The organism is Alcanivorax sp. DP30, from assembly GCF_009882945.1.
Taxonomy (GTDB): Bacteria; Pseudomonadota; Gammaproteobacteria; order Pseudomonadales; family Alcanivoracaceae; genus Alcanivorax.
Window position 1 is genome coordinate 114,753 of the sequence record NZ_WTUY01000005.1, and the last position, 56,789, is coordinate 171,541.

General features: G+C 56.9%; 53 protein-coding genes (1 of these 53 only partly in view). 30 read left to right on the forward strand and 23 right to left on the reverse strand.

The features are described 5' to 3' along the window. Window positions 1–21: 21 nt before the first annotated feature. A complete protein-coding gene (locus GQF00_RS11425; RefSeq protein ID WP_161319872.1) occupies window positions 22–540 on the reverse strand; it encodes a MarR family winged helix-turn-helix transcriptional regulator in 519 nt (172 codons plus the stop codon). A 370-nt stretch (window positions 541–910) separates the two neighbouring features. Here GQF00_RS11425 and GQF00_RS11430 point away from each other — a divergent pair, with 370 nt between their 5' ends. The 15 genes from GQF00_RS11430 to GQF00_RS11500 all read left to right on the forward strand — a co-directional run bounded on the left by GQF00_RS11430 (window position 911) and on the right by GQF00_RS11500 (window position 17,694). Beyond that, entirely contained in the window at window positions 911–1,813 is a 903-nt protein-coding gene (locus GQF00_RS11430; RefSeq protein WP_202560485.1) for a hypothetical protein, read from the forward strand. 181 nt (window positions 1,814–1,994) lie between these two features. Next, entirely contained in the window at window positions 1,995–2,954 is a 960-nt protein-coding gene (folE2, locus tag GQF00_RS11435; protein WP_202560486.1) for a GTP cyclohydrolase FolE2, read from the forward strand. Between the two features lie 249 nt (window positions 2,955–3,203). Continuing rightward, window positions 3,204–5,834 (forward strand): LuxR C-terminal-related transcriptional regulator, encoded by a 2,631-nt coding sequence (locus GQF00_RS11440; protein WP_161319304.1) that lies wholly within the window; start codon window positions 3,204–3,206, stop codon window positions 5,832–5,834. 289 nt (window positions 5,835–6,123) lie between these two features. Then, entirely contained in the window at window positions 6,124–8,871 is a 2,748-nt protein-coding gene (locus GQF00_RS11445; RefSeq protein ID WP_202560487.1) for a peroxidase family protein, read from the forward strand. 396 nt (window positions 8,872–9,267) lie between these two features. Beyond that, window positions 9,268–9,585, forward strand: coding sequence for an antibiotic biosynthesis monooxygenase (locus GQF00_RS11450; RefSeq protein ID WP_161319305.1), 318 nt, complete (start codon window positions 9,268–9,270; stop codon window positions 9,583–9,585). A 74-nt stretch (window positions 9,586–9,659) separates the two neighbouring features. After that, window positions 9,660–9,977: a hypothetical protein gene (locus GQF00_RS11455; RefSeq protein ID WP_161319306.1), complete on the forward strand. Its 318-nt coding sequence runs from the start codon at window positions 9,660–9,662 to the stop codon at window positions 9,975–9,977. Window positions 9,978–10,055: 78 nt separating this feature from the next. After that, window positions 10,056–10,430: a hypothetical protein gene (locus GQF00_RS11460; protein WP_161319307.1), complete on the forward strand. Its 375-nt coding sequence runs from the start codon at window positions 10,056–10,058 to the stop codon at window positions 10,428–10,430. A gap of 79 nt (window positions 10,431–10,509) precedes the next feature. Beyond that, the gene (locus GQF00_RS11465) at window positions 10,510–10,992 is read left to right on the forward strand and encodes a hypothetical protein (RefSeq protein ID WP_161319308.1); all 483 of its coding nucleotides are present in this window, start codon (window positions 10,510–10,512) and stop codon (window positions 10,990–10,992) included. Between the two features lie 454 nt (window positions 10,993–11,446). Further along, window positions 11,447–11,746: a hypothetical protein gene (locus GQF00_RS11470; protein ID WP_161319309.1), complete on the forward strand. Its 300-nt coding sequence runs from the start codon at window positions 11,447–11,449 to the stop codon at window positions 11,744–11,746. A gap of 425 nt (window positions 11,747–12,171) precedes the next feature. Beyond that, on the forward strand, window positions 12,172–12,501 hold the full coding sequence (locus GQF00_RS11475; RefSeq protein WP_161319310.1) for a hypothetical protein: 330 nt from the start codon (window positions 12,172–12,174) through the stop codon (window positions 12,499–12,501). A gap of 126 nt (window positions 12,502–12,627) precedes the next feature. Continuing rightward, window positions 12,628–14,412 carry an ATP-dependent endonuclease gene (locus tag GQF00_RS11480; protein WP_161319311.1) on the forward strand — a complete coding sequence of 595 codons (1,785 nt, stop codon included), beginning with the start codon at window positions 12,628–12,630 and terminating at the stop codon, window positions 14,410–14,412. Further along, the gene (locus GQF00_RS11485) at window positions 14,413–15,840 is read left to right on the forward strand and encodes a UvrD-helicase domain-containing protein (RefSeq protein ID WP_161319312.1); all 1,428 of its coding nucleotides are present in this window, start codon (window positions 14,413–14,415) and stop codon (window positions 15,838–15,840) included. A gap of 163 nt (window positions 15,841–16,003) precedes the next feature. Beyond that, window positions 16,004–16,369, forward strand: a complete 366-nt coding sequence (locus tag GQF00_RS11490; RefSeq protein WP_161319313.1) for a hypothetical protein — start codon at window positions 16,004–16,006, stop codon at window positions 16,367–16,369. Between the two features lie 88 nt (window positions 16,370–16,457). Beyond that, window positions 16,458–16,829 (forward strand): hypothetical protein, encoded by a 372-nt coding sequence (locus GQF00_RS11495; protein ID WP_161319314.1) that lies wholly within the window; start codon window positions 16,458–16,460, stop codon window positions 16,827–16,829. A gap of 286 nt (window positions 16,830–17,115) precedes the next feature. Then, complete coding sequence (locus tag GQF00_RS11500) at window positions 17,116–17,694, forward strand: NAD(P)H-dependent oxidoreductase (RefSeq protein WP_161319315.1); 579 nt, start codon at window positions 17,116–17,118, stop codon at window positions 17,692–17,694. 61 nt (window positions 17,695–17,755) lie between these two features. Here the strand turns inward: GQF00_RS11500 and GQF00_RS11505 are convergent, their stop codons facing one another. The 6 genes from GQF00_RS11505 to yidD all read right to left on the reverse strand — a co-directional run bounded on the left by GQF00_RS11505 (window position 17,756) and on the right by yidD (window position 21,964). After that, complete coding sequence (locus tag GQF00_RS11505) at window positions 17,756–18,277, reverse strand: outer membrane beta-barrel protein (protein WP_237440497.1); 522 nt, start codon at window positions 18,275–18,277, stop codon at window positions 17,756–17,758. Window positions 18,278–18,327: 50 nt separating this feature from the next. Further along, window positions 18,328–19,062, reverse strand: a complete 735-nt coding sequence (locus tag GQF00_RS11510; RefSeq protein WP_161319316.1) for a metal ABC transporter permease — start codon at window positions 19,060–19,062, stop codon at window positions 18,328–18,330. Next, window positions 19,059–19,994, reverse strand: coding sequence for a metal ABC transporter solute-binding protein, Zn/Mn family (locus GQF00_RS11515; RefSeq protein WP_161319317.1), 936 nt, complete (start codon window positions 19,992–19,994; stop codon window positions 19,059–19,061). The genes GQF00_RS11510 and GQF00_RS11515 overlap by 4 nt, the downstream gene beginning before the upstream one ends. Before the next feature lie 10 nt (window positions 19,995–20,004). Then, entirely contained in the window at window positions 20,005–21,321 is a 1,317-nt protein-coding gene (locus GQF00_RS11520) for a porin (protein WP_161319318.1), read from the reverse strand. 107 nt (window positions 21,322–21,428) lie between these two features. Next, on the reverse strand, window positions 21,429–21,722 hold the full coding sequence (locus tag GQF00_RS11525; RefSeq protein WP_161319319.1) for a hypothetical protein: 294 nt from the start codon (window positions 21,720–21,722) through the stop codon (window positions 21,429–21,431). Then, window positions 21,719–21,964: a membrane protein insertion efficiency factor YidD gene (gene yidD / locus GQF00_RS16705; RefSeq protein WP_161319320.1), complete on the reverse strand. Its 246-nt coding sequence runs from the start codon at window positions 21,962–21,964 to the stop codon at window positions 21,719–21,721. Before yidD ends, GQF00_RS11525 begins: the two co-directional genes overlap by 4 nt. Window positions 21,965–22,265: 301 nt before the next feature. Between yidD and GQF00_RS11535 the strand changes: the two genes are divergently transcribed. After that, window positions 22,266–22,940 carry an START domain-containing protein gene (locus GQF00_RS11535; RefSeq protein ID WP_237440498.1) on the forward strand — a complete coding sequence of 225 codons (675 nt, stop codon included), beginning with the start codon at window positions 22,266–22,268 and terminating at the stop codon, window positions 22,938–22,940. 329 nt (window positions 22,941–23,269) lie between these two features. On the opposite strand, the gene cysS is transcribed toward GQF00_RS11535, so the two are convergent. The 3 genes from cysS to thrS all read right to left on the reverse strand — a co-directional run bounded on the left by cysS (window position 23,270) and on the right by thrS (window position 27,100). Continuing rightward, window positions 23,270–24,652, reverse strand: coding sequence for a cysteine--tRNA ligase (cysS, locus tag GQF00_RS11540; RefSeq protein WP_161319321.1), 1,383 nt, complete (start codon window positions 24,650–24,652; stop codon window positions 23,270–23,272). Then, window positions 24,649–25,077, reverse strand: a complete 429-nt coding sequence (gene hisI / locus GQF00_RS11545) for a phosphoribosyl-AMP cyclohydrolase (protein WP_161319322.1) — start codon at window positions 25,075–25,077, stop codon at window positions 24,649–24,651. Before hisI ends, cysS begins: the two co-directional genes overlap by 4 nt. A 106-nt stretch (window positions 25,078–25,183) precedes the next feature. Further along, the gene (gene thrS, locus GQF00_RS11550) at window positions 25,184–27,100 is read right to left on the reverse strand and encodes a threonine--tRNA ligase (protein ID WP_161319323.1); all 1,917 of its coding nucleotides are present in this window, start codon (window positions 27,098–27,100) and stop codon (window positions 25,184–25,186) included. A gap of 204 nt (window positions 27,101–27,304) precedes the next feature. Here thrS and GQF00_RS11555 point away from each other — a divergent pair, with 204 nt between their 5' ends. Then, window positions 27,305–28,873: an HD domain-containing phosphohydrolase gene (locus GQF00_RS11555; RefSeq protein ID WP_161319324.1), complete on the forward strand. Its 1,569-nt coding sequence runs from the start codon at window positions 27,305–27,307 to the stop codon at window positions 28,871–28,873. Between the two features lie 295 nt (window positions 28,874–29,168). Next, window positions 29,169–30,023, forward strand: coding sequence for a M23 family metallopeptidase (locus tag GQF00_RS11560; protein WP_370519490.1), 855 nt, complete (start codon window positions 29,169–29,171; stop codon window positions 30,021–30,023). A gap of 112 nt (window positions 30,024–30,135) precedes the next feature. Here the strand turns inward: GQF00_RS11560 and GQF00_RS11565 are convergent, their stop codons facing one another. Further along, window positions 30,136–31,365 carry a diguanylate cyclase gene (locus GQF00_RS11565; protein WP_161319325.1) on the reverse strand — a complete coding sequence of 410 codons (1,230 nt, stop codon included), beginning with the start codon at window positions 31,363–31,365 and terminating at the stop codon, window positions 30,136–30,138. 83 nt (window positions 31,366–31,448) lie between these two features. Continuing rightward, window positions 31,449–31,721 (reverse strand): Arc family DNA-binding protein, encoded by a 273-nt coding sequence (locus GQF00_RS11570; RefSeq protein ID WP_161319326.1) that lies wholly within the window; start codon window positions 31,719–31,721, stop codon window positions 31,449–31,451. Window positions 31,722–32,022: 301 nt separating this feature from the next. Between GQF00_RS11570 and GQF00_RS11575 the strand changes: the two genes are divergently transcribed. Then, on the forward strand, window positions 32,023–32,970 hold the full coding sequence (locus GQF00_RS11575; RefSeq protein WP_161319327.1) for a LysR family transcriptional regulator: 948 nt from the start codon (window positions 32,023–32,025) through the stop codon (window positions 32,968–32,970). Window positions 32,971–33,275: 305 nt separating this feature from the next. On the opposite strand, the gene GQF00_RS11580 is transcribed toward GQF00_RS11575, so the two are convergent. Further along, window positions 33,276–34,184, reverse strand: a complete 909-nt coding sequence (locus GQF00_RS11580) for a 6-carboxytetrahydropterin synthase (RefSeq protein ID WP_161319328.1) — start codon at window positions 34,182–34,184, stop codon at window positions 33,276–33,278. A gap of 208 nt (window positions 34,185–34,392) precedes the next feature. Here GQF00_RS11580 and GQF00_RS11585 point away from each other — a divergent pair, with 208 nt between their 5' ends. Then, on the forward strand, window positions 34,393–34,731 hold the full coding sequence (locus GQF00_RS11585) for a histidine triad nucleotide-binding protein (RefSeq protein ID WP_161319329.1): 339 nt from the start codon (window positions 34,393–34,395) through the stop codon (window positions 34,729–34,731). Between the two features lie 34 nt (window positions 34,732–34,765). Then, window positions 34,766–35,347: an ACP phosphodiesterase gene (locus GQF00_RS11590; RefSeq protein WP_161319330.1), complete on the forward strand. Its 582-nt coding sequence runs from the start codon at window positions 34,766–34,768 to the stop codon at window positions 35,345–35,347. A gap of 118 nt (window positions 35,348–35,465) precedes the next feature. Here the strand turns inward: GQF00_RS11590 and GQF00_RS11595 are convergent, their stop codons facing one another. Both GQF00_RS11595 and GQF00_RS11600 read right to left on the reverse strand, forming a co-directional pair. Next, window positions 35,466–36,299, reverse strand: a complete 834-nt coding sequence (locus GQF00_RS11595; protein ID WP_161319331.1) for an SDR family oxidoreductase — start codon at window positions 36,297–36,299, stop codon at window positions 35,466–35,468. 64 nt (window positions 36,300–36,363) lie between these two features. Beyond that, window positions 36,364–37,311 (reverse strand): alpha/beta fold hydrolase, encoded by a 948-nt coding sequence (locus GQF00_RS11600; RefSeq protein ID WP_237440499.1) that lies wholly within the window; start codon window positions 37,309–37,311, stop codon window positions 36,364–36,366. Between the two features lie 27 nt (window positions 37,312–37,338). Here GQF00_RS11600 and GQF00_RS11605 point away from each other — a divergent pair, with 27 nt between their 5' ends. After that, window positions 37,339–37,776, forward strand: a complete 438-nt coding sequence (locus tag GQF00_RS11605; protein WP_161319333.1) for a 3D domain-containing protein — start codon at window positions 37,339–37,341, stop codon at window positions 37,774–37,776. 147 nt (window positions 37,777–37,923) lie between these two features. Here the strand turns inward: GQF00_RS11605 and GQF00_RS11610 are convergent, their stop codons facing one another. The 3 genes from GQF00_RS11610 to GQF00_RS11620 are packed head-to-tail and all read right to left on the reverse strand — an operon-like array spanning window position 37,924 to window position 41,055. Then, window positions 37,924–38,682, reverse strand: coding sequence for an SDR family oxidoreductase (locus GQF00_RS11610; protein WP_161319334.1), 759 nt, complete (start codon window positions 38,680–38,682; stop codon window positions 37,924–37,926). Beyond that, window positions 38,679–39,614 (reverse strand): alpha/beta hydrolase, encoded by a 936-nt coding sequence (locus GQF00_RS11615; protein ID WP_161319335.1) that lies wholly within the window; start codon window positions 39,612–39,614, stop codon window positions 38,679–38,681. Before GQF00_RS11615 ends, GQF00_RS11610 begins: the two co-directional genes overlap by 4 nt. After that, window positions 39,598–41,055, reverse strand: a complete 1,458-nt coding sequence (locus GQF00_RS11620) for an NAD(P)/FAD-dependent oxidoreductase (protein WP_161319336.1) — start codon at window positions 41,053–41,055, stop codon at window positions 39,598–39,600. The genes GQF00_RS11615 and GQF00_RS11620 overlap by 17 nt, the downstream gene beginning before the upstream one ends. A gap of 101 nt (window positions 41,056–41,156) precedes the next feature. Between GQF00_RS11620 and GQF00_RS11625 the strand changes: the two genes are divergently transcribed. After that, window positions 41,157–42,158 carry an AraC family transcriptional regulator gene (locus tag GQF00_RS11625; protein WP_161319337.1) on the forward strand — a complete coding sequence of 334 codons (1,002 nt, stop codon included), beginning with the start codon at window positions 41,157–41,159 and terminating at the stop codon, window positions 42,156–42,158. 116 nt (window positions 42,159–42,274) lie between these two features. Here the strand turns inward: GQF00_RS11625 and GQF00_RS11630 are convergent, their stop codons facing one another. Continuing rightward, window positions 42,275–42,736: an LEA type 2 family protein gene (locus GQF00_RS11630; RefSeq protein ID WP_161319338.1), complete on the reverse strand. Its 462-nt coding sequence runs from the start codon at window positions 42,734–42,736 to the stop codon at window positions 42,275–42,277. 385 nt (window positions 42,737–43,121) lie between these two features. On the opposite strand from GQF00_RS11630, the gene GQF00_RS11635 reads away from it, so the two are divergent. From GQF00_RS11635 to GQF00_RS11645, 3 genes are read left to right on the forward strand one after another with little or no spacing between them, the layout of a single operon-like run. Then, complete coding sequence (locus GQF00_RS11635) at window positions 43,122–43,619, forward strand: hypothetical protein (RefSeq protein ID WP_161319339.1); 498 nt, start codon at window positions 43,122–43,124, stop codon at window positions 43,617–43,619. Between the two features lie 3 nt (window positions 43,620–43,622). Next, window positions 43,623–45,494, forward strand: coding sequence for a lipopolysaccharide assembly protein LapB (locus tag GQF00_RS11640; RefSeq protein ID WP_161319340.1), 1,872 nt, complete (start codon window positions 43,623–43,625; stop codon window positions 45,492–45,494). Further along, the gene (locus tag GQF00_RS11645; RefSeq protein WP_161319341.1) at window positions 45,491–46,147 is read left to right on the forward strand and encodes a hypothetical protein; all 657 of its coding nucleotides are present in this window, start codon (window positions 45,491–45,493) and stop codon (window positions 46,145–46,147) included. Before GQF00_RS11640 ends, GQF00_RS11645 begins: the two co-directional genes overlap by 4 nt. Window positions 46,148–46,194: 47 nt before the next feature. On the opposite strand, the gene GQF00_RS11650 is transcribed toward GQF00_RS11645, so the two are convergent. Continuing rightward, window positions 46,195–47,163, reverse strand: a complete 969-nt coding sequence (locus GQF00_RS11650; RefSeq protein WP_161319342.1) for an FAD:protein FMN transferase — start codon at window positions 47,161–47,163, stop codon at window positions 46,195–46,197. A gap of 134 nt (window positions 47,164–47,297) precedes the next feature. Between GQF00_RS11650 and GQF00_RS11655 the strand changes: the two genes are divergently transcribed. The 3 genes from GQF00_RS11655 to GQF00_RS11665 all read left to right on the forward strand — a co-directional run bounded on the left by GQF00_RS11655 (window position 47,298) and on the right by GQF00_RS11665 (window position 50,965). Further along, a complete protein-coding gene (locus GQF00_RS11655; RefSeq protein WP_161319343.1) occupies window positions 47,298–48,161 on the forward strand; it encodes a sigma-70 family RNA polymerase sigma factor in 864 nt (287 codons plus the stop codon). Beyond that, window positions 48,145–49,071 carry a hypothetical protein gene (locus GQF00_RS11660; protein WP_161319344.1) on the forward strand — a complete coding sequence of 309 codons (927 nt, stop codon included), beginning with the start codon at window positions 48,145–48,147 and terminating at the stop codon, window positions 49,069–49,071. The genes GQF00_RS11655 and GQF00_RS11660 overlap by 17 nt, the downstream gene beginning before the upstream one ends. A 253-nt stretch (window positions 49,072–49,324) precedes the next feature. After that, window positions 49,325–50,965: a VWA domain-containing protein gene (locus GQF00_RS11665; RefSeq protein ID WP_202560489.1), complete on the forward strand. Its 1,641-nt coding sequence runs from the start codon at window positions 49,325–49,327 to the stop codon at window positions 50,963–50,965. 228 nt (window positions 50,966–51,193) lie between these two features. Here GQF00_RS11665 and GQF00_RS11670 read toward each other — a convergent pair whose 3' ends face one another. The 3 genes from GQF00_RS11670 to GQF00_RS11680 are packed head-to-tail and all read right to left on the reverse strand — an operon-like array spanning window position 51,194 to window position 56,406. Beyond that, on the reverse strand, window positions 51,194–52,759 hold the full coding sequence (locus tag GQF00_RS11670) for a general secretion pathway protein GspF (protein ID WP_237440500.1): 1,566 nt from the start codon (window positions 52,757–52,759) through the stop codon (window positions 51,194–51,196). Between the two features lie 7 nt (window positions 52,760–52,766). Then, window positions 52,767–55,214 carry a LamG domain-containing protein gene (locus GQF00_RS11675; RefSeq protein WP_161319346.1) on the reverse strand — a complete coding sequence of 816 codons (2,448 nt, stop codon included), beginning with the start codon at window positions 55,212–55,214 and terminating at the stop codon, window positions 52,767–52,769. Window positions 55,215–55,218: 4 nt separating this feature from the next. Further along, window positions 55,219–56,406: a hypothetical protein gene (locus GQF00_RS11680; RefSeq protein ID WP_237440501.1), complete on the reverse strand. Its 1,188-nt coding sequence runs from the start codon at window positions 56,404–56,406 to the stop codon at window positions 55,219–55,221. Between the two features lie 184 nt (window positions 56,407–56,590). Between GQF00_RS11680 and GQF00_RS11685 the strand changes: the two genes are divergently transcribed. Next, window positions 56,591–56,789, forward strand: partial view of a PD40 domain-containing protein gene (locus GQF00_RS11685; protein WP_161319348.1) — the 5' end (the start) only. It continues 2,420 nt past the right edge of the window; 199 of the gene's 2,619 nt are visible here — the first part of the coding sequence; the start codon lies at window positions 56,591–56,593; the stop codon falls past the right edge of the window.

A 56,789-nucleotide genomic window follows, 5' to 3' on the forward strand; every position in this document is an offset into this window, starting at 1 on the left:
GTAATGGTCCGCTTCGAAAGGTTATTGGTTGCTGCCGTTGGCTCGCTGGGTGATTTCCACTGCCGGTTGTGCCCGGTCAATGGCGCCCAGGTCCAGCATCGGCGAGGCGTCAATTTCTTCGGCATTCATCATGGCTGCCACCCGTTGCAGGGAGCTGAGTATCAGCGACTGCTCCCAGTCTTCCAGCCGGTCAAATCGGGAAATGAACTCTTCCTGGAGAGGGGTAGGGGCCTGATCAATGATCTCTTCGCCGGAGGGGGTCAGGTGGGCATAAACCCGCCGCTTGTCGCTTTCGCCCCGCTTGCGCTCAATCAGTTCGCGCTTTTCCAGACGATCAAGAATAGTGGTGACAGTGGCCTGACTCAGGGACACCTCGTTGGCCAGATCGCCCATGGTGATCTCGCCCTTGGCTCCCACCGCCTGCATGATCAGCAGTTGCGGGGAAGTGAGCCCTGACACCTTGCTCAGCTTCCGTGAGTAAAGGTCGGTAGCGCGAATAATCTGTCGTAATGAAATCAGCACGTCTTCGTGTCTGGCCATTGCCGCTAATTCTCTTGATAACAAAGTAATGTGACGAAAAATGGTCATGCTGCCTCCTCAAACAGTTTTGAGGTGTAAATGGCCTTTTTCGGTTCAACTTCCGGCTCAGCTAAGGCAAGGCCTTCAAATTCCTTGCTAGAATGGGAGGCGTATTTTAGGGGTAAAACATTTAGATGTCAAAGTAATAGCCGGGTCAAACCTGGCTGTTCGGGCGCCAGGGCGCGTCCCGCAAGCCTTTCAGCGGTGTGATGGCCATCATGGTTGTGGTGAATTTTTGATCAGCGACATGGCCTTCACTCTGTTAGTGTTCCCATCGTCGGCGAGGATTTTTATCCACGCCGATTCATTCGCATCAGGTGGAGGAAGAATCTTGCGGCAACTGGGTAAGCGAATTCTGGTAATTGCGGCACTGCTGGTAATGGCGGCGTCTGTCCATGGTGCCTCTGAGGGGCAGCCTGAAGTGCGGGAAGAGGCGCAAAGCGAGATCGAGAAGGGACCGGTGATCTCCCAATTTCGGGAGAACTGGATTCTCGGGGAGCTGCGCAACCTGCGTCAGGACATGATGGAGTATCGCAACCAGATGAATCTGCTGGTTACGGACCGGGAGCTGGAGGTGGCCGACAAGGCCATGGGTTATGCCACCAACACGGTGACCTACTTCTTCTATTTGATTGCGGGTGCCGCCTCGATCCTGGCACTGGTGGGTTGGTCCACCATTCGCGACCTGAAGGATAACGTACGGGTGTATGCGGAAAAGGAAATGGCCCGCCTCACCAGTGAATACGAATCCCGCCTGGCGGATCTTGAGCGCGAGCTTCGCAAGAAGTCGCGCTACATCGCCGAGAACCAGGAAGAGATTGAGCGTACCAACGAGATCCACAGCCTGTGGCTCAAGAGCACCAAAGAGCCCAGCGCACAGGCCAAGATAGAGATGTATGACCGTATCCTGGAGTTGCGCCCGGACGATGCTGAGGCGCTGGCCTGGAAGGCCGACGCGGCACTGGAGCTGGGTGAGCAGCGCTGGGCGCTGAGCCTGTGTGACCGGGTGCTGGAAGTGGATGAAGAGAATGCCCATGCCCTTTACCAGCGGGCTTGTGCCTGGTCCGGGCTGGGTGAAATCGATAATGCCCTCAATGATCTGGCGGCAGCCATCGAATTCTCGGAAACCCTGGTACGCCATGCCCGGGTGGAAGAAATGTTTCGGCCGCTAAGGGATCTGGAGCGCTTCCAGGCCCTGGTGGGAAACGACAATGACCCGGCGGTTTCGGACTGATAGTCGCTTACTGTCAATGCGATAGGTGCGCAAGCGCCCGTAAGTGGTCATTTTGCGGGTGAGTTTCTGCTAGACTTGCGCCCCCTTGAAGGAAAGGGTGATGAGCCCCACATGAAGTCGCTGTGGTAGCAGGTCCAATGCATGATCGGCTGTCAGCTCATTACCCCCTGTGGAGAAACCCATGACACGTGAAAACGGTGCTGGCGGCACCAAGCAGATGCCCGACGTGGCCTCCAACTCCATGGTGGATCACATCCATAGCACCCTGGACTGGGTGGGCATGAGCGAAATCCATCTGCCTGCCCGGGTGAGCGATACCCTGGCCGGTGAGCGCCCGGTGAGCACCTCTATCCAGGCTTATGTGAACCTGGCGAACCCGGATGCCAAGGGCATCCATATGTCGCGCCTGTTCCTGATGCTGGAAGAAACCTTTGGGGATCACTCGGTGAGCGCTGGCTCCATCGAGCAGCTGCTGCGTAACTTCCTGGAAACCCATCAGGGGCTCAGTACCCGTGGTTTCGTCCAGCTGGATTTCGAATACTCCATGCGTCGCCCGGCGCTGAAGAGCAGCTATTCCGGCTGGAAAAGCTACCCGGTCAGCATCAAGGGTACCCTTTGCGAAGAAGGCATGCGCATAGAGATGTATGTGGAAGTGCCGTATTCCTCTACCTGTCCGTGTTCTGCGGCCCTGTCTCGTCAGTTGATCCAGGAACAGTTCCGCAAGGACTTTGCCGACGGCAAGATTGATGCGGATGCCGTGCATGAATGGCTGGGCACCGAAGAAGGCATTGTGGCAACCCCGCATAGCCAGCGTTCTGTGGCCCAGGTGCGTGTGTTGCTGGACCACACCGAAGGTGATGCCTTCCCCATTACTGCCCTGATCGATTCCATCGAAGGCGCCCTGAAGACGCCGGTTCAGACCGCAGTGAAGCGGGTAGATGAGCAGGAATTTGCGCTGCTGAACGGCCAGAACCTGATGTTCTGTGAAGATGCGGCTCGCCGCCTCAAGCAGGCCATTAACCCACAATCCTGCTACAAGGATTTCTGGCTGCGAGTGAACCATCTGGAAAGTCTCCACGCCCACAACGCGGTGGCTATTGTCACCAAGGAAGTGGATGGCGGTTACCTGCCGATTCCGTAAAGTGCAGGTGGATGCGAAAAAGGCGGCCAATGGCCGCCTTTTTTGTGTCCGCTGCAGTGCTGGGTGATGTGCTGCGGTTGGCGAATCCATGTCGCGGCAGGGGATATTGTGACCCTGTGCAACGATTAGCACTATGGTCTCGACTACATTCCCTTTGCTGGTTACTGCACACGCAATGGTAGTTCGATGGACCACTGACACCACAAACACAGCATAAAAATAACAATGTAATCCCAGGCAGGGGAGACTATGAGTTCGGGAAGAACGGAGCGCCCGTTATCGGGGCAATTTTACCGGCGTGATCTGGTGGTGCGTCTTGATGACTGCGGCCAGTTTCCGCTGACGCTGCTGCTGGCGCCGGCGGGCTCCGGCAAGTCCACCCTGTTGAGTCAGTGGCAGCAGCAAGTGGGTGATCGGCGAGTTGTGTTCATGGCTATCCAGCCCTCCGATGATGACCCGGTGCGTTTTCTGCGTCGCTTTGCCGAGCAGACCCGGGCCGTGGTGCCTGCCTTTGATACCTCCTGGTTCATGCCGTTCGATGTGGCCGAGTTGCCTCCTTCTTCCATTGCCGAAGCCCTTCAGGAGGCACTTGAGCAGGTGTCAGACCCGCTCTATATCGTGTTCGATGATTTTCAGCACATTCACAACAGTGAAACCCTGAAGGTGCTGGATGCCATGTGCGCGCACCCGCCGGGGGACGTGCATCTGATTATTGCCAGCCGCACTCGGCCATCCCTGAATCTTGCCTCGCTGCGACTGGCGGATGCGCTGCTGGAGCTGGATGCCGGTGCCTTGCGGGTGAAACGCGAGGAAGTGATCGAGCTGAACCAGCGGCTTGGTGGTGAGCCGCTGGAAGATAGCGCGCTAGATCACCTGATGAGCATCACCGAAGGCTGGGTGGCCGGCGTCAAGATTGCGCTGATGGGGGCCATCGGTTCCGGTGTGAATACCCTGCATGATTTTCATGCCAGCCAGCCCGAGATCATGGATTACTTTGGTCATGCAGTGCTCAAGGGGTTGCCGGACTTTGCCCGCAAGCTGTTTCTGGAAAGCAGCCTGTTGCACCACTTCAATGCCGAAATGTGCGATGCGGTGCTGGAGACCACCCACTCGGCCCAGCTGATGGAAGAACTGGCCCGGCGGGAGTTATTCATTATTCCGGTCCCCGGCCGGCCTGGCTGGTACCGCTACCATGCGCTGTTGCGGGAGTGTCTGCAGGCACGAGTGGCCATCGATATGCCCGAGTGTGTAGCGCCATTGCACTGCCGGGCCACCCAATATTTCTTGCGCCAGGGCGATTTCGAACAGGCCATGTGGCATGCATTGCGTGCCGATGATGTGGACCTGTTACTGGATGCCCTGGCCCGTGCCTTCGATTTCTGGCTGCGCGAAGGCTATGGCAGCCAGATTCTGGAATGGGCGGAACAGATACCGGATGAAGAGCTGCTGGCGCGGCTGGATCTGGCCGCGCCCCTGATCAGCACGCTCACCCTGTCGCGCCGTTTCTTTCGTGCCCGCTTCTATCTGGATGCCTACCGGTCGCAGGTCAGTGCGACCTCCCGGAAAGATGACGATGGGCAGCAGATGCTCGAATTTCTTGAGTTGCACCTGCAATTCTTTCAGCACGATACGGATTTCATGGAGGGGGCCAATTTATCGCTTTTGATGGAAACCAGCAGTCATCGGGATGTCCGTGCCTTTTCGCTGGCCATGGTGGCTTACTACCATCTTCAGCACGGGCGCCTGCAATCAGCGCTGGCCTTTTCCACCCAGGCCAGGGAGGTGCTTTTGCAGTTGGGGCAGAATTTCACTGCCGGCTATGCCGGGCTGGTGACGGCGCTGGCCAATCAACAAATGGGCCATATCGCGGAAGCGGTATCACTGGTGAATCAGCAGTTTGCGGCGACTCCGCGGGATTGTCCCACCTGGTCGCTGTGGGCCACCGGCATGGTAGTGGTGCTGTATGACCAGAACCGTCTGGACGAGGCCCGCCAACTCTGTGAAGACCTGCTGCCGGTGGTGTCATCGGCGTCGGCCACCGAAGTGATTTCCACGGTGTATCTCACCCTGTCGCGGCTGCAGCATCATCAGGGCAGCCGCAAGAACTCCACACGCATGCTGGAAAAACTGCACAGTATCCTGCAGCTGGGCAACTACGAGCGCTTTCTCAACGAAGCGGTACTGGAGATGGTGCGCCAGGCCTATGTGAATGGTGAGTGGGCCCGGCTGGACGATATCGCCGAGCGTTTTCGGTTGCAGGAATGGGTAGAGGAAAATCTGGAGAAAACCACAGCGGATTACAGCCAGAGCTGGGAACGGCTGGGCCTGGCGGCAGTGTACTGGCTGATGGCCGCGGGCCGCGCCGAGGCTGCCAACAAGGCGCTGGCATTGCTGCGCAGCGTGGTTAACCGCGCGGGTATCCGCAGCCGCGGCGCCATCATGGACGCCAACCTGGTGGTGCTGGCCGGCCGGCAGAATAGTGACGCTGAACTGGCCCGGCAGCTTGATGCCCTGATTACCCGCTACGGCGTCATGAATATCAACCGCTCGGTGTTCGACGGCGCGCCAGGGTTGAGTGCCATGATGAGTGATCTGTGGCGGCGCGGTGTCCTAATGCTGCCGGATTTCTACACGGAGCTGTTTGCCGGCATTTTCAGTCAGGCGCCGGAACAGGCTGCGCTGGACGTGGATCCCGCCTCCGTACTCACCCCGAAAGAGTTGGAGATTTTCACGTTGCTGCAAAACGGTCTTAGCAACGCAAAGATCAGCGAGCACACTGGCGTCTCTGTGACGACCACCAAGTGGCACCTGAAGAATATCTACAGCAAGCTGGGTGTCTCCAACCGCACCGAAGCCGCCCTGCGCGCCACACCAAGATAAAAAGCTACAAGCTGCAAGGCGCGAATGAGGTTGTTGTTTGCTGCCATGCAGTGCCCGCGCTTCGGCGTATCCCCGTGGGCACGGCCAACAAGATTGGCAGGGCCGGTCCCGCGCCTTGTAGCTTGCAGCTTGATGCTTGTAGCTACGCTCAAACCTTGAACCGGTTCTCGATTTGCCCCTTCCCCCCGGCACCCCCTCCCGGAGGAGGGGGTGGGTAGGGCGGTCCCGTTGCTAGAGTCCTGCCGTTGTCTGGAATTACCCCCGATAAAAACAACGACGGAGACTACACATGGCTATGTCCCCCTGGGTCACCTGGCCGGCCCTTACCAAATTCGGCTCGCTGGGCGTGATGGTTGCACTGCTGGTGCTGGCCGCCGAGCGACAGGAACTGCTCGATAACAACATGTTCGACACGGAAGACTGGCAGGAGAAGAATGCCGATATCGTCTGTGATGAACGCAGTCTGACGGCCCGTACCGAAGACGGTACCTGTAATATCCTGGAGAACCCTGCAGAGGGTTCCGTGCATGTGAATTTTGGCCGCAACGTGGATCCTTCTGCGGTCTATGCAGAATCCAACAGCGGCAACCTGCTGACTCCCAACCCACGGGAAGTCAGTAACCTGATCATGTCTCGCGGCGGCGACTTCAAGCCCGCCACCACCCTGAACTTTATCGCCACTTCCTGGATTCAGTTCATGGTTCACGACTGGTTCGATCACGGCCCGCGCACCGATGCGGATCCCATCGAATTCCCGCTACCCGCCGGTGACGTGCTCGGCGGCGGTACCATGTCCGTACAGCGTACCCGTCCGGACCCCAGTTTCAGCGGCGAAGAAGGTATCCTCACCTACGAAAACGTGAACACCCACTGGTGGGACGGTTCGCAGCTGTATGGCAGCAGCAAGGAGAAGAACGATGAAGTGCGTTCTTTCGTGGATGGCAAGCTGAAAGTGGATGGCGATGGCCGCCTGCCCACTGAGTTCTTCAGTGGCAAGCCCATTACCGGCTTCAACGAGAACTGGTGGGTGGGGCTGAGCATGCTGCATCACCTGTTCACCCTGGAGCACAACGCCATTGCTGATATGCTCAAGGCCAACAATCCGGGCAAGTCAGATCAGTGGTACTTCGACAAGGCGCGGCTGATCAATTCTGCCCTCATGGCCAAGATCCACACCGTGGAATGGACCCCGGCGATTCTCGCTAACCCGGTACTGGAGCGGGCCATGTACGCCAACTGGTGGGGCCTGGGTGGTGATCGCGACAAGCGCGACAAATATCAGAACGACCTGGATACCCTCAACAATAACCTTGGTGAAATTGGCGGCCTGTTGAGTCTGGTGGGCATCAACAATGATCTGGGCGATGCGCCTACCGGTTCACTGGAACATGCCCTGGCCGGTCTGGTGGGTTCCCGCACCCCGAACAACAATGGCGTTCCGTACACGCTCACCGAGGAATTCGTTTCTGTTTATCGCATGCACCCGCTGCTGCGTGACGAGATCAAGGTGTACGACATCGGTTCCAATGTGGTGGATGAATCCATTGCCCTGGAAGACACCCGCAACGGCGATGCCGAAGACCTGCTGGGTGATCTGGGTCAGGACCGCCTGTGGTACTCCTTCGGTATCACCCACCCCGGTGCGCTCACACTGAACAACTACCCGGATTTCCTGCGCAACCTGTCCATGCCGCTGATAGGCGACATCGACATGGCCGCCATCGATATCCTGCGTGACCGTGAGCGTGGCGTGCCGCGTTACAACGAATTCCGTCGCCAGATCGGTCTCAAACCGCTCACCAGCTTCGAACAGCTGACCAGCGATCCTCAACTGCTGGCGGACCTGAAGGCGCTGTACAACAACGACATCGAACTGGTGGACACCCTGGTCGGGCAGCTCGGAGAAGAGACCCGTCCGGAAGGCTTCGGTTTTGGCGAGACCTCCTTCCAGATCTTTATTCTCAACGCCTCCCGTCGTCTGATGACCGACCGCTTCTTCACCACCGATTACACCGACGAGGTGTATACCGCTGCCGGTATCGACTGGGTGGAAGAGAACACTATGGTTGACGTAATCCGTCGTCACTTCCCCAACCTGGCCACCAGCCTGGTAGGCATGGATAACGCCTTCAAACCCTGGGGCCTGAACATGCCTGGGGAATATCAGGATTGGGATGCGCAAACCAAACAGAATCATCTGTGGGTGAACGGGGCCCTGCGTACCAGCTATGCGGATGATGAAGTGCCGGGCATTGAGCCCATTGATATCGGTGGGCTGATCAACGCGGTTCTGTGGAAAAAAGTTCAGGACGTAACTGATGTGGCGCCTCCCGGCTATAGCAAGCCGATCCACCCCCGTGGTGCCCTGGCCAAGGTGAAGTTCGTGCCCAGCGCTGGCCATGACTTTACCGGCCTGTTCCAGGGGGCAGATCACGGCCTGCTGCGCCTGTCCGTCACCGGCGATCCGTCCGACCGTGGCTTTGCCCCGGGGCTGGCGCTGAAGCTGTTTGTGGATGGCAAGCGTTCCGAAAACGTCTCTGCGCTCTATACCCTCAGCGGCCAGGGCAGCAACCACAACATCTTCGCCAACGAACTGTCCAACTATGTTCAGGCCGAAGTGAATGAAACCCTGGGTACCACCACCCTGTTCTCACTGGTGTCCCGGAAACCGACCCTGCTGGTCATGAGCGACATGGCCAAGGTAAACCAGGATGGCTCCACTGTGGGCAGCCCAAAGACCCCGTCGCAGATCTACTTCGTGCCCAACAGCACCCTGAAGAATAGCACCAGCACCGGCGCACATGACTTCCGTGACGACCTCACCGCCATTCCCGCAGGCACCAACGTCTACGATGTCTACGGCACCACCCAGAGCATCAGAACCTCCATCTGGCCCTGGGTTACCGAGCGCTACGCCCGTGACCGTCGTAACAGCGCGGTGAAAATTGGCGAATTGGTGACAGATTCCGAATTCACCCTGTCCCAGTTCGGTGATACCGGCATCTTCTTCAAGCACCAGCGGTACGAAGATCGCTAAGCGGTAAAACAATCAACCTCGGGAAAGCTGCATTGCAGCTGATTGATGCCCGGACAGTGAAAGCTGTCCGGGCTTTTTTATGGGAGAACTACTGCTGAATATGCCGTGCTCAACGGTCGGCATCCAAATTTTGTAAGAGATGGCTTACAGAAAATGCTAAACGATTGATATAAAGTAATTTTGTTCTTCGCGAAGATGAGAGCATTGCGGGAATGTCACAGGAAATAACCCGCTTCGTCGAGTTTTTTCAGACTGGAATGATTGCTAAATTTCTGATAAGTGCATGATTGTTTGAGGATTTTCTGTTTCCGAGTATGGCTGGCTCTCAGAGTTATGTCGAAAAAAGATATGTCGAACGATTCGACTGAATACGCTGTTAAATGTGTAGAAAGACCAATGTCTGAGATAGCTAAAACCCCTGAGCCACCATATTACGCGGTTATATTCAGCAGCCACCGTACAGAAGGAGACGATGGTTACGGTGAAATGGCAGATCGTATGGTTGAGTTGGCGGCGCAGCAGCCAGGCTTTCTTGGCTTTGAGTCTGCAAGAGAGGGGCTGGGGGTTACGGTGTCGTATTGGGAAAGCCTTGAGGCCATCGCTAGCTGGAAAAGTAACTCCGAGCATTGTGAAGCCCAGAGGTTGGGACATAAAAAGTGGTACTCGGAGTTTCGGGTTCGTGTGGCTAAAGTGGAACACGAGTATGGCATTTAACAAGGCGCGGCAGGCGGATCAAATCTCCGCTCGTTCCTCACTCCAATTTGCCCGCTGCGCGCGGCGTTATGAATATGAGTAAACGACCCAACTTCATATATATGGCCGGAATGATCCCTGTTTTCTTCGTGGTGGGCCTTCTGATATTCCTTACGTTCGACAACCTGCTATCTAGTAGGGCTGTGTATGGAGACAAGTTTGGGAATGCATATGAGTTTGAGGGGCTTGCTGCAATTTTAGTGAACCTGGGCATATTTGGGCTTATAGGTTGGCTGGGCTCTTACTTGGCGTTCCTTGTAAAGCGCAGTCCAAAGCTCATGCGTTTTCATAGGGCTATCGGGGTCGTTAGCGGTGTTTGTATAGCAGTTGGTCTGTTATATGGGCTTTCATAACAAGCGGCGGCAGGCGGATCAAATTTACGCTCGTTCCTCGCTCCAATTTGCCCGCTGCGCCGGGCGTTAGGCTGATATATGGCTCTAAACGATCTCTACAATAATTTCAGGGCTGAGTTTCCCGAAATAACACGATTAACTGACCTAGTGCATATCCAGGAGTGGGATTCAGTCGATCCTGAAATGGCATTTAGTTGGTTCGAAAGTTTAGCGAGAGTCATAAACCAGGAAATGAGCAAGGGTGTCTCTGTAAAGCCGTACATTCCGGTTTTCGAGTTTTTGCGAAAAGGCTTCATGCTTGGGAATGACGATGAAAAGAAATGTATTGATGTTTCTTTTGTCGAGAATCTCTTCTGGGATGTTGATAAAGAGAAGAGGGCTAGCTACTGGAGGGTTTTTCCCGATGTACTTAAGGGGCTGTATGTTTCATTTCATGGCAGAGAGCCAGCCTAACAAGAAACTGCAGCGGATCAAATTTCGCTGCACTCAATTAGTCCGCTGAGTTTGGCGTTAAGGCCTTTTGAGATATTGCATGGATCAAGAAAAGATATATCAAATAGCAATTGATACAAGAAATTTTGAAATCCAATTATTCTGGCAACGGTCAAATTATTTCTTGGTTTTAAATACTGCAATTGCCGTGGGTTTGTTCTCCGTTAAAGAGCCAGTCTATGCGGTAATTCTAGGTGCGTTTGGAGTTGTGACTTCTTTTTTGTGGTTTAGAGTAAATTTGGGCAGCAAATACTGGCAGTCCAGGTGGGAGCATCGCGCATCCACAATCGAAAAACAGTTGGGTGCAAATGTAGAACTTTTTTCTGCAAAAAAGCTCGTATTAGACCAAGATGTTCGGCTTTCTCTTATTAACAATAAAGAATCGGCTCAACTGTCCTTATACAGTTACGGTGTTATGAGCAAACCATCAGTAAGCAAAGCGATGGCAATGTTATCAATTTCATTTATTGGCTTATGGTCCTGTTTGCTTGGTCTTTCGTTAGGTAAATGGCTATGGCCTTAACAAGGCAAGGTATAGGACTGTCAAAAGTGTCACTTAAATTGCTTACGCAATTACGCGCCACTTCTGCCAGCCCATGCTTGCGACGTTAAATTCTTTTGTCGGGGTGTTGTGGTGGTCTGGTTAGATGAAATTATCTTGGTCGTTTCTCTATCTAAGAAAACTAAAGCTGCCATTGTGCTAGGGATGGTTTTCTTCATTGGGATAAATCTAGCTGGCATTTACCTGGTAAAAAATATAGAGATTAATGGGGGAATGGAGATCTTTCGTACAAGTATTGTAGAAAGATTGGCGCATAAATATGACAAGGTCGCCTTTTGGGTGCTCTTTTCCTCGTGGTTGCTAGCATTTCGGTGTTACCAAAGAGATAGGAAACGATTTCTAAAGTGAATTTAACAAGGGCCTGCAAGCCGACCTTCGGAGGCTGAGGCAGGCGTTATACAAGAGGGGGTGAAATATGAACGATAGTGACAATAAGAAAGTTGATGAAATTATGGCTAGCCTAGAGCGCCACTATCCAGACACTGAAATTATTCAAGGGAGGCAGCAGGGGCGATTGCTCTCCAGTTTCCACATAAGAATCAGTTCAGGTGTGCAGTACATATTGAAAGTTACAGATGAGTGCGTCATGGACAATAGTCTTTCGGCACTCCTTCAGGCGGTTTCAACTGAGTGCTTGGCGGCAATGACGGAAAACCCAAATAATGAAGTGGTTTTGTTTAAAGATCTCCATTTGGAAGTTGGTGAGCCTCATTAGCGACTATGTATAACAAGTGCCTGCAAGCCGGCCTTCGGCGGCTGTGACGGGCGTTAAATTCGGGGATTCTATGTCGTCATACGATGAGTTTAAAAAGAGAAGTATCGAAGACCTTAAAGAGACCTACGACCGGATAGCAAAGACAACATCACCGGGTCTGAGCTTTTATAGAGATGAGATTGCCCGTAGAGAAGCAGAGCTGATGAACAAACAAATGTTGTCTATGACACGACATATGAGAAATATGACTATAGCCATCTCTATTCTTACGTTTGTGAATGTAGCGGCGGTCCTGGTACCACTTTTCATATAACTTAACAGGCCAAAGCAGAGGGTAATAGGAAAGAGGGTTGGTAATGGGCAAGGTGGATCTATTTAACAAGGCACTGCTGCCGACAAGCGGCAGAGCGCGGCGTTAAGCAGACATGGTACTGATAGCGATTTATTTTTTGGCTTCTGTGGCAATTATGCACTCGAGTCTATGGTTTCTTGAGCGTGATAAAGCATCTCCAGGTAAGGCTGCGTTTGCGTGCTTGCTATTCACACTTGGAATCAACATCTTTGGATTAGCACTTACAGAAGTCGATTTGGTTGCAAGGCTCATTGTGTATTTCTTAATGGCCTCAGCCTTGGTATGGCTGGTTTTCAAGATCAGGCTGCATAATGCACTAACCGTGGCTGCTGTCTTTATTGTGGGCAGACTCGTGGTTATCAATTTTCTGGCATTTGTGGACGGATTGGCTGCAAATGCTTAACAAGGCGCTGCTGCCGACAAGCGGCAGAGCGCGGCGTTATACGGTGGGTGTAGTAAGTCCGATTTCGACCCTTAGCTGACGCTCGAGCTTTATTAGCTGAACAGTAATAATCTAAAGAGGTGGACGATGCTAATTAGGCACGTCGAGATAAGAAACTTCCGTGGTTTAAGAGAGCTTTTTTGGTTTCCAAAGCCAGGAGTGAATTGTTTAATTGGTCCTGGTGACTCAGGAAAATCCACTATCCTCGACGCCATAGATTTAGCTGTTGGGGCTAGGCGTCAGTATGTTTTTTCTGATTCTGATTTCCATCTGCATGACATTTCGCAAGATATTGATATCAGAGTTACCATCGGTCAGTTGAACAACGATTTGATGAATATCGATAGGTATGGCCACTATCACCGAGGTTTTAACTCCGCTAATTTAACTATTGCAGATGAACCAATAGCTGGCACTGAAGTTGTTTTGACATTGCGTTTACAGGTCAAAGATGATCTAGAGCCAATTTGGGGGCTTTATTCTGAGCGAGCGGAAGTCGCTGGTGAAGAGAGAAACTTAGCGTGGGCTCATCGGCAAAACGTTTCTCCAATTAGATTAGGAGCATATTCAGCCCATCATATGGCTTGGGGGCAAAACTCTGTTCTCAATAAAATGTCAGTAGATAAAGCACGTGCTGCTAGTGCGTTAGCAGCTGCTGCCCGGCAAGCCAGAAATACTTTTTCCGAAGTTGGCTGCGAAGGAGTTGATGATGTTCTTGGGAGGGTTACTGCTGTTGCTCAGAATTTAGGTGTGCCAGCACAAGATACACAAGCTTTGTTGGATGTTCGTGGTGTCTCGTTCTCGGGAGGGGCTATCGCACTTCATGATAACAGGAGCGTACCACTAAAAAATCTTGGGACGGGGTCATCTCGACTTCTGGTAACAGGACTACAAAATCATGTTGGATCATCATCGGTAACTATCATTGATGAGGTTGAGCATGGTCTAGAGCCCTATCGCATTTTAAGACTTCTCGATGAGTTAGGAGCCAAATCTGACAGAGTAGACACACAGGTCTTCATAACAACTCATTCACCAATTGTTTTACGAGAGCTAAATGCTGGTCAGCTTTCTATTGTTAGGAATGGAACAATACCTACTCCGCCACAGCAAGAGAGGGCAGAAGGTGGAGTCGAACAACAAAATATCATTCTTAACACCGTTACCCCTCTCAGCGGCACTGAAGAAGAGCAAAAGCTATTGCGTACTAATGCAGAGGCGTTCCTGGCTCCCAGTATTATTGTTTGTGAAGGCAAAACTGAAATTGGTTTAATGCGTGGACTCGATTTTAATTACACTTCAAGAGGATGTCGTAGTTTAATAGCGCATGGCTGTTACTGGGCTGATGGAAATGGAGATCCTTCTCTATTTGTCAGGGCAAGAATATTCGCCCAATTAGGCTATCGAGTAGCAATACTCATGGATTCTGATGTTGCAACTCCTCCAGCAATCTTAACTGAAATGGCGACTAGGAATGTATCGATTCACAGATGGCCAAATGATCACTCGACCGAAAGCGTAATATTTATGTCGGCCCCAGAGGAATGTATTCAACAACTATTGTCCATAGCATGCGAATGGAAGTCTGATGATGCAGTTGATGATCGACTTAAGAAGGCTTCTAATGATGCGTGCACATTAGCTTTGTGCAGAGATCAGTTTCAAGATTATATGCGACCTTTTTTAGCTCAAGCAGCTGGAAAAGGGAGTTGGTATAAAGATATAGAACCCGCAGAAAGGGTAATGCGCGAAGTTATCGCGCCAAACTGGGCGCGTTGTCAAGGAATGTTAACACAGCCTCTTTGGAGCTTAATTCAATGGATACAACAGGCTCCTACAGCGCAGCCCGAGCAGCAGGCGCAGGCCCAATAGATGTCAGATGCAAGGACAGTTCTAGCTTCACATAGGGGCTTAGTTGAGGCACCTGCAGGATGCGGCAAGACGCAGTTAATAGTAGAGGTTTTGGATCAAGCCTCGGAGCTACAAACATTAGTCCTGACCCACACGTCGGCAGGTGTGGCAGCACTTCGCAATAGACTGTTGGCGCGAGGTGTACCAAAAAACAGATACAAAGTAGCAACTATTGATAGCTGGGTAATACATACTATTGGATGTTATCCCCAATGTGCTGAATATGTTTTAGACCCCAATCATATTGATTATCTCCTCACTCGGCAGGCCGCTATTAGACTCTGTAATAATGAAACCGTCGGTTCAATTATAAAAGCTAACTATGGCCGGTTACTGGTTGATGAATATCAAGATTGCTCTATTAGCCAGCACGCATTAATTTCTGCCCTCTCCAATATATTGCCAACAGTCGTTTTTGGAGATCCTTTACAGGCTATTTTTGGATTTGGGGGGGACGCATTGCCTCACTGGGGTAATGAAGTTTTAGCTTTCTACCCACATCTTGGAACTATGGGTACCCCTTGGCGATGGAATAATTCGGGTGCAGGTGAGTTGGGAGCTTGGCTACTCCAGGTACGTCAATCGCTTATCGCAGGACAGTCCATTGACTTGCGAACGTGCCCAAACTTTATAGAGTGGTTACCAATTCCAGCCAATCCAGCTGAATTTATACAAGCCCAGATAAATATCCAGATTTCTATCAGTAATCAATTTCCTGGGGATAATATTCTAATCATAGGAGACTCTATAAATCCTGATACCCGCCATTCGTACGCAAGTAGGGCACGGGGAGTTCAAGTTGTTGAAACTGTTGATCTTAGAGATACGTTAGATCACGTAAGAAATATAAATAACAAGATTGGCGCGCCGCTTCTTGAAGCAATCTTAGGCTTTCTTCGAAATGTAATGGTTAATGTTGATGGTAATCGGATGCTTACACGTATCCAATCAATAATGAACGGTCGCAATCGAACCCCGCCTACACCCCAAGAAAATGCGGCTGTGGGTTTATGTCAGAACGGTGGGTATTCCGAAGCACTGATGTTTATTGAATCTATGAGCCAGGATACGAATCGTCGTGTATATCGAGGAACACCTTTTCGTTTACTTGTTGAAGCATTAAAAAGAGTCTCTTCTGATCCTAGTATGGATTTGGTTGATGTTTTTATCAGTATGCGAGAACAGCGAAGACATGCTGGCCGAATGGTGAAAGGGAAGTCAGTAGGTTCAACTTTACTTCTAAAAGGTCTAGAGGCAGACCATGTAATAATCCTCGATGCGGATCATCCTGACCCACGGAGAAAAATGGATGCAAAACACTTATACGTTGCTTTGACGCGAGGAGCGAAGAGTGTAAAGATTTTTTCACGTAGTCCAATTTTGCCATGAGTAGATAGTCTACATTGCTGTGGCTGAACGACCGCTTTTGGCCGAATTTGGCCGTGGCGAAGTTGAATCAGGTAACGTATAACAAGCGCAAGCAGTCGGATAAATTACTCGCTGCGCTCCCAATTTCCCGCTGCTGCAAGCGTTAGTGTAAAAGGGGATGGTGATGCAGTATTGGCCTTACATTATTGTGATGCCCACGTTTTTTGGAGTTATCACTGGGGTAGTATTTGCGGTTGCGTCGAGGAAAAAGGTCAAATCAGTAGCTGAGCTATTGATTGCTGGGGTTTTTCTTGCAATCTTTTTCTCTATTCTTGCTGGTAGTGTTCCTGGGCCTTGGCAGGCGGCCAATGTGTATCTTTTGGAAAGTCCGGGATCCGGATCTGCCTCAGAGAAAATAGTTGAAGACTTTGTGGTGGAAGAGATAAAGCTAATGCGATACCAAGTTGATTTTACTGTGGTGAGTATGGTTCCTTGTTTGTATATGGTTCGGCGGTTTATCGGTTCGCCAAATGAAGGAACTAACAAGTAGCTGCACAGGAAAATGTAACTCCCCCGCCTTAGTAGACACCTTCTTCTAACCAGAGGGGCTGGCGCACCGCTGGTTCGCTGAACGTGGTATGCAAGAGGAAATCAGTATTGTGATGGCTAACATACTTAAATTATTTCTGGCAGCTATATGTCTTGGTATGTTTTTCTATACCGGCTCGATTTTTGGTTTTTCTCTTGGTCATTTTTTGCTGCCTGTTATTTCTACGTTAATAGTTGTCTCCATCTTCTATAAGCCACTATCTCTTCCTATAAAAAATCTGTGCAAAGGCGTTGGCATTCTGTCATCACTTGCTTTTATTCTGCTTATGCTTGCTGCCACAATGGGTGGTTCATTTCATCTTTCCCCATCTAACCAAATAATTGCTTTTTTATTAGTGGGCATGGCGCTATTTGGTCTAACATCATTCTTTTGGTCAGAAAAAAAGAATGTCGGCAGATAACAAGGCCCAGCAATTCGCAGCCTATGGCTGCCGGACTCGCTGCGCTTCCCGTTGTAGGCGGCGTGATCCCTTCTCTTTCGGCGCGATCGCCTCTCTATTCTGATTGGGCCAATAGGTCTGGTCGTGGCTGGATTCAAGTTTCTTTCCTGCATGTGTGCCTTGTAACGGCGATCAGGCTCCCCATCTTTAACTGGCCTTGTTGTGTTTCCACAAGGCGCAAACCGTCGGGATGCTGTTGTGTTGTGGCATGACGATACCGTTCTGAAGTTGCTTGGGAATCTATGGTATGGGGAAGCGTGTTGCAGTCATTCTGGGGAGTCCGGATTCCGGGAGTTTCTGTCGGGCATTGGCGGATGAGTATGTGAGCGCTGCTGAAAAGGCGGGTCATGAAATTCGTTATTTCCGTCTGGGAGAGATCGATTTCGATCCGGTGTTGCGTCATGGCTATAACCAGCGCCAGTCACTGGAGCCCGGATTACAGGAGGTTCAGGATGCAATTACCTGGGCGGAGCATCTGGTATTGGTGTATCCGGTTTGGTGGGGCTCCATGCCGGCGATCATGAAAGGCATGTTTGATCGTATCTTCCTGCCGGGTTATGCATTCAAATACCGGAAGAACTCACAGCTCTGGGACAAGCTTCTGAAGGGCCGTTCTGCTCATGTGATCATGACCATGGATACCCCACCCTGGTATTTCAGGCTGGTTTATCGCAATCCGGCCAATCACCAGATCCGTAAAACGATTCTGGAGTTTACGGGTTTCAAGCCGGTCAATATCACAACTCTGGGGCCGGTACGATATGCCTCTGAGGCACGGCGAAAGAGTTGGCTTGAGCGGGTGACAGGGTTTGCCGGTCGTCTTTGAGTGAGAGCCGCACATAAAAAAACCGCACAGGGTGCGGTTTTTTTATGCTTGAGATATGGGATCAGAAGCGGCCGTTCAGACCCAACGCCAGGTTGGTGACTTCATCGCCGCTGCGGTCTACCACGCGCATGTATTCCAGGCTGACGAACATGTTGTTAGTCACGGTAACGTCGACGCCCAGACCCAAGGACAGATCCTTGAAATTTTCGCCGTCGCTGCTGCCGTTATCGAATTCCACGGTGGTTTCCATGTAGCTGACACCGATGAGGCCGTAGGGGCGAACCGGCAAGGTGTTGGGGAACTGGCCGCGGAAGAAGGCGCCGTAGTAGCGGTCGATTTCCAGGTCGGCATTGCGAGTCAGTTCATCGTCGCCCATGCCCAGACCGAGGCGGAGTTCGCCACCCAGGGTTTCATCCTTGTTGATCCAGCTGCCGAACTTGAATTGCAGGGCGCTGGGTTTGGCGGAGGCGGTGGTGTTGTCCGGTTCGATCTTGCTGCTGACGTAGTCCAAGCCGGCAAAGCCGCCAGCATTGGCCAGCAGGGGCAGACTGCCAAGGGCAGCGATGAGCATTTTTTTCATCATTATCGGAGTGGTCCTTTCGCAAAGTGACATTGCCATGGATTGTAGCCAATTCACCGCCGGGCTGCGATGGTCCGTGTCACAGCGGCGAGGATGGCTGCCGCCGCCAGAGTGGTAACCACGGCCGGGCCGCTGGGCCAGTCCAGCCAGAGGCTGGCGGCCAGGCCTGCCATATAGCCGATAATGCCTACGGCGGCGGCGATCAATATGGGACGTTGGCTGTGGTAGGCCGCCAGGGCAGGGAAGATCAGTGAAGCAAATACCAGGTACACGCCCACTGCCTGCACTGAGGCGGTAATGGCGATGGCAAAGGGCAGGTAGAAGGCCATTAGCGGATGGCGGAACAGGGCCATGGCTGCGAGGGCGGCAATGGCACTGGCGGCCAGGCCAAGCAGTTGAGGGGTGTCTGCCCAGAGGATCTGTCCGGCGAGGCTGGCGCTGAGGTGTTCGCCGCCGTGGGGATCGTTGGCGAGCATGAGTACGCTGGCGCTGGCCAGCACCACGAAGGTGGCACCAATCAGGGCTTCCTGTACCCGGTGGCCGAGTTTTTCCAGCTGGTGCAGCAGCAGGGCAAAGCCGAGCGCGGTGGCGATGGCGGCCAGTTGTAGCAGCCAGTCGCTTTCCACGTGGGCGAAGTGGCGCACGGCGAGCAGACCAGTGGCGGCGGCTTGCGCCACCGCCAGGTCGATGAAGATGATGCCCCGCGCCAGTACCTGCCTGCCCAACGGGATATGGCTGGCGAGTACCAGCATGCCGGCGATGAACGCCGGCAGCAGGATATCAATCATGGGTTGTCCCCCTGGCACACCTGGTGGGCGTTGACGAGACGCTGGATCAGGGTGTCATAGAGGCTGGCCAGGGTGTCTGTGCCCTCCTCGCCGGGTGATAGCGGCAGCTCCACGGCGCAGGCCGGGGTGCGGCTTGCCAGCCAGTTGGCGGCATCGTCGCCGTTAATGGGTCGGTAGAGGATCAGCTTCACCTGCTGCTGTTCGGTCTTGCTGACCAGTTTGGCCAGATGCCCCGGAGTCGGTGGCAGGCCGGGCTTGGGTTCCAGCTCGTCCACGCGTTGCATGCCCAGCCAGTCCAGCAGGTAGATCCAGGAACGGTGATGGGTGATTACCTTGAGACCTTTGAGGCTGGCGGCCTGTTGTTCCCAGTCAGCAATCTTCGGTTCGAAGACAGCCTGCCAGGCTTCTTGTTGCTGCTTGTACTGATCCGCGTTGCCTGGGTCCAGCGTGGCAAAGCGGTCGGCCAGTTGCTGGCTGAGGCTGACTATCCGGCGCGGATCCAGATGCACATGAGGATTGCCCATGGCATGGACGTCGCCGTCGGCCCGGTCCAGGGTGGTGGGAATTTCCAGCCGGTCTACCCGTTCGGCGGCCAGGAACAGGCCAGGGGCCTGGCGCACATCCGGGTTGCCTCCGCGGTTGAGCAGTACCGGCAACCAGCCGGCTTCCAGCCCGGCGCCGTTGCACAGTACCAGATCTGCTCTGCGGACCTGGGCAAGCAGGCTGGGACGAGCCTGGATGTGGTGGGCATCCTGGCCCGGTGCGCTGGCGGTTTTCACGGTGACGAGGTCACCGCCGATTTCCGTGGCCAGCTGGCCCCATTCCGGTTCACAGGCGAGGACTCGCAAGTCCGCTCGGGCGCTGAATGACGCCGCGCAAAGCGCGGCGATCAGCAGACGGGGGAGCATTGCTGAGAGTGTCTGCACTTTCATGTTAACTCCCTCAGAATGAGTGGGCGCCGTGGGCACCCAGGCTCAGGTTGTACTGCAGAAAGACCTGGTTGTACTCCTCGCTGCCATCATGGCCTTGCACGTCGTTGCGGTTGAATTGCAGGCGCAGCTTGGAGAACTCGGTGGCGTACCAGGTCAGCGCGGCGCTGTGCTGGCGGGACAGGCGGACTTCCTCGGTTTCGTCGCCCTCACTGAATTCACCACCGATACCACTGGCCGCCGTACGCAGGCCGATCTGCCAGCGTGGGGCGAAGCCGTAGTTCGCTTCCACGTAGGCGGCACCCTGTTCGCTGGTCACCGGCAGGCCCAGTTCGGCAGGGTCGCTGTGGAAAACGGCTTTCTGGTCGGAGTCGGCATAGAAGTATTCGCCGGCGATGCTCCAGCCGCCCTTGCCGTACTGGCCAGTGGGGAAGTGCTTGTAGACCGCTTGGGCGCCGTACACATCGGTATCGCCTTCGGTGACGAACAGTTCGCCGCCGCCTTCCTCATGGAAGGACTGGCTGTCCTGGTGACGGGCCGCAGACAGGCCCAACTGGATGGCGCGGTGGGCGCCCAGGTCCGGGGCGTAGCGCAGGGTAAAGACGCCCAGTTGCGGGCCATCCTGCTCGGCCAGGTTCAGGTCCTCTTCGGTGACGGTGGTGCCCAGCTCGTCACTGATATCTTCGGCAATGTGCTCGGCGTCGATGATGCTGCCGGCACGTTCAAGGTTGTCCCCCTGGGTAATTTCCAGACCCAGTTGCAGGTAGCTGTCGGTCGGGGCCAGCCAGGTGAGCTGGATGCCGTCACCGCTGACGCCGTGATCGCCGAACAGGCTCAGATACGCCAGGTTCTGGTCGGCGAAGTTCCAGCTATGGGGATGTTTCTCATTGTGGTAGCCGATGGCGCTGAGGAAACGGCCGGCTTTCACCTGCAGCCCGGCAGGCAGGGACTGGCTGCGGATCCAGGCTTCTTCCAGTTCGAAGTCGCCCTCGCTGCTGATGGCTGCGGACAGCCAGGCATCGAAGTAGCTGTCCACGCTGCCACTCATGGTCAGCTCGGTCTCGTTGAGGTTGAAGCCGCGCTTCAGGTCGCCGTGTTCATGATCGTGGTGGCCGCCGTGGCTGTGGAAGGCGCTGTCTGCATCTTCCAGCAGGGCAGCCCCTTCGCCGTCCACATTGTCGGTGTAGTACATGCCATCAAAGATCACGGAGAAGGCCGGGTTAAAGGCGGCCAGCGGATTATTGGCGGTACTGTTGCTGGTGTTCGCCTCGGCGGCAACCACGGAAGAAGAAGCGGCCAGCAGCGCACCGGCGAGAGAAAACTTTTTCATGTTAGATCCTGAATAATCGTTATTTGTCTGCGACGGGCATGGGAAACAGGCACGCAAAAAAAGAGGCGCACTCACCATGACCGTTGGTTATCAAAAAATGGGGGTATTCAGGCGTGGAAAGGGGGCGCCCGTGCCTGCGCCGGCAGGGCAAAAAACGGGGGCAGGAAGGGGTGCGGCTGTGCCTGACCGAGCACCGGGGTGCTGACCGGCAAGGCGGGAACGCCATCGCTGGGCAGGGCAACAAAACCGCCGTGGCCACACAGGTCGCAGTCGGCCACCAGCAGTGCCTGCTCGTGGGGGCTGCTGGTCGGGTCGATGTGACTGGGGGCGTGCCAGGCAATGAACAGCTGGGCACACAGCAGCGACAGCACCAGGGTCAACGACAGGCGAGAGCGGCTCATTGGCTGGCCTCCGCGCTGTCGTGGGGCTCGGTGCCGGGCACATAGTCAAAGCCGCCGGGATTCCCGGGGTGGCATTTACAGATGCGTTTGGCTGCCAGGGTGCTACCGCGCAGGGCGCCATGCACTTCTATCGCCTGCTTCGCGTAATGCGAGCAGCTCGGGTAGAAGCGGCATTGGTTGCCTGTCCAGGGGCTCAGCACTTTCTGGTAGAGCCAGATGATGCCAAGCAGGAGCGGTTTCACGTGGGAAGCCCTGCGTATGATTGATTCAACAGGGGATGATACGTGGATTTTGGCGCTGCTGGCTACCCTGGGTCGATCGGGTGGCGCCGTAGGAGCCTGCCTGCAGGCGATGGCGCCTGGCCGCAAGCGACAAGCTTCAAGTTGCAACGCGAGAGAGGTTTTCGTGAGCTGCGAGACCGTGTTCGCGAACGCAAACAAGCGCGGAGCGCGGGGCCGTTTGGGTCAATCCGTTGCGAGGCCTTGAGTCCGGGGAGCGTGGGTGCATACTGCGACCACCTTGTACCCCGTTGGAGTGTTGATCATGAAAGCGCTGATTTTGGCCCTGATGATGGTGGCCTGCCCGGTTTGGGCTCTGGATGACGCAGGCAATTGGGAAACCACCCGTGAAGGGGCTGGCCGGGGAGAAGTGAGCACTTACGCCATGGCGGTGGAAGGCAGCCCGGTGAAGGCCTTCAAGGGTGTGGTGGAGCTGCAGGCGTCCATGACCTCGGTGCTGGCGGTGATTACCGCCGTGGATACCTTCCCGGAGTGGATCTTCCAGAATCAGAGTGCCGAGCGCCTCACCAGCGATCACCAGGAGCGGATTCTGATGGCGTTCAATGGCATCTGGCCGGTGTCGGACCGGGATGTGGTGCTGGCCAATACGCTGAGCCAGGATGCCGACACCCGGGTGATTACCCTGCACAGCGTCAATGCCGTCGGCTTTGCTGACAAGCGTGATGGCTTTGTGCGTATCCCGGCGCTGGATAACCGGTTCACCCTTGCCCCGCTGGATGATGGCTGGGTGCGGGTGAAGTTCGAGACCTTTGTGGATCCGGGCGGCAGCGTACCGGTCTGGCTGGCCAACCTGGTCGCTACCAAGGCACCGCTGGTGACCCTGGAGGGGATCAGGGAGCAGCTGCAAAAGCCAAGGTTTGCCAATGCAACGCGGGACGACCTGCCGGCGTTGCCGGGGATGGACGCGCTGGAGTTGTGAAGAGCAGCCGGGAGCTTCTAGCGACAAGCTGCGAGGAAAAGCGACAAGCTTCAAGCCTCAAGCTACAACGCGGGTTGGGCTTGGAGTGAGCGGAGAGCCACGATGCCGCGCCCATATACTGGTTGCGCTCTGTTTGCCGTAGGAGCTTGCCTGCAAGCGATCCGAGCCCAGGCGAGGTAAGGATTCCAGAAGCGAGTTTCGAAAATCAAAAACAACAACCAGGCACGAGGTTTTAGGTTTTGCCTTTCGAAACTCGCTTCTCGCAACTCGTTTTTCTCGTAGCTCGTAGCTCGTAGCTCGTAGCTCGAGGCTAGAAGCTCGTCGCTGCTTCACCGACTCCAGCGGGTGCCTTCGCGAGTATCCTCAAGCTGGATGCCCGCGTCGGTGAGTTGCTGACGGATTGCATCGGCACGGGCGAAGTTTTTGTTTTTCTTGGCCTGGGTACGTTCGGCCACCAGAGCGTCAATCTCGTCATTGCTGAGGCCGTCTTCGCTTACATTCTTGTTCTGGAACCAGGCGGTGGGTTCTTCGGTGAGCAGGCCGAGGAGGTCGGCGGCGGCCAGCAGTTCGGCTTTCAGTTTTGGCTTGTCGGCCAGCTCGGCCTTGTTCAGCTCACCGGCGATGGCGTGCAGGGCACTGACCGCTTCCGACGTATTCAGATCATCTTTCAGGGCTTCCAGTACCGGGTGGTTATCGGGCAACTGGTAGCCGGCTTCCGGCACTACGGTTTCCCCACGACCCAGCAGGGCGTAGTAGAGGGTATCCAGGCCTTTCTCGGCATTCTCCAGCACGTCGGCGGAGAAGTTCAGCGGTGAACGGTAGTGGCTGGAGACCAGTGCGAAGCGCAGGATTTCGCCGTGGTACTGGGTGAGCAGGTCGCGCACCAGACGGAAGTTGCCCAGGGACTTGGACATTTTCTCGCCGTCGATGTTGATGTAACCGTTGTGCATCCAGTAACGCACGTAGTCGGTGCCGTGGGCGCAGCAGCCCTGGGCAATCTCGTTCTCGTGGTGCGGGAAGATCAGGTCCTGGCCGCCACCGTGGATATCGATCACATCACCCAGGTGCTTGTGGATCATGGCGGAGCACTCGATGTGCCAGCCGGGTCGGCCGCGGCCCCAGGGAGAGTCCCAACCGGGTTGCTCATCCGTGGACGGCTTCCAGAGGATGAAATCCCCGGGATGGCGCTTGTAGTCGGCCACTTCCACCCGTGCGCCGGCGAGCATGTCTTCCAGCTTGCGACCGGAGAGCTTGCCGTAGTCGGGCATGGATTCCACCGCAAACAGCACTTGGCCGTCGGCCTCGTAGGCGTGGCCTTTTTCCACCAGGGTGGAAATCATCTCGATCATCTCGGGGATGTGATCGGTGGCCTTGGGAATGATGTTCGGGGTCTTGGCGTTCAGGGCCGCCATGTCGTCCAGGAAGGCGGCGCTGAAACGTTCGGTGAGCGCACTGATATCTTCGCCGTTTTCCGCCGCCGCATTGATGATCTTGTCATCGATGTCGGTGATGTTGCGGGCGTAGGCCACTTCCGGGTAAAGCCGTTGCAGCAGGCGATACAGCACATCAAACACCACCACCGGGCGGGCGTTGCCGATGTGGACGAAGTTATAGACCGTGGGCCCGCACACGTAGAGGGTGATGCGGTTGGGATCCAGCGGAATGAAGTCGTCCTTTTGCCCGGTGAGGGTGTTGTGCAGTTTCAGAGTCATGACTTATAGAGTTCTTTGGGGTCGATGATCGGCGTCTTGTCGATGGTGACGCTGTCGGCGTCGGCTTTCCAGTAGAAGCAGTCGCGGCGGCCGGTGTGACAGGCGGGGCCGGTCTGGTCCACTTGCAGCAGCAGGGTGTCGGCGTCGCAGTCGATGCGCAGTGTTTTCAGCAGCTGGACCTGACCGGAGGATTCCCCCTTGCGCCACAGTGTGCCGCGGGAGCGGGAGTAGTAGCACACGCGTCCGGTCTGCAGGGTTTCCTCGATGGCGTCGCGGCTCATCCAGGCCATCATCAGGACTTCGCCCGTGTCGTGCTGCTGGGCGATGGCCGGCACCAGGCCCTCGGCGTTGTACTTGAGGTTATCCAGCGCGTCCTTGAGGGAGAGCTGGAAGCCTTCGGGTTGGTGTTCGTTGTCTTTGAACATGGTTGATCCAGTCTGTGGTCGGACGTCTGACGTCGGACGCTTTAAACATGAAAACCCGCCCAGGCGGGTTTTCGCGTCAGACGTCAGACTTCCGACGTCCGACCGTTTAGATCGGCAGGCGTGCGGCGGCGGCCAGGGCTGCCACGGCCTCGTCCAGACTGACGTTTTCGGTAGCCTGGGAGCCGAGGGTACGGATCGCCACTTCGCGGTTTTCCGCTTCCTGGGCACCAATCACCCAGATGCGCGGGGTCTTGGTTTTGGAGTGCTCACGCACCTTGAAGCCGATCTTCTCGTTGCGGATGTCCAGTTCGGCAGGTACGCCGGCGGCAACCAGCTTCTGCTGCACTTCCCGGGCGTAATCATCCGCTGCGTTGGTAACGGTACAGATGGCTACCGGCACCGGTGCCAGCCACAGGGGCAGATGCCCGGCGGTGGACTCGATCAGGATGCCCAGGAAGCGCTCCAGGGAGCCCAGCACCGCGCGGTGCAGCATGACAGGACGCTGGCGGGAGCCGTCTTCCGCCACGTATTCGGCATCCAGACGATCAGGCAGTACGAAGTCCACCTGCAGGGTGCCACACTGCCAGTCACGGCCAATGGCGTCACGCAATACGAATTCCAGCTTCGGGCCATAGAAGGCGCCTTCGCCCGGATTCAGTTCGCATTCCAGCCCCAGGGATTCCACCGCGGAGCGCAGGGCGCCTTCGGCCTTGTCCCAGGTTTCGTCGGAGCCGGCACGGTTGTCCGGGCGGTCGGAGAACTTGATGCGGAAGCTGTCGAAGCCGAAGTCTTCATAGACTTCACGCAGCATCTTGATGAAACCGGCGGTTTCTTCATTGATCTGCTCTTCGGTACAGAAGATGTGCGCATCGTCCTGGCTAAAGGACCGGGCACGCATCAGGCCGTGCAGGGCGCCGTGGGCTTCGTTGCGGAACAGGGTAGTGAACTCGCCGAGGCGGATGGGCAGATCCCGGTAGCTGGTGATGCCCTGCTTGAAGATCTGCACGTGGCCCGGGCAATTCATGGGCTTCACGGCCATTTCTTTGTGGTCGTGGGTGCAGACGGTGAACATGTCTTCGCCGTATTTGTCCCAGTGGCCGGACTGCTCCCAGAGGATGCGGTCCATCATCTGTGGTGTGGACACTTCCTGGTAGCCGCCTTTTTCCATCTTGCCGCGGATATAGTTTTCCAGGTTCTTGCGCATGCGCCAGCCTTTCGGGTGCCAGAACATGCTGCCCACCGCTTCCTGCTGGATATGGAACAAGCCCATTTCCCTGGCCAGTTTGCGGTGGTCACGTTTCTCCGCTTCCTCAAGTTGCTTGAGGTAGGCGTTGAGTTCTTTCTTGTCGCGCCAGGCGGTGCCGTAGATGCGCTGCAGCTGGGCCTTGGTGGCATCGCCACGCCAGTAGGCGCCGGCCACCTTGGTCAGCTTGAAGCCATCGCCCAGCTTGCTGGTGCTGGGCAGGTGCGGGCCACGGCACAGGTCGATGAAATCGCCCTGGCGGTAGAGGCTCACTGCCTGATCCGCAGGCAGGTCACGGATGATTTCTGCTTTGAATTCTTCGCCTTTTTCCAGGAAGAAGGCCACGGCTTCATCGCGGTCCCAGACTTCACGGCGGATTTCTTCATTGCGGCGCACAATCTCCTGCATGCGCTTTTCAATGGTTTTCAGATCATCCGGAGTGAACGGAGTGTCCCGGTGGAAGTCGTAGTAGAAGCCGTTGGCGATGGTCGGGCCAATGGTCACCTGGGTATCCGGGAACAGTTCCTGAACGGCTTCGGCCATGACATGGGCAGCGTCGTGACGGATCAGCTCCAGGGCTTCGTCGGTGTCACGGGTGATGATTTCCACCGTGGCGCCATCGTCGATGGGCAGATAGACGTCGATCAGGGTGCCGTTGGCCTTGGCGGCCAGGGCCTGTTTGGCGAGTTTTTTGTTGATTCGACCGGCGATATCCAGTGCGGAGGCCGGTTGATCAAACTCCATGGTTGCCCCATCGGGCAGTTGGTAGCTCACGCTCATGGGTGAAAGGGATCCAGGTGATTGGCTCAGAACCGGAGGATGGTAGGGGCTGTTGGGGTTTCATTCAAGGTATTGCCCCCTTTGGGGCCGCTTCAGCCACGGATTATCGGATGTATGGCTACATGTATACTCAAGAGGTTTCCCGCGGAATCCTCCCAGCCTATCCTTGTCTGAGAAGGACATCACAATTGGAGCCGGACGCTCATGACAACACCTGAACCCGATACAGACGTACGTGATGGCCGGGACGTGCTGCCGCGATTGTTACGGGTTGCCCAGCATCTCAGTGAACAGAAGGACGTGCCGCGGCTGATGGACGCGCTGCTGCGTGAAGCCCGTTTTCTGTGCAAGGCCGATACCGGTTGGGTCTGGCTGTACCGTGATGGAAGCCAGAGTGAAGGCCTGTTTTGTCTGGCCTCGCCAGCCGCTGGCGGCGCGCTTCGGGAAGATCCTTCGCTGTATCGCCCGCTCAATGGTGACGGGCTGGTGGAGGCCTGTTTTGCGGACGGTGAGCCACTGACTGTGGTGCTGGCGGATGATCAGCCGTTGCCGGAGAAGGACCGGGCCGTACTGGCAGCGCTGGCGCTGGATTGTCAGGCGGTCCAGCTGTGGCCACTGTACAACCACGAGGGGCGTGTCACCGGCGTCATGCAGCTGGCCTATCAGCGAGAAGTGCCCCGCCATCTGCAGCGCCTGCAGAATGGTCACCTGATCTTCCAGTCCCTGCTCACCTATGGTGGCACTGCGCTGAGCAACCTGACTCAGGTGCAGGACCTCAAGGCTCTGCTGGATGCCTTTATCAAGGTGCTGGCACAGGCCATTGATGCCAAGAGCCCACATACCAGTGCGCACTGTCAGCGGGTGCCGGTGATCACCGAAATGCTTGCCCAGGCGGCCTGCGAGGATCAGGACCATTTTGCCGACTTCAGTCTGGACGAGGATGGCTGGTATGAGCTCCATGTGGCGGCATGGCTGCACGACTGCGGCAAGCTTGCCACCCCGGATTCGGTACTCGACAAGTCCACCAAATTGCATACATTGCATGACCGAATCGATGAGGTGGCCAGCCGCTTTGCCGCCCTGCGCGCCGAAATCTGTTTTCGCTATGAGAGGGATTGCCTGCAAACGCCCCAGCTGGAGCCCTCATTGCGCGAGCGCATGGAGCAGGAGATTAGTGCGCTGACGGGCGATCTGACGTTTCTGGAGCGTATCAACCGCGGTGGCGAAGCCATGGCTGCGGAAGATCAGCAGCGGGTGAGGGATATTGCCCACCGACGCTGGACGGATGCCTGGGGTCAGAGCAAGCCGCTGCTGAATGAGGATGAAGTGAAAAACCTGTGTATTCCACGGGGTACCCTGACGCCGGAAGAACGTCAGATTATCAACGGGCATATGGATGTGACCCTGGACATGTTGGGGTCGTTGCCGTTCCCTCCCCAGTTGCGACAGGTGCCAGAGTATGCCGGTGGGCACCATGAGAAAATGGATGGCACGGGGTTTCCGTTAGGACTGACCCGGGAGCAGATGTCGATTCCGGCACGGATCATGGCCATTGCCGATGTTTTTGAGGCGCTCACCGCCAAGGAACGCCCTTACAAGACGCCGCTGAAACTCAGTGAAGCGCTGGCGATCATGCAGCGCATGCGCGACAACGACCATCTGGACCCGGATTTGTATCGGCTGTTTATTCGCTCAAGGGTATGGCGTGATTACGGCAAGAAGCATCTGGATCCGGTGCAGCTGGATGTGGATGATGCATCGGCGTTTGAGTGACGAGCTACGCTCGATTGGCCAGGAAAACCTGGAAGAGTGCCCGGCTTTTTCCGCATTTCTGCGAAGCTGCTGTGGGAGCTTGCCTGCAAGCGATCCGAGCCCAGGCAGGGCAAGGATTCCGGAACCGTTCGTTGAGCAAAACTCTCATGCCTCATGGTCATTCCCTTCGAGGGGCCGAGGGGCTCTCGGCCGTGGGTAATGCTGCCGGAACGGGCTTGTCCGTTCACTCAGGCTGGATTTTTTATCTCGTTTTATTGTCGAAATCGTTAATGGTGGATTTGGTGGAGAACGGCTTGTGCTGATTTCCACTCTTCATGTGGTGCAGGAGAAGGCATTGAAGTCTGTTGCGGTGATATTGGGGTTGATGCTTGCCAGTTCGGCCATGGCCAGTGACTGGCTGCTCTCTCTCGACGGTGAGCGTACCCAGGGCTCCCTGTTGCGGGGGCAGGTTGTGCCGGGCGTGAGCGTGTCGCTTAATGGCAATCGGGTGCGAACCACCGGCGACGGTTTTTTTGCCGTGGGCTTTGGCCGTGACGCTGCTCTGGAACAGACCCTGGAATTGAAAAAAGGTGGCGACACCGAGAGTGTGCCGGTGACGTTGGCGAAGCGGGAATACGCAATCCAGCGGGTGGAAGGGGTGCCGCAGCGTACCGTGGAACCACCGCCGGAGGCTGTTCTCAAGCGAATCCAGGCTGAGGTGGCTGCGATCAAGAAAGCCCGTGCCAGTGATACTGATCTGGAAGCATTCCTGAGTGATTTCCAGTGGCCGCTGACTGGCCGCATCAGTGGTGTCTATGGCAGTCAGCGGGTCTACAACGGCAAGCCTGGCCGCCCTCATTATGGTGTGGATGTGGCCCGACCGGTGGGAACGCTTGTGGTGGCGCCGGCGGATGCGGTGGTTAGTCTGGTGCAGGACGACAATTACTATTCCGGCGGCACCCTGATCATGGACCATGGCTACGGCGTGTCATCCACCATGATTCATCTCAGCGAGGTGCTGGTGGAACCCGGTCAGGCGGTGAAACAGGGGGAGCCGGTGGCGAAGGTCGGTGCGGGAGGTCGTGCCACTGGCCCGCATCTCGACTGGCGATTGAACTGGTTTGAGGAAAGGCTGGACCCGGTCACCATCGTGCCGCCGATGGTGCAATGAGTCGCCCTGTTCTGGTGGCAAAGGCGCGGTAGGAGGCTGCCCGCAGGCGAATCAGGCCTGGACAGGGAATGCGTGTCGATCAGCGAGTTGCGTGAAACGTGGGGCCATGGTTTCAGGTCAGCATCTCTACCATGCCCTGGCTGCTCATCATTGCCACCCGGTTTCTGCCGGCCCCCTTGGCCTGGTAGAGCGCTTCGTCGGCCTGTTTGAGCAGGACGCCCCCGTCTTCTGCGCCACCGTCAGAACAGGCAACGCCAATGCTGATCGTCACTACCTGATTTACCCGGGAGCCGCTGTGAGGGATGCCCAGCTGTTCGACGCGGTTACGCATGCGTTCTGCAAACACCAGGGCATCATTAAAGCTCGAATCAGTCAGTACGATAACGAATTCCTCGCCACCATAACGGGCCGCAAAGTCCTTTTCTGCCTGCACCATGGAAAGCGGTACGGCGGAGACTTTCTTGAGGCATTCATCGCCGGCCGGGTGGCCGTAGGTGTCGTTGTATTGCTTGAAGAAGTCGATATCAAACAGCAGAAGGTTGATGCGTTCTGGTGCATCCGGACTCTGTTGTTTGAGCAGGTGGTATAGATGATTCAGCCGCGCTTCCATGCCACGCCGGTTGATGCAGCCGGTCATGCCATCCACGGTCGCCTGGCTTTCCAGAACCTGATTGGCGCTGTGCAATTCGTCGCGATGCTGATAGAGCACATGCTCTGAGAGGAAGTGTTTGCGTAGCAGCTTTTCGTAAACGTACTGGCCGAACAAACTCATGCTGATAAAAGCCAGGCTGAGCAGTGCCAGCGACAGGTGTTCGTAGGGGGCATATTCCTTCGCGAAAAACAGGCCGCCAATCATTGCGATGGTCATCAACACGGCACTAAAGGCGCTACGGTGCAGCGGCAGTCGGAATAGCGTGCTGATCATCACCACGGACAGTGGCGTTTGCAGGAAGAAAACATAAGAAAGGGGGTGGTCAATCACGACCCCCATATAGACGCCGGACAGTGAAATGGTAAAGGACAGCACCAGTAAGCAGGGTTGCAACCACTCCCGCCAGCGTGGCTGGTGACAGAGCACAATGCAGCCGCCAGTGACCATGAGCGTGAACAATCGCGGCCGCCAGGTCTGCATCAGGATGTCGGAACCCACTGTTGATTCCACCAGCAAGGCACACACCAGCAATAGCGCGATTAGCATCAGGGCGCCGGACGCGGCGCCCGCTGCACTGTTACGGGAGTAAAAGAGAAAGTCCTGCTCCAGCGGCGCGGGCAGGCGAAGATGCCAGGGCAGGCTGATGTCATTGCCTGTTGGAAGAGGATTGTGTGTCTGGTTAGCAGTCACGCCGGTTGTGGCTCCCTGGGTTCTTGATAGGGCCGGAATTCCTTACTGATTCTCCGGCCTCTGAACGTCCATTGTAAGGGAGACTAGTCCAGCAGGGCCAACAGTGCCTGTTGTTTGGCCGGTGAGAGGCGACGAAAGCGCTCCAGAAGACAGGCTTCTTCATTGCCTTGCGGAACGGCGGTCCCCCCGATTGGCAAGGCTTCGGGCCAATTGCCCAGGCTATGTTGCAGCCTGGCGATGATTTCTGCATTCATGCTGCGGTGGCTAAACCGCGCCGCTTTTGAGACTTCTGCACGCATTCCGCAAGGAAAACGCACCACGAACTTCTCGGCTCGCGTGGTGGCGTTGCTGTCCATAATTACCTCTGACTCACTTCCTGCAAACTGAACCCTGATGGCGTTTGCGGCTCGCCCTGGTTCGACAACTTGGCTGGAAGGTTAGTGAACAGGGGATAACATACGCACTTTTGCAGTGTGAGGCGATACTGGCAGGTTGCTATTAATGCCGATTTAGCGACGCTGTTAACATTGTTTTGGCTAACTAATGTCATTGGCGCGCTTTTGTCCACGGAGAGTGTGATCGCTGACACATTAGGTGTGGACCCGGCGCAGTGATAGGATTGATCAAATTGATGGTAACTCTTCGGCTATTCAATCCATGAATGTTGCGTCTGCTGATCTGAACTTGCTCAAGTATCTGGATGTGCTGTTGCGCGAGCAGAATGTCACCCGTGCTGCTGAGCAGCTGGGAATTACCCAGCCTGCCATGAGTAATTCCCTCAAGCGGTTGCGGGAATTGTTTGGTGACCCCCTGCTGATTCGTACCAGTGACGGTATGACAGCCACTGAGCGTGCCCAGGAACTGCGGCCACTGGTGCGTCAAATTCTTTCCCAGACTGAGCAGTTATTTACCCCGGAAGACGGGTTTCGTCCGGAAGAAAGCCGTCGGGTTTTCCGGATCATGACCAGCGATTATGCAGAAGGCACCCTGGTGCCGCATATTGTTCGTCGCCTGCGGGCTGAGGCGCCTAATGTGGTGCTGGACTTCCTGACGCCCTCAGATGTCAGTTATCAGGACATGGAACAGGGGCGGGTGGATATGGCGGTGAATCGCTTTAATGAGATCCCCGGCTCATTTCACCAGGTCAGTCTGTGGAAGGATTCTTTTTCCTGTCTGCTAAACCGCGACAATCCAATTGCCAAGGACTTTGACCTGGACAGTTACCTGTCAGCCCAGCATATCTGGGTGTCAAAGACCGGTTTTGGCGTGGGCTTCGGCATGAATCCGGAAAAACTGGGTGGGTTAGGCTGGATTGATCATGCCCTGGAGCAGCTGGGCAAGAGCCGCAAGATCAGCATCTTTACCCGCCACTATCAAATGCCGGCGCTGCTGGCCATGAATAACGATCTGGTAGCCACGCTTCCCTCCCGGGTGGCCCGCATGCAGGCGCAGAATCCGCAACTGCTGATCAAGCAGCCGCCGTTTGATATTCCCGAGTTCGAACTGAACATGGCATGGTCATCGTTGCTGCACCATAACGTGGCGCATCGCTGGTTACGCAGGCTGATTCAGGAAGAGGCGGAACGGATTTTGGAAGAGGAGTAACAGCTACGAGCTACGAGCTACGCTTGATTGGAACAAGAAAGTCCAAAAAGTTCCCAAGGCTGGTGGGCTTTAGCTACCCGATTCGCCTAGGCAAGCTGGGCGATCCGAGCCCAGGCGAGGTAAGGATTCCAGAAACGCGTTTAGAATACGGGAACCTGAACTCGGCATAGCGGAACCGTACGCAGCCTGAAGCTGATCGGAAGGCCGGACGCACAAACGGCATTCCGCATTGTCTTTTTCGCTACCAGACCCGATGTTCTCCGGTCTTCCTTTTCAACTTTAAACGTTGATCTTTCAACTCGCCTTTAAATCACCGCCGCGCCGCTGAGCCAGCCGGAATGGGTTTTTCCAGGCAGGTTTTCACCGGCTTCGGCAATGGCGCCCTTGCCCACGCCTTCAAAGGCGCGGACACGGAAATGTTTGCCCGGGGCTTCCTGAGCCAGTTGTTCGGCGATGTGGGCGGCGAGCTGTTCAACGGTGGAATCAGTGTCAATCAGGTAGCAATGGTCTTCCGGAATCACCAGTTCGAAGTGCCCTTGCGGGGCATCGTAGCGGAAGCGGTGGTGCGGGATCTCGTCAATGAAGTAGGTGCCTTCCAGATCCTCCCGGGTGCCCAGGTAGATGTCTTCCCAGCGATCGGCCCAGAGTTTTTCCCAGTAACGGCTACGACGCCCATTCTCGAAGATGTGAATATTCGAGCGATGACCATGGGCAATGCGCTGGCAGTTACCGTCGTGTTTTTTCAGGCCGTGGGAATAGTGGTAATAGGGGGCTGTGCCGGTGTCTTCCTCGCGCAGCACAATGCGCACCTCGTGCACGTTCTCGGGAACAACGCTCTGAACCAGCTCCATCAGGTGCAGGGTCAGGCTGGCTTTCGAGACTTCTGTGCCCTGCATGATCAGCAGGCTTTCGCTGGGGACCACCATGCGGATGGTGCCGCCACGGTATTGCCACTCCAGGCTGGTGTCATTGTCACGCTGCACGACAGTAGCCTGATCACAGTCCACGGGAACCAGCAGCCGATGGTCAACGCTCTCGTCGACGGCTTGCTTGATACGCTTCTTGATGTGGCCGAAGTCGAACACCATGCCCTGGTGATCCAGATCCCCGCTCAGCTCAAGGTCTACCAGCCAGGATTCACCGACCATACCGCGCTTGGGGTGCAGGTAGGAAAAGTCGGCGACGGTCAAATTTTCAACAAAGAGTGTGGCCATGCTGTTCCGGTTGATCAAAAGTGGGTTCAGAGAGCACTATAATGCCACCATTCTGGCCTGCCGCTAAGGTGAACGTCACCGTATAGGAACGAATTTGGTGCGATTATCGTGTGAGCTGTGAACCGGGCCACACAAAGATAGCAAGCAAACTGCACATCTCGATTCCGGCTGCCGGTAGTCATGATCAGCCTCAGGAGCCACTAGATCCATGTCTGTCACTCTTTTTTCCAAGATTATCGATCGCGAAATCCCTGCGGACATCATTTTTGAAGATGATCAGTGTCTGGCGTTTCGGGATATCAATCCTCAGGCGCCGACGCATTTTCTGGTGATCCCGAAAAAGCCCATTGCCAAGCTGTCTGATGCCGAAGCGGAAGACCAGGCGTTGCTGGGGCATTTGCTGCTGGTAGCCAGCCAGGTGGCAAAGCAGGAAGGACTGGAGGATTTTCGCTTGAATGTGAATAACGGCGCTGGCGCCAGCCAGACTGTATTCCACCTGCACGTACATGTTCTGGGTGGTCGCTCCTTCAGCTGGCCTCCGGGCTGATTCTGGCGCGCCTCGTTTGGCGGGGCGCCAAAGCATGAATTACCTGGCTCATCTTTCCCTGGCTCAGCCGTCGGTGCCTTCCAAGGTAGGCAACGTGCTTGGCGACTTTATGCGCGGGGTAGATGCGGAAACACTTTCCGTGCCTGTGCGGCAGGGTCTGGACAATCATCGCCTGGTCGACCGGTTTACTGACACGCATCTGTGGGTGGTGGAACAGCGTCGACAATTCTCCCCGGTTCGGCGTCGGTTTGCGGGTGTGGCGCTGGATGTATTGTTCGACCATTTCCTCTGGCGACACTGGTCATCCCTGTATTCCCAGCCGAGGGGACAAACCATTGAGCAGCATTACCAGCATCTATTGGCTGGTGGCACCCTGATGCCGGAAACCATGCGTCTGCGCATGCAGCGCATGGTGGAGCATGATCTGCTCAATCGTTATGCGCGGCTGGAACAGGTGGGGCAGGCGCTGGACATGATTGCGGCACGGATCCGCTTTGCCAATGGCTTCGCTGGCATCGTCGAGGAAATCGCGCCCCGGTATGAAATACTTGAAGCCGGGTTTCTGGATTTCTATCCCCAGCTGCAGGATGCGGTGAGTGCGGCGGGGCTGGAATGATGTCTGGCGACAAGCTACAACGCGACGTCAAGGGCAATGCCGCGTCCTGAATCCGGGCGTGGCATCGACCCTTGAGGAAGGTGGTCATTCCTGGCGCGTTGTGGATTGTCTGTGCCGCTTACAGAGCGGGTAGATCCAGTTCTGCCATGGTGTCGTAGTAAAGGGTTTCGGCCAGCTTGGCGTTGCGGGCCAGAGGAGAGCGCATGGCGGGTTTGAAGTTGGCAAAGTATTCACCGGTCACTCCCGCATATTGCGGATCCAGTGCCAGACTCACCGGCAGGCGGGCGGCCTTTTCCGGAGTGGTGAGAGTGGGGCGGATCAAGGCCATGAGCGGCTTGGGGGCGTAGCGGAAGATGGGAGTGTCCACGCCGCCCGGGTGCAGGGCGTTGCTGGTGATGCCCAGTTCGGCGAGACGGTCGGCAAGAATATTGCTGAACAGGATATTGGCCAGCTTGGATTGTCCGTAGGCATCCATGGTCAGGTAGAGTTTGCGGCCACGCCAGGTTTTCTTGTTGATGCGACCCAGCCAGTGCGCCACCGACGCCAGGTGCAGGATGCGCGGTTGTTCACCTTTCTGCAGCAGCGGCAGCATCAGGTGGGTGAACAGTACCGGCCCCAGGTAGTTGACCCCGAACTGCATCTCATAGCCGTCTTTGCTGAACTGCTGGCGCGTAGGGACCACACCGGCGTTATTGATCAGCACATCAATATGATCCAGCTCCTGAAAAATCGTCGCGGCGCTGTCGCGAATGCCTTCCAGGTCGGAGAGATCCAGTGGAAACAGCCTGACTTTGGCGCGAGGGTGTGCATTCTTGATGCGCGCCAGCGCGGCTTGCCCCTTGTCCAGATCCCGGCAGGCCAGGATGACCTCTGCTCCGCGGGCAGCGAGTTGCTCTGCTGTACAAAGGCCAATGCCTGAATTGCCGCCGGTGATCAGAACCCGTTTGCTCATGGTGATACTCCCCTGGAATAGGCTAACTGCCAGTATGCGCCTGTATTGATGAAGGCACAGGGTATCAGTCTGAGCCGGCGTGTAACTGGCCTGCTGGGCCAATTGTGCTGACAGTGGCAGGTTTCAGGGATGTTTTCTGTTGCGGTGTGCGTGATGCTGTCTGTTGCTCTATCCAGTGGATAATCAACTGGCTTGTCGCCTGCCATTGGGCTCCTTGCAGCAGCAGGTGTGGGCCGCCTGGAACTGGGTGGTAGGTTAGCTGCTGCTGGAGGTGTTGGCGCAGGGCCAGAATACCTGCCTCGGGGACGCTGTTGTCGTTTTCTCCGTAGAGCAGTAACACGGGTATCTGGAGCGGTATCAGGTTTGGGACCTGATCGCTGGCACTATCGGCAATCTGAATCAGTCCCCAGTAACTGTCCAGGCGCACCTGCCTAATCACCCTGTCATCCGTGGCGAGTCGTTGTGCGTTGGCCGGGGCAAGAGACGGATCTTCGGGGTCTCTTTCCACGCTGACACGATAGCCCGGGGCCACGGCAGCGGCGCTGGCGATGGCCAGATTCCAGCCGTAGCGGAAGCGAATCCCTTCCCTGACGGCAGGGGCGGACAGGATAATGCCGGCGACCGAATCCGGGTTTTCCAGTGCAGCCAGAATGGCCACGGCCCCGCCCAGGCTTTCACCCATCACAAACACCGGTTGCTGGTACAGTGAGGACAAATGCTGAATGCGTTGTGAGGCTTCCTGGACCAGCTGTTCTTCGCCGGCCCAGCGCCCCTCCAGCTGCCGCTCGCCAAAGCCTGCCTGATCATAGCTTTCCAGATACAGGCCGGATTCGCTGAAACGTGGGCCAAGTTGGGCAAAGGCGGCAGAGAAATCGCCGAAACTGTGCAGGGCCAACACCACTGCATCAGGTTCGCTGTCAGGCGACCAGTGACGTAGCGTATTGCTGAGCGGGGGCGTTTCAGTTGCCACGCTCTTGCCCAGGGTGCAGGCATTCAGCAGAAATGGAAACATGATAATAATCGCAATTCGGAGCATTGAATGACTGTACCTGTTTCGCTGCAACGCAAGGTGAATGCCGGCGCTGTTGCCCTGATCCTGGTGGCGGTTACCTGGGCGGTATCCATTGGTGAGGCGGGTCCGCCTTCGGTGACCATGACCGTCACGGCAACGGCCTATAATTCGTTGCATGGTCAGGGTTACGGTAAAGACCATGCGTTGGCAGCCTGGGGCGACCGGCTGAAGCCGGGCATGCAGGCCATCGCGGTATCGCGGGATCTGATTCCCCTTGGGCTGGGCCACAATGCGCAATTGCAGATTGAAGGGCTGCCGGGTGTCTGGGTAGTCAAAGACAAGATGCACCGGCGCTGGAAAAAGAAAATCGATATTTATATGGGCGAGGATATCGATGCGGCACGGGAGTGGGGCAAGCGGAAGGTGACCATTACCTTCGCTGCGCCGAAGGACGCAGACCAGTAGCGAGCTACGAGCTACGAGCTACGCTCGATTGGACAGGGAAGTGACAAAAGTTCCCGGACTTGGGCATTTTCTTTAGAGAGCGGATTCGCCCTGGGTTTGGATCAAACTCAGGGCCTCTCCTGCTGAGCAATCCCGCCGCGTCCGCGTTTATTCCCTGCTCAAAAATTTCATCAGCATGCGGGTTGTGGCGGCGGGCAGCAATTTGTCACCCAGCTTCATCATTTTGAAGAAACCACCCACCGGATTGTGGACGCCGGTGTCCTGATTGGCCGTTTGCCAGACGGCGTTGGCGATATCTTCAGCATCCAGATTCACGCCCATACGATCAATCACCGGGGCACGGAATTCAGCCTCCGTGACCATGGGGGTGCTGACAAAGGGCGGCATCACGTCAGTGACCCGGATTCCCTGGCGACCCCATTCAATATCGAGGGATTCGGTCAGTGCACGAACTGCAAACTTGCTGGCCGAGTAGGAGGCAAAGTGTGGGGTGCCATACATGGCGGAAGCGGAGCTCATGTTGATGACCACCGGGGACTTGCTTTCCAGCAGGTGCGGGTAGGCGGCCAGGCTCATGTTGATCAGGCCGGTGACATTGATGTCGATAATCTGCTTGTGCTTTGCTGCAGGAATGTCTTCAAACCGCCCCATCTGCAGAATCCCGGCGCAGTTGAACAGCACATCCAGCCCGCCTTCTTCGGCAAAGTCCTTGACGGCATGCTGGCAGGCGATGTCGTCAGTCACGTCCAGTTTGCGATACCAGATGTTGTCCAGCTCCGCTGCCACGGACTTCAAGGCCTGTGAATTGATGTCGGTAATGCCCACTTGCCAACCATTGCGGTGGAACAGCTTTGCCGTTGCCAGGCCGATGCCGCTGGCGGCACCGGTGATGAAGATTCGCTTCATGGTTGGGGCTCCTTACGGTGTTGATGAATAAAACGGGCGCAGGTGATCAGGGCCTGATCCGCATCCGCCAGTACGCCGGCATGGATCTGGAAATCGTGCCAGCGTTGCGGGTGAACCTGGAGTCGCGCCGGGTTGCCGGCCTGGTTGAGGGCTTCGCACAGACGCAGGCTGTCGTTCAGCAGAATCTCGTCGGCGCCGACCTGAATCAGTACCGGAGGCAGGCCGGAAAGGTCGCCATTGATGGGGGAGGTGGCCGGGCGCTCGGGCTGGTCGCCGGCATAGGCGCTAACGGCATTTTCCAGCCAGCCGCGGGTGAGCATGATTTCCTGGTCGGTATCGAACAGCTGGTTCAGGGTCAGGTCCACCCAGGGGGAAAACAGGATCATGCTGCTGGGCAGGGCTGCGCCCTGTGCTTTTAATGCCTGCAGGGTTGCCAGGGCCAGGCCGCCGCCGGCGGAGTCGCCCATCAGGGTCAGGGTCTCCGGCTGGACGCCTTCTGCCAGCAACTGCTGGTAGACCTGTACCGCATCTTCGATGGCTGCCGGGCAGGGATGTTCCGGGGCCAGCCGGTAGTCCGGCACTACCACGCGGGCATTGGCGAATTTGGCCATGTGCGAGGTGATGGCCTTGTGGCTGTCCGGGCTGCCGCCCACGTAGCCGCCGCCATGCAAGTACAAAATGGTGCCCTGGGCATGGAGGGTCTGGTAATGGCGACAGGGCACACCGGCCACATCCGCATCATGGCTGGCCACCATTTTTGCGTGCAGGGTGGTTTTTGCCATGAGATCCATCCAGCGGCGCTGGAAGGCAACGCTGAAACGGGGGTTGATAAAACCCTTGAACAGCAGCCCCAGGGAGGCGCGCAGGATGCCGGCAAGCAATTGCTGAATCAGCGATTGCGACCGACTGACGCGGTCAACGAACGAGCTCATAGTCACTCCAGTTTACCTGCCGGGTCAGGCGGCGATAGTCGAAGGTGAAGCCCGGCCAGTTGTTGGTATTTTTACCGCTGTCGGTCTTGTACCAGCTGTGGCAGCCCTTGTCCCATACGGTGTTGCGAATTTTTCGCTGCACCTCTTCGTTGAATTGGGCCTGGGTGCCTTGCCGCACTTCCATTGCCTGCAGTGATTGCTCGTCCATGGCGGCCAGGCACTGGCGGATGTAGTGAATCTGGCTTTCCAGCATGTAGATGATCGAGTTGTGGCCCAGATTGGTGTTGGGGCCGTAGAGCATGTAGAGATTGGGGAAGCCGTTCACCGTCATGCCCAGGTAGGCCTCCGCGCCGTCCTGCCAGGCCTGGTTCAGATTCTGCCCGTTTCGACCAGTGATGGTCATGGGGGTGAGGAAATCCGTGGCCTGAAAGCCAGTGCCGTAAATGATCACATCCGCATCATGGTGGGTGCCGGTGCTATCGGTGAGCCCGGTCTTGTCCACCGACTCGATGCCGTGGTTGATCACTTCCACATGGTCCTGAACCAGCGCAGGGTAGTAATCATTGGACATGAGAATACGTTTGCAGCCCATGGGGTAGTCCGGGGTGAGCCGCTCGCGCAGGGCCGGGTCTGCCACCTGCTTTTTCAGGTGGCGCTGGAACAGCCATTCGTAGAGTTTCATGGCCTGCTGGAAGGAGGTAAAGCCCAGTGCGCGGGACTCGTTGGTGGCGTAGATGCGCAGGCGGTCCAGGGTCTGGGTGATGGGCAGCTTCTCGAGCAGCAGATGCTCGACCTTGCTGTAGGCACGGTCCGGTTTGGCAATTACATGCGCGGCGGAGCGCTGGAACAGCATCACCTTGCCGGCCACTTTGGTTACCTCCGGCACGAACTGGATGGCACTGGCGCCGGTACCCACCACAGCCACGGTCTTGCCGGTCAGATCCACATCGTGGTTCCAGCGGGCGCTGTGGAAGTGAGTGCCCTCGAAATCACCAATGCCGGACAGGGGCGGATACGCAGGCTGGTTCAGCTGGCCGGTGGCGGTGATCAGTGCCTTGCATGACAGGATGTCACCGCTGGTAAGCGTCACTTCCCAGATGCCGGTGTCTTCCTGGTAACGGGCCTCTGCCACTTCGGTATTGAAACGGATATGGCGATAAATATCGTATTTGCGTGCGCAGTACTGCTGGTAGGCAAAGATCTCTTTCTGGGGTGCAAAACGTCGGCTCCAGGGATAGTGCCGTTCAAAAGAGTAGGAATACAGGTGAGAGGGCACGTCACAGGCAGCACCGGGGTAGGTGTTGTCGCGCCAGCAGCCTCCCACATCATCAGCCTTTTCGATGATCAGAAGGTCGTCCTGGCCTTGCTCTTTAAGGCGAATAGCCATGCCCAAGCCGCCGAACCCTGCGCCAATGATGATGGCCTGATAGGTGGTTTTCATGGTTATACATCCCATTTGTCGTTATTGACCTCACTTTAGCGAGACTGGCGTGCCATGGTTATGGCATTCTGGGACAGAAAATTGTGGATATCGGACACATCATGAATGCCCTCAGAGCTATCACCAGTGTTCGCCTGCAAGTGGCTTATGGCGCTGAGCACGGCGTCCCCGTAGCGGTCAGTCTGGCCGGGTCAGGACTGGATGCGGGGGTGTTGCAGCAGGCTGATGCCACGATCGAGCCGGAGCAAGAGCTCATCGTCATCCGCAACCTGTGCGAGCATCTGGATGATCCCGTCGCCCACGGCCTGGCCATGGGCCAGCGGTACCATCTGAGCAGTTACGGTGTATGGGGATTTGCGCTGCTCAGTAGCACCACCTTCGGGGATGCGATTCGGCTTGGTCTGCGTTACCTGGGGCTCACCTTTGCGTTTCTGGATGTTCGCCTGGAGGAGCGTGGTGGTGAAGCGGTGCTGGTATTGGACGATACTGTACTGGATGAAACGGTGCGCCCCTATCTTTTGGCCAGGGATGCCAGTGCCATCATGGTGATCCAGGAAGAACTGTTCTCCCTGCGCGTCCCGCTGACCTCATTGAATATGCGATTGCCGCCACAGTCTGTTTCAAACTTTGAAACGGTGTTTGGTCGCGTGCCGGTCTTTTCCGCCGCCAGGAGTGAAGCGGCCTTTGCCCTTTCCTTGCTGGACATGCCGCTACCCCAGGCCAACAGCGTGACGGCCAGGCTCTGTGAGGAGCAGTGTCATCAGCTGTTGGTGCAGCGAAATACGCGAGGCGAAATGGCCGCCAGATTGCGTAGACGCTTGTTGCAGCATCCCGGACACTTTCCTGATCTGGAAAGCCTGGCAGCTGAAATGCATGTGAGCAGTCGAACCTTGCGACGGCATCTTGCCAGGGAGGGGACAGGGTATCAGGAGTTACTGGATGAAGTGCGCAGGATGCTGGCGGAACAGTGGTTGGCGTTGGGTATTCTGACGCTGGAAGAAATCAGTGAGCGTCTGGGTTATTCGGAGTTATCAAATTTCATCCACGCGTTTCGCCGCTGGACCGGGCAAAGCCCGGCGCGGTTTCGCAGAGGGATTGAATGAATTTTCCCTCCCGGGGAATACAGAATGAGGGAACGTGCCTGCACGCGAAAATGCTATCTATGAGCGCACAACCATTGCGGTCACAGGCAAGCGTCTGACACTCTTGTAGTGAACAATCAGGGCATGGCCGGCAGCTTCACTTCCCCTTCCTTGTCGAAGCTTAGCGGGATTGGCACGCCGGCCACACGGGCCTTGCCGACCAGTCGGTAGGTCAGGGGCTTACCTGGATCTTTCTGGATCTGCTGCAATTTCTGCAGGCTTTCCAGCAGGCTGGTGGTAATGGTGGTCTTGACGGTGGCGTCTCCCATTGCCGGCAACGTGACGCTTTCAGCTGTCAAGCCACGGCCAAACTTTTCCCCGTTAACATAGATTTCGTAGTCCATACTTTTCAGGGTAAGTTGGCGATCATTGGGATTGCGGGCTCGCAAGGTGAGTCCCCATTCCTGTTCGAACAACGAGACCTTGTTGAGGTTAATGCCAGAGACGGACACCTCCGGTGCTTCCAGTGATCCAAGCGTCTGACAGCCCGCCAGCAATAAAAGACTGGCCAGCAGCCAGGAAGAAAGCAGAGTTTTCATGGGGATTCCGTTGCAAAGTGTTCCGGGGTTGGAGCAGAGAATAACCGGAAGGTTCCGTTTCGGAAAAGCTGGGTGCAGAAAGAATGCGTTTCAGGCTGCAACGTGATGCGGAGATAAGTGCATGCCGGACGGCCCGGACTCCTGTCGCGCCACCGCGCCCTGTAAAGGGCGCGCATGGCGCGGCGTCTGACCGGGCCGCCGGCACGGTGTCGATATGCACTACCGACCTTTTGATAATGGTACTGTTGTGGAGGTTGTGGCAAGAGGCAATTGTCGCAATTATGTATCTGCCGATGGATGGTGCAGGGATCACGCTGAGAGGCGTGCAACAGTTAATGCCATGAAGCTGTGGTAGATTCTGCAAAAAACATTGTGAGAGGGAAGAATGCGCTGTGTCGTCATGGTGCTTCTGTTGCTGGCGTTTACCCCGCTACAGAGTGCAGAGCTGGACAAGGATCTGGCAGATTTCAAACGAGAAGTGCTGGAAGTCAACAAACGCCTGTTACTGCTGGAGGAGGAATTGCTGTTTCCTGCGGATACCCAGGTGGGCATTTATGTGTCGCTGGATGTCGGGCACTTTTTCGAGCCGGACAGCATTACCCTTGAAATGGATGGCGAAGTGATTGCCAGCCATTTGTATACCGAAAAAGAGGTGAGGGCGTTACGCAATGGTGCGGTGCAGCGTCTGGCCGTGGCCAATGTCAAAAACGGTGGCCACGAGCTGGTAGCGTTTGTGACCGGTGATGGTCCCCAGGGCACGGAAATACGCCGTGGGGTGAATGGTCAGTTCGAGAAAGGCCATGGTCGCCACTTTGTGCAGCTGCATATTGAAGATGACAGTGCCAAGCAGCAGCCCCGATTTCGTTTTCGTGATTGGCGTTAATCCATGCGCATATTGCTGTTCTGCTTGAGTCTGTTGCTGGCGTCCCACACCTGGGGACGTCTGGATCAGGCGCACCAGGTGCAGGAGCCCGCTTATGGTGAAGTGGCTTATCTGTACCTGCAGGGTGAATATTTTGCCGCGCTGACCCGAGCGCAGATGGCCCTGGAGCGTGGTGAGGTGACGCATCACCGTGCCGATCTTCAAGTGCTGTTGGGGGCCATGTACAGCGCCTATGGCATGCCGGAGGATGCGCAAAAGGTGTTCAGCACCCTGTTGGATACCCAGGTCAGTGACTCTGTGGCACAGCGTGCCTGGATTCATCTTGCGGGTCTTTTCTACCGTCAGGGGAAGTACCGGGAGGCGTTACAGACGCTGGACGAGCAGATCGGCGAGCCTCCCTCGGAGCTGGCTGAAACCTATCACAGTCTGCGCGCCAAAATCCTGATGCGGCTTGGCCGTTATGAAGAGGCGGCGGAATCCCTGGATGCCTTTGCCGCCGATCATCCCCTGAATGCCTATCTGCGTTACAACCTGGCGATCAGCTGGATCAATGGTGAGCATCCCTCGCTGGGGCAGGAGTGGCTGTGGCAGCTGGCCAACTTGCCACCGGGGGAAGCGGAAACCGATGCCATCAAGGACAAGGCCATGCTGGCCCTGGCCATCTACATGTTGCGCAGTGAACAGGAACCCCGTGCGTTGCAATTGCTGTCCGCGGCCAGGGCAGACGGTCCTTTCGCGGATGAGTCCATGATGCTCTACGCCCGGGCCCTGCTGATAGAAAACCAGCCATCTCGTGCGTTGCCGGTGCTACGGCGCCTGGATGAGATGTCGATTCAGCGGCGCGCGGTGCAGGAAGCACAACTGGCCATTCCCATCCTCTATGACCAGCTGGGTCACCAGAGCCAGGCGAAGGTTGGTTTCGAGACGGCCATTGCGCGGTTCTCCTCGCTGGATGCATATCTGGTGGATCTCGAGGCACGCATTGCCAGTGGCGAGTGGTTCAGCGCCATGGTGGGCGAGCCACAATGGTCTACCGCCATGGATCCCGTGCCCCGGTTTTTGCCACAACGGGTGAGCAGCTTTCCCACTTTCTACACTTGGTTCGCCACTGCCGGTTTTCAGCAAGGCTGGAATCAATATCACGAGCTGATGCGTCAGCAGAATCTTTTGGCGCTCTGGCAACAGAAGATGCCGGCACTGGATACGCTGCTCCATGCCCAGGAAAACAAACAGAAAGCCATGCGTCCGCAGGCGAAGGCCTTACTCAAACAGTTATCGAACCAGAATTTTCAGGGGCAATTGGGCCGTCTTGGGCGACAGTTCGATGAAGCGGTGGATGATCAGGATCCGCTGCCGTTTGCGACCGAAGAGGAGCGTCGCCTGTGGCAGGCTCAGCAGGAAGCCCGAGACCTGACCGGAGGCTGGGGAGAAATGGCCCGCCCGGACATGATTGAAAAACTGGATTTCTATCGGGGCCTACTGCTTTGGGAGATGCAGGAAGATATTGTTCCCCGGCAGTGGCAACGTGAGAGAGAATTGAATGATATCCAGCAGCTGCTGGAAAAAAATCGCGATCTGCGGACCCGGGTGCTGTATGCGGCGAACCGGGTCGATCGGCTGGAACATTTCAGCAAGGAGCTTCCGGAATTACAGCGCATGCTGGCTGACCTGCAACAGCGTGGTGAGGTATTGATGCGGCGGCAGCAGTATGGCTTGCAGGCGGCAGCTTTTGAGCAGATCACGCGTACCCGAAACCGGCTCAAGCGCTTCTCGGCAACGGCCCATGAGGGCCTGGCGGATCTGGTCTATCGTTCACTGAGAGAAAGCCGGCCGCAGCGATCCTCCGCACCGGTGCCGGATGGAGTGAGCCCATGACCTCCCAGTTACAGAATTCACTTAGCTATCAGGGTGAGGCATTCGAGGTCCGTGAAGGATTGTTCTCCCCTTGGGAACACGGCATTAGTCCCGGGTCGGATAGCAGTGGCTGCTGGCGTGGCTATGTGGCTTTTTATGCCATCCGGGACGGGCAGCTTGTCCTGACGAATTTGTCCCTGGCCGACCCTGAGCAGCCGCTTGCCTTTGATGAGGATGGCAACGAAATCCAGCAGCGAGCCAGTTACCCCGCGCTGAATGGTGTTGCTGCCATTCGGGATACGGCTTTCATGGAAGGAAACTGGCACTATCGAGAGGTGGATCTGCCGCTGGACTACAGCGGTACCCTGACGTTGTGCCGTCTGCCGCGACATCTGGATGTGCCTGACTACTGGGAGGGCCTGGATAATCCCGATGAAGAGGACTTCGAGCATGTGCTGCGGCTGACGCTTGAAAAGGGTCGGGTCATCGCTGAAGAAGTCGTGCGTGTTCCGCAGGATAGGCCGCAGGATGAGTCATCCGTTAGCCAGTTTTTCGAGCCGGCCCCCGTGGACCTTGATGCCTTGCCGCAAGTGAATCATGGCACAGCGGACCTGGACGAAGATTTTCTCAAGGAGTGGGGCGACTTCCTGTTGCCTGACGACGACAAGAAATAGCGGCTTTTCGGTTTGGGCTTTTTTCCGGTGCGCCTTCATCCCGGTTGCTATTGCCCTGGTGCCAGGTCGTTGGAGTAATGCACCGCTCCCTGTTGGTCGATAATGATCACCGAGGTGTTGGGTAAACGATTGATCAGTGCCAAACCCTTTTCCCTGCCAAGCACAAACACACTGGTTGAGAGTGCATCGGCATCTACACTTTTCTCCGCAAGTACTGTCACGCTGACCAGCTCCCCGGCGCTTTTGCCGGTTTGCGGTGAAATAATGTGATGAATGCGCTCCCCGTTATCCATGAAGTAACGCTGGTAATCTCCGGAGGTGGACATGGCCGTGTCCCTGAGTGGCAGTCTCATGGCGATGGCCTTGCGATTGCGGGGGTGCTGGATGCCCACGCCCCAGGGGCGCCCACGATGATCGCCCAGCACATAACTGTCTCCTCCCAACGATAACCAGGCTTGTTCGATACCGGCTTGCTGAAGCAGGGCGATGCCCTGGTCAATGGCGTATCCCTTGGCGATGCCGCCCAGATCAATGACCGTGCCCGGGTCGGTGAAGCGCACTTGATGATCCGGCAGCAACTGGATATTGCGGGCATCAATGTGGCTGGTGGCGCGTTTCAGGGTGTCATCATCCGGCGCCTTGCCTTCGCGATAATCGTAAAGATGACCGGCGCTGGCGAAGCTGATATCAAAGGCGCCCTCAGTGATCTGGAAATAGTGGCGGGATTTTTCCAGCAGGGCATAGAGCTCAGCGCTGACCGTTTGTGGTGTTTTCGAAGCTTTACGATTCAACGTGGCCAGTTCACTGTCGTCGATCCAGGGCGAGAGGCGCTGATTCAGGCGTGACATCTCCGCTTCCAGGGCCGCAAACAACGGGCTGGCATCCTGTTCAGACCAAAGCGTGACACTGGCGCGGGTGCCCATCACCTCCCACTGGTGTTGTTGCCATTCGGCCCTTGCCGGCGAGGGCAGGAGGCAGGGGAGAAGCACGAGGCTCAATAAAAAGGGGCGCAACATGGCAGGCTCCGGCTTGAGAACAGCAGGCAGTGTAGACATAGCGAACGGATCCCGTCACCCGCCATGGTGCAAAACTGGTATCGGCTCAGCATTTAGGCTACAAGTGAGAGCAATTCCCTGGTACAGATTTTTTCATGGCTCACGGACCGTCAGGTACAGCCCCGATTGACTGGCCCGCCCTGGTGTTTGATCCCGCTTTCATGGCGGGACTGGAACGCATGGCGGCCCGCCGCTTTGTGCAGCCGGTGCTGGCGGAAGAAGCCTGTACCGCCATGCTGGAAGCCCTCAGCGAACATGACTGGGCGTCGCTGCAATCGTTTACTGGCAAAAGTTCTCCGTCAACCTTCGCCTATGCCGTGGCCGGTCGCGCCATGGAAGACTTTGCCCGTCGCAGGTTCGGGCGTCCACGGCCGCCCCAGTGGCTGCTGGCCATGGGGCAGGGCTGGGTCAAGCTATGGCGCATGCTGTGCCTGGAACGCCAATGGCCGGAAACCATCAAAACTCGCCTGGCCACGGAGTTTCGCGATGGCCTGATCAGTGATGCCATTCGTGAGATCAAGCAACGCATCCCCCGCTGTGGAGAGCCTGGATTCTCGGAGTGCTGCGTCACGGAACTGGGGCTCGACACCTTGCCGGATGACAGAGGTGGGTCACTGGATGCCAGTTTTCAAAAGGCGCAGCGGGAGCAGGCGCTTGCGTTGATGGCGACGTTGCTGAACGCCAATCCGGGTGAGGCAGATCGGTCGTCTTGTCCGTCCAATGAAGAACAGGCGCTTGCCGGATTGGCCGCATCGCTTTCCCTGTCCGAGGACGACCGTCTGCTGCTGGCGCTGCATTACGAGGACGGGCTGGCCAGCCGGCGCATTGCCGAACTGACCGGCAGCAGTGCGGCCACGGTGCAGCGCCGTTTGCAGGGATTGCGCCAGCGCCTGCAGACGGCACTGGCGGACATGGGCATGACAGATGACGGGGAGGCAACGGTTGAAAACGGACAATGAAAACGCGTTGATGCAGTCCCTGAGGATGTCGGCGACACCCTCCGGTGAGCTGTTGTCCTTGCCGCTGTTCAAGGGTTTTGCCAGCGAGGATGAAATTCTTGCGGCCTGGCAGGATGGGGCGTTGAGTACCGCGCAGGAAACGGCGCTCAAGGCGGCCCTTGCCAGCAGTAACAGTCTGCGCCAGCAGTGGCTGGCGCTGTCAGCGGCGGTACCGAAAACCACCCATGGTGCCGTCTGGCACGGCCTGTTCCGCTGGCACTGGGCCACCATCGGCATGACGGCGAGTGTGGCATTGGTGGGGGTGCTGTTGTTCCGCCAGGGGCAGCTGCCAATGATGTCTGGCGACAGCGTGGCCATGCAGGAGCCCATGGCGGAAATATCCATGAATGAGGCGGATGTTGCGTTCAGTGATGCGCTTGTCGCGCCGAAGGCAAAGGCGCTTGGCGAGTCCCTGGAAAAACGCCAGCTGACGACCAATGAAGCCATGTCATCCGGCGCAGAAGGGTTCAGAGAGGAAGGTGCCGAGGTGGCGAGTGCTCCGCCCATGGCAGATCAGGCCCGGGCACCGGCCAGATCTCAGCCCGGACCGGTGGCGGTAGCGCCGCCGGGGCTACCGTCGGCCGCACGCCTGGCTGCGCCATCCGCCCCCGATTGGCAAACCTATCTGCAGGTCTACCGGGGCCAACAGGATGCCGCCGACGGTCATGACATGGCCCGGCTGGCCCGGGCTGCCTTGGCGGTTCAGGCCAGTCAGTGCGCCCCTGAGGATGTGGTTACCCTGAAGCAGGTATTCCGGATGTTGGCGCAGCGTTATCCGCAAGCCCTTGGCCCGATGGCGCCGGACAACGAAGCCGGTTGGTGTGAGCTGGGCGAAGTGTTGGAGCGCAAGGCCGAAGAGTTGCTCCAGTAAGGCCGGTCTTCATATCAGTTGTGGCAGCGCCTTTTGATGGAGGGGAAAGCCAAAACCTGCTGCCGGAAAGCCTTTACGATTTTCTCTCTGCGGTTCGCGACTATCAGTCACCCGGCCCTTGGCATGCAGTGATCTGTTGCCGACCAGGAAGCGCCGTAAGACCCTCTTCGCACTTTTCTGAAAAAAACCTGAGGCAGATTCTGGTCCTGTCCGTCTTACCTCCATGAAGGATAAAAAACCCCAGGAGGTAACCGTGAACACTCTGATTCGTACCCCGCTTGTTCTGGCCATCGGTATTGCGCTGGGAGCTTGCTCCCATCAAGGCGAACAGGCCGTGGATGCCCGGCAGCATCAGGAGGTGGCCGCCAGGCCAGTAGCGCCCCAGGCCAAGCGTATGATGGAAGACAGTCCCTATAGTGGTCTGGCTTCGGTGCGGGCTACGCCCCAGCCGCAGATGATGGTGATGCCACCGCAGCAAGAGCGTGACCGTTTCACCAAGATTGATGACAACGGCATTATGCGGACGGCGGAAACGCCGGTCTCTACCTTTTCCATTGATGTGGACACCGCCTCGTACAGCTTCTCCCGACGCCAGATCAATCATGGCCGCCTGCCGCAGCCGGATGCCATTCGTCTGGAAGAATGGGTGAACTATTTCGATTACGACTACCCCGCCCCGGATTCCCCCGAGACCCCGTTCCTGACCCAGGTGTCCGTGAGTGATTCTCCCTGGCGTGCGGGCAACAAACTGGTGCACATCGGCATCAAGGGGTATGAGCCTCATCAGGAGACCCGACCCCGTGCGAACCTGGTGTTTTTGCTGGATGTGTCCGGGAGCATGATGGCGGAAGACAAGCTGCCGCTGGTGACCCGCTCCCTACGCATGATGGTGGACCAGATGCATCCGGACGATTCCGTGGCGCTGGTGGTCTATGCGGGCGCCGCCGGTGTGGTGCTGGAGCCCACGGAAGTACGTGACAAACACAAGATTGAAGCGGCGCTTAACCAGTTGCAGGCAGGGGGCTCCACGGCGGGTGGTGAAGGCATTCAGCTGGCCTACGATCTGGCCCAGCAACATTTTGACAAGGAAGCGGTGAACCGGGTGATTCTCGCCACCGATGGAGACTTCAATGTGGGGGTGACCAGTCAGGAAGCATTGGAGGGGCTGATCACCCGGGAGCGCGAAAAGGGCATTTACCTTTCTGTACTGGGTTTCGGTCAGGGCAATTATAACGACAGCCTGATGCAGACCCTGGCCCAGAACGGTAACGGCGTTGCTGCCTATATCGATACTCTCAATGAGGCGCGCAAGGTGCTGGTTACCGAGGCGACATCATCGCTGGTGCCCATCGCCCAGGACGTGAAAATTCAGGTGGAATTCAACCCGGCTACAGTGCAGGAATATCGTCTGCTGGGGTATGAAACCCGTGCTCTGGAACGGGAAGATTTCAATAACGACAAAGTGGATGCCGGTGAAATCGGTGCCGGACATACGGTGACGGCGATCTATGAAATTACCCCAGTGGGTGAAGCGCCAATGATCGAGCCGGGCCGTTATGAAAAGGGTGATAACAAAACGGAGACCCCGTTCGCCGGGGAATATGCCTTCCTGAAACTGCGTTACAAGAAACCAGGCGAAAGCACCTCAAAACTGATCGAGACCCCTGTGCCGGTTGAGCAGAACAGCGCCAGTGCCCGGCAGGCCCGTGAAACCGGTTTCGCCATCGCCGTGGCCGGCGCGGCCCAGTTACTCAAGGGCAGTCAGTACACCGGCGACTGGGATCTGGACGATGCCATCGAACTGGCTCAGCAAAACAAGGGCGAGGATGCCTATGGCTACCGCTCCGAGTTTATCCAGTTGCTGCGTCAGGCGGAGGTGAGCGAGAAAATCTAGCTACGGGCTACGAGCTACGAGCTACGAGCTACGAGCTACGAGCTACGAGCTACGAGCTACGAGCTACGAGCTACGAGCTACGAGCTACGAGCTACGCNTGATTGGATTAAGAAAGGCCGAAAAGTTCCCCGCTTTTCGGCCTTTCTACGAAGCATGGCAGCGCGGAGCACAGTACCGGTTAAACGCTGTATTTCCACGTGTCGCAGCTTCTAGCATGAAGCTTGCGTCTCAAATCGTCCCGTTCACGATGGGTTCAAACGCGGTAAGCCTGTCCTGGGACGTCGCGTTGCCAAGACTGTGATTGGGGAAACGGCTGGCGAATTGATTTTGTTCGCCGTGCAGGGCCATGTAGTTAAGCCAGACGGTTTCGGCCAGCAGGTTCACATTGTTCGCTGCAGGGCTGCCGGCAGTTTCCACCGAGGCGTCCGGGCGCATCCAGCCCAGCTGTTGCTGGCCGTTGTTGAGACTGGGACGACTGGCGGGGTTGTAGACCAGGATGAAGGAAGCAGCAGTGGAGGAATTGTCGCCGGTCCATTCGCCTTTGCCGCGGCCATTGACCGAGTCATCAATTCGTCCGTTACTGGCGACCGACCCGTCGCTGAATACATACAGCATGATGGGTACGCCCTTGCGGCGTGCATATTCCAGGCAGGCGCCCATGCAGCGACCCGCGCGCAGATCACGCAGTTCGCCAGTGGCCCGCTCCCCGGTGTGATAATCAAAACCGCCCATGGAAATACAGCCTGCGCCGGCATAGCCGTTGACCACCAGCTTCATGATGGAAGCGGTCTTGGCAAACTCTCGGTCATTCAATTCGTTGGCAGAAAAGATCGACAGGATATCCAGGTCTTCCTCCACATCCAGCGGGGTGGGATCACCATAACGGTCAGTAATGTCCGCCGCTTCCACATAACCACAGCGGAGCAGATCGCGCAGATTACTGCGCCGGTTGGCGTCAGTGAGGCCGCTGTCGATGCGGTCGATGCGTTTGTGGCTTATACGGGCGATGGATTCCATCACTGAGGTGGCATCTTCCGGACTGAGCAGTCCTACCAGTTTGCCGGTATCCACCAGACCGGTCACATCGGAAAAGCGATCAATCTTGGTGGGACGAGCGGACGCAACCACTGAGCCATCCGGTGCCAGCGAGTTGCCGCCAGACAGGGAGCTGCGCGAACCAATCAACGACATTAATTCACCATCAGCTCCGGCAGTGAAAATCCCGTACATGGGGTTGTGCGGATTGTTGGCGGTGTCATTTTCCGAACGAGCAGGGATAACACACCCATTCACATTGGGGGCGGCCGCCGAGGCCTTTTCCATGATGCCGCGCAGGAAGGCGGAATCGCTATGGAACGCCAGGCCGAGATCGCGGTTCACCAGTCCGGGGTTATTGTTGGGGGCCAGATTGCCGGGAAGTCCGAGCTTGGAGTATCCCGCGCTGGACAGAAAATCCTCCTGTCCCCCCTGGCCTCCCACCAGGACGTTGGAGCCGGAAATATTGGCGCCGCCGGCCAAATCGAAACAGATAAACGGAATCTTGCCCGCGCCTTCTGCCACGATGCCGCAATCGGTTTTGATGGTTTCCAGATCCGGCGACAGGGCGGCCATGGCCTCGCGTGGATTACTGAACAAGCCAAACAGGCCGACAGTGCCGAAGGCCGCGCCGCTGATCAGACCTCGGCCGAGCATGTCGCGACGGGTCACGGGTTTGCCGTGGCCCAGATTCAGCAGCGGTGCATCCGGGTGCAGGGGTTGCTGACGTTTTTTGAAAAAGTGTCGGGTGATCATCATGTTCCCCTTATTGCACCAGCATGGAAGCGCTGCCCAGCACGGTGGCACAGGCGGCCTTGGTGGCAGTAGCGGTGCGTTCGGCGCAATTGCTACTGCACTGGGTCAGGTTGGTATCAAACAGCAGATGCTCCAGTTCGGCTCCGACTTCCGTGCGCAGCGGCTGACGCGCCTGGCCGTTGCCGATCATGCGTTCAAACAGCGGGTCGATAACCCGATCCCGCCATTGCTGCTCGGTAATGGTGGTCACATCACTGTTGTAATTCATGGACGGGAACAGCGGGGTAATGCTTGAGTCATTGTTGCGCTCCGCTTCCACCAGCGCGTTGCAGTACTCAATCGCCAGCTGGGCAATCCCGATCTGGTGGGCGGTGAGAAAGGCCTCGATGTTTTCTTCGCTGGGTAGCTGTGTACGCAAGCGCAGATAGGTATCCGGAATCTCACCACGGGTTTGGGGCACGCCAGTGAGTTCGCTCATGGTGGCATTGATTTCGGCAAAGTCGCGCAGGCCCACTTCCGGTTGTTGGCCATACTGGTTGGCTGTCAGGGGAAGCGGCGTCGGTTCGGTAAAGGCATTGCTGTGGCTGCCCAGGCGCTCAAAAGTCAGGAAGAATTCGTCGTTATCCTGACCCTGTTCCACCGGTAGCAGGGTGCCCAGTCGGGACAGGTTTTCTCCCTGGCTGCTGTAGCCTTCACCGCCCAGTTCAGTGTCGAGTTGGGCAAAGGACTGGCCCACATCGGGCACTCGACCATTGATGCCGATCCGCATGCCCTGCATGGCGGTGCTGCTTTCCACACTGTCCTGCTGCAGGTTGATGAAGTAGGGGGCGGCGAACAGGTAGCTGTAGTTGTCGAAGCGGGAGACTTCAAATACCACGTAGGCGCCGGGTTGATCGATAAGATGCCCGATGTAGAACGGCAGGAAGAAACGTTCCCCGACACCGGCGGCAAAGTTGGTCAGCACCTGCTGCGCAGTGAGGGCGCGATTGTGAATGGCGGCGAAGCGAATCACCCCTTCCCAGGGATGGTCGTTGGAGGCTTCGTTGCCAAGGATCAGGGCAAAGGTGTCGTCCCAGGTGTTAAGCAGGCCGGGGGTGGCCGGGTCAAGGGCAGGATGCCGTTCGCCGTTGATATACAGGCGGCGGCCATTGACTGGATCGTAGGTGACGGCCACGTGCTGTTGGCTGGCCTGCAAAGGCATGTCGTCCGTGGCCAGAATCGGCTCGCCATTCAGGTCGGTGGATTCGCCGGTGCGCTGATAGACCACGAAGTCGCTGTCGCTTTGTGCCAGCGTCAGGTTGCGGGTATCGGGGCCGGCAGAATAACTGATGATGTGGGCGTTATCCTGGCCGGTGCTCACCGGGGTGATCCAGGCCTCCAGAGTCAGCTCGCCGGTGGCCTGAATCATGTCACTGAGTTTCTTGCTGGCGAGGGTGCTGCCCTGGGCCTTGCCGTTGTTGAGGCGAATGCCCCAGCCGCCTTCCCAACTCACGTCGCCGCTGAACTGCAAATTGATGGCCGGTTCCACCCCGGAGGTGTCATAGGCAACGGTGCCTTCACCGGTCTTGAATTCATAGCGGGCGATCACATTGCTTTCGTAGCGTCCGCCGCCGGCAGCAAGCGTGCCATCGCCCACATTGAGAGCCTTGCTCAATACCAGATCGTCATCCGGGGCAGTGGCGGTGATGCCGTTGGCCATGGCGCGAATGGCATCTTCCATGGTTTGGGCGTCGCTGCCGCAGTCACTCCAGCAGTTGTGGCCGTCTTCGCCCAGACGCTCCACCAGCCGGCTGAGTGCGGGCTGGTTCAGGTCGATCTTGCTCTGGGCGCCGGCATAGGCCTCGTTCACGTCGTCGGCGGCCAGGTAAGGGCTCTGCGGGGTGCTGGCGTCACTCTGATGGCAGTCGGAGCAGTAATCATCCAGCAGCGGGTAGACATGGGTCTGGAACAGGGTCGGATCCGCCGGGAAGTTCTTGCTGTTGCCCGGATCCTTGATGGTGGGCTCGGTGAGTTCCGTGGTGCCGCCACCCAGGCCCAGGCTTTCCCCGGCCCAGGCGCTGATCCAGGTGCTGATCAGATCGGCGCAGACCTGCGCATCGCTTTCCCAGCAGTTATGGCCTCCGGCCACTTTCTGCACCATCGGGGAGGCAGCAGGATTATTCAGGTTGATCAGGGGGTTGGCGGCGGCGTAGGCCGCATTGATATCGCCACTTTGCACGAAGGCGGGCTGTTGGCTGCCATGGCAGGCGCCGCAGCGCTGTTCGCTGACCAGGTTGTTCCAGATGTAGATCTTGAAGGCAGACACGTCGCTGTTGCGCGGTGCCGGCCCCTGATAATTGACCGAGCCGTCCCCGCTGGTGGGGGGCGGATTGTTCTGGGTGCTGGCGCCGCTGCTGCTACCGCCACAGCCGGCCAGCAGGGCCAGACTCAATGTGCTGATGAGAAGTCCGATACGCATTGTCTCAGTCTCCCATGCAGTAGGTGGCCGCATCGGCAAACAGGGTCTTCATGCGGTAGTTGTCGTTTTTGAAAGCGCTGGTCATGGTGGCCAGCTGGCTGGTGTCTGCACTGTCCGCCGGTTTGCGCAGGCACACGGCCTGGAATACTTTTTCGGCCTGGCAGCTGGCAAAGACCTCGCTGTTGGCCAGTTCCTCGCCAAGGCTGGCCGCGCCATTGCCGCTGCCGGCAAGGGTACTGTCCCAGCCCAGGTTGGCATTGGGGCCTTCGCGCCAGTAGTTGTCCCAGCGATCATTCGGTGTGATATAGCCCCAGGGGAAGTTGTTGCTGTTGATCAGGTACTTGCCCTGTACCCGGGTGCCGGTGTCCGGATCGGTGCCGGTGTTGTAGACCATGCGTCCGCCATCGCCTTCCTGGTCGCCTTCCCAGTCATAGTAGGCGAACGCCTGGGCCAGCGGGTCCATGCCGCTGTGGCAGCCCACGCAGCTGTTGCGGAAAATGCGGCTGTCACCGCCGGGACTGCGGCTCACATCCTGGCGAACCCGGTCGGAGGGGCGGGTGGTGTCCTTGACCTGTTCCAGATCCCGGCACATGTGATTCATCAATGTGAAGCGCAGCATGGCCCGGTTGGTTCCGGCATAGAAGAAGGCGTTGGCGGCGGCGCGGGTGGTCAGCACACCGGCTACCGCTTGTGCCGGGGTGCCGTATTGACTGGTCTGGCTCGACGGCTGCAGCACTGCTTTCAGGTTCGCGTGACTGGCTTCCAGATTGCGGTAATGTGCGTTGCTGTCTGCGGCGGCGGCTGGACTGGCATTCCCCACATAGAGCAGATCGGCAAACAGGATGCGGCGAAAATCCACGTCATCGCGGATGGCGCCGATGACCGTGGCGGTGTAGTCGTTGAGATCGGCAAAAACGTCCTGGGCCTCATTGGTCCAGGGGGTGGCAAACTGCTTGAGGGTCACGCTGTAGAAGGCCGGGTGCTCCATGGCCAACTCGGCGGCGGCATGGGCATTATTGATGTCGATCAGCGATGCCATCTCGGTGAGGGTGGCGGCATCGGCGGGCACGCCGGCAAGGCGGTTATGTATCCGCTGTGCCTGATCACGGCTGTTGGCCAGACTGTGCTGGGCGCAGAACAGCATGGATGCTGCTGTCAGCGCTATCCCCCAGATGCGTATCATCGGATCCATCCCCCTTTATTCTGTCTTTATTCAGTCGCCGGATTATTGGCGTTGTTAACCTTTGTTCAACTGAATTCCCGTTACCCACTGCTATTCTCTACGACATTCGGTGGTGGGCACTGTGATTCGGGCCCCAGAAATCTAAGAATATCTTCGCGATACTGTCGGAAATCTAATAATTACGGACGGGCGGGTGAAAATACTAAAAGTATCCATTCGGCTAGCGCTGCTTGGGGCCTTGAGTAGCTGCGGCGGGATGGATGGGGGGAGTCAGGGGGAAGATTCCACAGTGACGGACATTCCTCTGGCCTATGTGGAGCGAACGGCGCCACGCCTCGGCATGGATGATGATGCGCTGGATTCTCTGGAAGATCCGGCGGGCTTTCTGCCGG

Excerpts from the sequence above, each read along its gene's own strand:
- GQF00_RS11655 (WP_161319343.1), top strand. The coding sequence starts at position 47,298 with ATGGCTCACGGACCGTCAGGTACAGCCCCGATTGACTGGCCCGCCCTG.
- GQF00_RS11590 (WP_161319330.1), top strand. The coding sequence starts at position 34,766 with ATGAATTACCTGGCTCATCTTTCCCTGGCTCAGCCGTCGGTGCCTTCC.
- GQF00_RS11635 (WP_161319339.1), top strand. The coding sequence starts at position 43,122 with ATGCGCTGTGTCGTCATGGTGCTTCTGTTGCTGGCGTTTACCCCGCTA.
- GQF00_RS11585 (WP_161319329.1), top strand. The coding sequence starts at position 34,393 with ATGTCTGTCACTCTTTTTTCCAAGATTATCGATCGCGAAATCCCTGCG.
- GQF00_RS11605 (WP_161319333.1), top strand. The coding sequence starts at position 37,339 with ATGACTGTACCTGTTTCGCTGCAACGCAAGGTGAATGCCGGCGCTGTT.
- GQF00_RS11670 (WP_237440500.1), bottom strand. The coding sequence starts at position 52,759 with ATGATGATCACCCGACACTTTTTCAAAAAACGTCAGCAACCCCTGCAC.
- GQF00_RS11450 (WP_161319305.1), top strand. The coding sequence starts at position 9,268 with ATGTCTGAGATAGCTAAAACCCCTGAGCCACCATATTACGCGGTTATA.
- GQF00_RS11630 (WP_161319338.1), bottom strand. The coding sequence starts at position 42,736 with ATGAAAACTCTGCTTTCTTCCTGGCTGCTGGCCAGTCTTTTATTGCTG.
- GQF00_RS11680 (WP_237440501.1), bottom strand. The coding sequence starts at position 56,406 with ATGGATCCGATGATACGCATCTGGGGGATAGCGCTGACAGCAGCATCC.
- GQF00_RS11480 (WP_161319311.1), top strand. The coding sequence starts at position 12,628 with ATGCTAATTAGGCACGTCGAGATAAGAAACTTCCGTGGTTTAAGAGAG.
- GQF00_RS11440 (WP_161319304.1), top strand. The coding sequence starts at position 3,204 with ATGAGTTCGGGAAGAACGGAGCGCCCGTTATCGGGGCAATTTTACCGG.
- GQF00_RS11485 (WP_161319312.1), top strand. The coding sequence starts at position 14,413 with ATGTCAGATGCAAGGACAGTTCTAGCTTCACATAGGGGCTTAGTTGAG.
- GQF00_RS11465 (WP_161319308.1), top strand. The coding sequence starts at position 10,510 with ATGGATCAAGAAAAGATATATCAAATAGCAATTGATACAAGAAATTTT.
- GQF00_RS11640 (WP_161319340.1), top strand. The coding sequence starts at position 43,623 with ATGCGCATATTGCTGTTCTGCTTGAGTCTGTTGCTGGCGTCCCACACC.
- GQF00_RS11425 (WP_161319872.1), bottom strand. The coding sequence starts at position 540 with ATGGCCAGACACGAAGACGTGCTGATTTCATTACGACAGATTATTCGC.
- GQF00_RS11600 (WP_237440499.1), bottom strand. The coding sequence starts at position 37,311 with ATGTTTCCATTTCTGCTGAATGCCTGCACCCTGGGCAAGAGCGTGGCA.
- hisI (WP_161319322.1), bottom strand. The coding sequence starts at position 25,077 with ATGTTCAAAGACAACGAACACCAACCCGAAGGCTTCCAGCTCTCCCTC.
- cysS (WP_161319321.1), bottom strand. The coding sequence starts at position 24,652 with ATGACTCTGAAACTGCACAACACCCTCACCGGGCAAAAGGACGACTTC.
- GQF00_RS11515 (WP_161319317.1), bottom strand. The coding sequence starts at position 19,994 with ATGAAAGTGCAGACACTCTCAGCAATGCTCCCCCGTCTGCTGATCGCC.
- GQF00_RS11580 (WP_161319328.1), bottom strand. The coding sequence starts at position 34,184 with ATGGCCACACTCTTTGTTGAAAATTTGACCGTCGCCGACTTTTCCTAC.
- GQF00_RS11595 (WP_161319331.1), bottom strand. The coding sequence starts at position 36,299 with ATGAGCAAACGGGTTCTGATCACCGGCGGCAATTCAGGCATTGGCCTT.
- GQF00_RS11650 (WP_161319342.1), bottom strand. The coding sequence starts at position 47,163 with ATGTTGCGCCCCTTTTTATTGAGCCTCGTGCTTCTCCCCTGCCTCCTG.
- thrS (WP_161319323.1), bottom strand. The coding sequence starts at position 27,100 with ATGAGCGTGAGCTACCAACTGCCCGATGGGGCAACCATGGAGTTTGAT.
- GQF00_RS11455 (WP_161319306.1), top strand. The coding sequence starts at position 9,660 with ATGAGTAAACGACCCAACTTCATATATATGGCCGGAATGATCCCTGTT.
- GQF00_RS11475 (WP_161319310.1), top strand. The coding sequence starts at position 12,172 with ATGGTACTGATAGCGATTTATTTTTTGGCTTCTGTGGCAATTATGCAC.
- GQF00_RS11555 (WP_161319324.1), top strand. The coding sequence starts at position 27,305 with ATGACAACACCTGAACCCGATACAGACGTACGTGATGGCCGGGACGTG.
- GQF00_RS11470 (WP_161319309.1), top strand. The coding sequence starts at position 11,447 with ATGAACGATAGTGACAATAAGAAAGTTGATGAAATTATGGCTAGCCTA.
- GQF00_RS11490 (WP_161319313.1), top strand. The coding sequence starts at position 16,004 with ATGCAGTATTGGCCTTACATTATTGTGATGCCCACGTTTTTTGGAGTT.
- GQF00_RS11675 (WP_161319346.1), bottom strand. The coding sequence starts at position 55,214 with ATGCGTATCGGACTTCTCATCAGCACATTGAGTCTGGCCCTGCTGGCC.
- GQF00_RS11570 (WP_161319326.1), bottom strand. The coding sequence starts at position 31,721 with ATGGACAGCAACGCCACCACGCGAGCCGAGAAGTTCGTGGTGCGTTTT.
- GQF00_RS11460 (WP_161319307.1), top strand. The coding sequence starts at position 10,056 with ATGGCTCTAAACGATCTCTACAATAATTTCAGGGCTGAGTTTCCCGAA.
- GQF00_RS11445 (WP_202560487.1), top strand. The coding sequence starts at position 6,124 with ATGGCTATGTCCCCCTGGGTCACCTGGCCGGCCCTTACCAAATTCGGC.
- GQF00_RS11520 (WP_161319318.1), bottom strand. The coding sequence starts at position 21,321 with ATGAAAAAGTTTTCTCTCGCCGGTGCGCTGCTGGCCGCTTCTTCTTCC.
- folE2 (WP_202560486.1), top strand. The coding sequence starts at position 1,995 with ATGACACGTGAAAACGGTGCTGGCGGCACCAAGCAGATGCCCGACGTG.
- GQF00_RS11575 (WP_161319327.1), top strand. The coding sequence starts at position 32,023 with ATGAATGTTGCGTCTGCTGATCTGAACTTGCTCAAGTATCTGGATGTG.
- GQF00_RS11615 (WP_161319335.1), bottom strand. The coding sequence starts at position 39,614 with ATGAGCTCGTTCGTTGACCGCGTCAGTCGGTCGCAATCGCTGATTCAG.
- GQF00_RS11495 (WP_161319314.1), top strand. The coding sequence starts at position 16,458 with ATGCAAGAGGAAATCAGTATTGTGATGGCTAACATACTTAAATTATTT.
- GQF00_RS11525 (WP_161319319.1), bottom strand. The coding sequence starts at position 21,722 with ATGAGCCGCTCTCGCCTGTCGTTGACCCTGGTGCTGTCGCTGCTGTGT.
- GQF00_RS11500 (WP_161319315.1), top strand. The coding sequence starts at position 17,116 with ATGGGGAAGCGTGTTGCAGTCATTCTGGGGAGTCCGGATTCCGGGAGT.
- GQF00_RS11620 (WP_161319336.1), bottom strand. The coding sequence starts at position 41,055 with ATGAAAACCACCTATCAGGCCATCATCATTGGCGCAGGGTTCGGCGGC.
- GQF00_RS11510 (WP_161319316.1), bottom strand. The coding sequence starts at position 19,062 with ATGATTGATATCCTGCTGCCGGCGTTCATCGCCGGCATGCTGGTACTC.
- GQF00_RS11645 (WP_161319341.1), top strand. The coding sequence starts at position 45,491 with ATGACCTCCCAGTTACAGAATTCACTTAGCTATCAGGGTGAGGCATTC.
- GQF00_RS11505 (WP_237440497.1), bottom strand. The coding sequence starts at position 18,277 with ATGATGAAAAAAATGCTCATCGCTGCCCTTGGCAGTCTGCCCCTGCTG.
- GQF00_RS11535 (WP_237440498.1), top strand. The coding sequence starts at position 22,266 with ATGAAAGCGCTGATTTTGGCCCTGATGATGGTGGCCTGCCCGGTTTGG.
- GQF00_RS11610 (WP_161319334.1), bottom strand. The coding sequence starts at position 38,682 with ATGAAGCGAATCTTCATCACCGGTGCCGCCAGCGGCATCGGCCTGGCA.
- GQF00_RS11625 (WP_161319337.1), top strand. The coding sequence starts at position 41,157 with ATGAATGCCCTCAGAGCTATCACCAGTGTTCGCCTGCAAGTGGCTTAT.